At 29.8% G+C, this 57,671-nt stretch carries 58 protein-coding genes and 1 tRNA gene (1 of these 59 running past the window's edge); 22 read left to right on the top strand and 37 right to left on the bottom strand.

All coding sequences use genetic code 11. The features are described from left to right. The 7 genes from CAMP5060_RS02190 to purB form a co-directional block, all read right to left on the bottom strand. Positions 1 to 401, bottom strand: the 5' portion of a protein-coding gene (locus tag CAMP5060_RS02190; RefSeq protein WP_337217830.1) for a DNA adenine methylase. 694 nt of this gene lie to the left of the window's left edge; the window shows 401 of its 1,095 coding nt (coding positions 1-401); the start codon lies at positions 399 to 401; its stop codon lies beyond the left edge, outside the window. 34 nt (positions 402 to 435) lie between these two features. After that, complete coding sequence (gene infC, locus CAMP5060_RS02185; RefSeq protein WP_337217829.1) at positions 436 to 957, bottom strand: translation initiation factor IF-3; 522 nt, start codon at positions 955 to 957, stop codon at positions 436 to 438. Beyond that, entirely contained in the window at positions 954 to 2,765 is a 1,812-nt protein-coding gene (gene thrS, locus CAMP5060_RS02180) for a threonine--tRNA ligase (protein WP_039619515.1), read from the bottom strand. Before thrS ends, infC begins: the two co-directional genes overlap by 4 nt. Before the next feature lie 106 nt (positions 2,766 to 2,871). After that, positions 2,872 to 3,678, bottom strand: a complete 807-nt coding sequence (locus CAMP5060_RS02175; protein ID WP_337217828.1) for an undecaprenyl-diphosphate phosphatase — start codon at positions 3,676 to 3,678, stop codon at positions 2,872 to 2,874. Next, a complete protein-coding gene (locus CAMP5060_RS02170) occupies positions 3,675 to 5,660 on the bottom strand; it encodes an OPT family oligopeptide transporter (RefSeq protein ID WP_214135725.1) in 1,986 nt (661 codons plus the stop codon). Before CAMP5060_RS02170 ends, CAMP5060_RS02175 begins: the two co-directional genes overlap by 4 nt. A gap of 15 nt (positions 5,661 to 5,675) precedes the next feature. Further along, positions 5,676 to 8,051, bottom strand: coding sequence for a ribonucleoside-diphosphate reductase subunit alpha (locus CAMP5060_RS02165; protein WP_214100153.1), 2,376 nt, complete (start codon positions 8,049 to 8,051; stop codon positions 5,676 to 5,678). 17 nt (positions 8,052 to 8,068) lie between these two features. Beyond that, complete coding sequence (gene purB, locus CAMP5060_RS02160) at positions 8,069 to 9,397, bottom strand: adenylosuccinate lyase (RefSeq protein ID WP_337217827.1); 1,329 nt, start codon at positions 9,395 to 9,397, stop codon at positions 8,069 to 8,071. A 79-nt stretch (positions 9,398 to 9,476) separates the two neighbouring features. Between purB and CAMP5060_RS02155 the strand changes: the two genes are divergently transcribed. After that, a complete protein-coding gene (locus CAMP5060_RS02155; RefSeq protein WP_214135724.1) occupies positions 9,477 to 10,379 on the top strand; it encodes an RluA family pseudouridine synthase in 903 nt (300 codons plus the stop codon). On the opposite strand, the gene CAMP5060_RS02150 is transcribed toward CAMP5060_RS02155, so the two are convergent. From CAMP5060_RS02150 to CAMP5060_RS02135, 4 genes are read right to left on the bottom strand one after another with little or no spacing between them, the layout of a single operon-like run. Beyond that, positions 10,376 to 11,395: a radical SAM protein gene (locus CAMP5060_RS02150; protein ID WP_337217826.1), complete on the bottom strand. Its 1,020-nt coding sequence runs from the start codon at positions 11,393 to 11,395 to the stop codon at positions 10,376 to 10,378. The two genes, CAMP5060_RS02155 and CAMP5060_RS02150, sit on opposite strands and share 4 nt — an antisense overlap. Further along, positions 11,385 to 11,495 carry a hypothetical protein gene (locus CAMP5060_RS02145; protein WP_087699086.1) on the bottom strand — a complete coding sequence of 37 codons (111 nt, stop codon included), beginning with the start codon at positions 11,493 to 11,495 and terminating at the stop codon, positions 11,385 to 11,387. The genes CAMP5060_RS02150 and CAMP5060_RS02145 overlap by 11 nt, the downstream gene beginning before the upstream one ends. Continuing rightward, the gene (gene rlmN, locus CAMP5060_RS02140) at positions 11,492 to 12,562 is read right to left on the bottom strand and encodes a 23S rRNA (adenine(2503)-C(2))-methyltransferase RlmN (protein WP_337217825.1); all 1,071 of its coding nucleotides are present in this window, start codon (positions 12,560 to 12,562) and stop codon (positions 11,492 to 11,494) included. The genes CAMP5060_RS02145 and rlmN overlap by 4 nt, the downstream gene beginning before the upstream one ends. 8 nt (positions 12,563 to 12,570) lie before the next feature. Beyond that, on the bottom strand, positions 12,571 to 13,104 hold the full coding sequence (locus CAMP5060_RS02135) for a purine-nucleoside phosphorylase (RefSeq protein WP_214100157.1): 534 nt from the start codon (positions 13,102 to 13,104) through the stop codon (positions 12,571 to 12,573). Positions 13,105 to 13,194: 90 nt separating this feature from the next. Here CAMP5060_RS02135 and rsmA point away from each other — a divergent pair, with 90 nt between their 5' ends. The 5 genes from rsmA (at position 13,195) to prfA (ending at position 18,136) form a co-directional block, all read left to right on the top strand. Beyond that, entirely contained in the window at positions 13,195 to 14,016 is an 822-nt protein-coding gene (gene rsmA, locus CAMP5060_RS02130; protein ID WP_214100158.1) for a 16S rRNA (adenine(1518)-N(6)/adenine(1519)-N(6))-dimethyltransferase RsmA, read from the top strand. Then, complete coding sequence (locus tag CAMP5060_RS02125) at positions 13,982 to 15,940, top strand: ribonuclease J (protein ID WP_337217824.1); 1,959 nt, start codon at positions 13,982 to 13,984, stop codon at positions 15,938 to 15,940. Before rsmA ends, CAMP5060_RS02125 begins: the two co-directional genes overlap by 35 nt. A 9-nt stretch (positions 15,941 to 15,949) precedes the next feature. Next, positions 15,950 to 16,711 carry a pseudouridine synthase gene (locus CAMP5060_RS02120; RefSeq protein WP_214100159.1) on the top strand — a complete coding sequence of 254 codons (762 nt, stop codon included), beginning with the start codon at positions 15,950 to 15,952 and terminating at the stop codon, positions 16,709 to 16,711. Positions 16,712 to 16,800: 89 nt separating this feature from the next. After that, positions 16,801 to 17,064 (top strand): 30S ribosomal protein S20, encoded by a 264-nt coding sequence (gene rpsT / locus CAMP5060_RS02115; protein WP_039617063.1) that lies wholly within the window; start codon positions 16,801 to 16,803, stop codon positions 17,062 to 17,064. A gap of 4 nt (positions 17,065 to 17,068) precedes the next feature. After that, positions 17,069 to 18,136, top strand: coding sequence for a peptide chain release factor 1 (gene prfA / locus CAMP5060_RS02110; protein ID WP_214135721.1), 1,068 nt, complete (start codon positions 17,069 to 17,071; stop codon positions 18,134 to 18,136). Between the two features lie 9 nt (positions 18,137 to 18,145). On the opposite strand, the gene CAMP5060_RS02105 is transcribed toward prfA, so the two are convergent. The 3 genes from CAMP5060_RS02105 to CAMP5060_RS02095 all read right to left on the bottom strand — a co-directional run bounded on the left by CAMP5060_RS02105 (position 18,146) and on the right by CAMP5060_RS02095 (position 21,991). Beyond that, the gene (locus CAMP5060_RS02105) at positions 18,146 to 18,724 is read right to left on the bottom strand and encodes a transglycosylase SLT domain-containing protein (protein ID WP_087699094.1); all 579 of its coding nucleotides are present in this window, start codon (positions 18,722 to 18,724) and stop codon (positions 18,146 to 18,148) included. Between the two features lie 68 nt (positions 18,725 to 18,792). Next, entirely contained in the window at positions 18,793 to 20,364 is a 1,572-nt protein-coding gene (gene recJ / locus CAMP5060_RS02100) for a single-stranded-DNA-specific exonuclease RecJ (protein WP_214100509.1), read from the bottom strand. Beyond that, positions 20,354 to 21,991: a CTP synthase gene (locus CAMP5060_RS02095; RefSeq protein ID WP_337217823.1), complete on the bottom strand. Its 1,638-nt coding sequence runs from the start codon at positions 21,989 to 21,991 to the stop codon at positions 20,354 to 20,356. Before CAMP5060_RS02095 ends, recJ begins: the two co-directional genes overlap by 11 nt. Positions 21,992 to 22,090: 99 nt before the next feature. On the opposite strand from CAMP5060_RS02095, the gene thyX reads away from it, so the two are divergent. Then, a complete protein-coding gene (thyX, locus tag CAMP5060_RS02090; protein ID WP_087699097.1) occupies positions 22,091 to 22,723 on the top strand; it encodes an FAD-dependent thymidylate synthase in 633 nt (210 codons plus the stop codon). 14 nt (positions 22,724 to 22,737) lie between these two features. On the opposite strand, the gene CAMP5060_RS02085 is transcribed toward thyX, so the two are convergent. The 13 genes from CAMP5060_RS02085 to dnaA form a co-directional block, all read right to left on the bottom strand. After that, positions 22,738 to 22,947 (bottom strand): alkylphosphonate utilization protein, encoded by a 210-nt coding sequence (locus tag CAMP5060_RS02085; RefSeq protein ID WP_039617052.1) that lies wholly within the window; start codon positions 22,945 to 22,947, stop codon positions 22,738 to 22,740. A 9-nt stretch (positions 22,948 to 22,956) separates the two neighbouring features. Next, positions 22,957 to 23,598, bottom strand: a complete 642-nt coding sequence (locus CAMP5060_RS02080; RefSeq protein ID WP_337217822.1) for an outer membrane beta-barrel protein — start codon at positions 23,596 to 23,598, stop codon at positions 22,957 to 22,959. 53 nt (positions 23,599 to 23,651) lie between these two features. Continuing rightward, positions 23,652 to 24,038, bottom strand: a complete 387-nt coding sequence (gene queF, locus CAMP5060_RS02075) for a preQ(1) synthase (protein ID WP_039617048.1) — start codon at positions 24,036 to 24,038, stop codon at positions 23,652 to 23,654. 44 nt (positions 24,039 to 24,082) lie between these two features. Beyond that, positions 24,083 to 24,835: an urease accessory protein UreD gene (locus CAMP5060_RS02070; protein ID WP_337217821.1), complete on the bottom strand. Its 753-nt coding sequence runs from the start codon at positions 24,833 to 24,835 to the stop codon at positions 24,083 to 24,085. Position 24,836: 1 nt separating this feature from the next. Continuing rightward, entirely contained in the window at positions 24,837 to 25,436 is a 600-nt protein-coding gene (ureG, locus tag CAMP5060_RS02065; protein ID WP_337217820.1) for an urease accessory protein UreG, read from the bottom strand. Positions 25,437 to 25,446: 10 nt separating this feature from the next. Then, positions 25,447 to 26,115 carry an urease accessory protein UreF gene (locus tag CAMP5060_RS02060; RefSeq protein ID WP_087699102.1) on the bottom strand — a complete coding sequence of 223 codons (669 nt, stop codon included), beginning with the start codon at positions 26,113 to 26,115 and terminating at the stop codon, positions 25,447 to 25,449. 2 nt (positions 26,116 to 26,117) lie between these two features. Then, positions 26,118 to 26,585, bottom strand: coding sequence for an urease accessory protein UreE (locus tag CAMP5060_RS02055; protein WP_052243344.1), 468 nt, complete (start codon positions 26,583 to 26,585; stop codon positions 26,118 to 26,120). Continuing rightward, entirely contained in the window at positions 26,585 to 28,282 is a 1,698-nt protein-coding gene (gene ureC / locus CAMP5060_RS02050; RefSeq protein WP_214136400.1) for an urease subunit alpha, read from the bottom strand. The genes CAMP5060_RS02055 and ureC overlap by 1 nt, the downstream gene beginning before the upstream one ends. Then, the gene (ureB, locus tag CAMP5060_RS02045; protein WP_039617037.1) at positions 28,279 to 28,950 is read right to left on the bottom strand and encodes an urease subunit beta; all 672 of its coding nucleotides are present in this window, start codon (positions 28,948 to 28,950) and stop codon (positions 28,279 to 28,281) included. The genes ureC and ureB overlap by 4 nt, the downstream gene beginning before the upstream one ends. 47 nt (positions 28,951 to 28,997) lie before the next feature. Next, entirely contained in the window at positions 28,998 to 29,525 is a 528-nt protein-coding gene (locus CAMP5060_RS02040; protein WP_337217819.1) for a zeta toxin family protein, read from the bottom strand. A gap of 7 nt (positions 29,526 to 29,532) precedes the next feature. Then, positions 29,533 to 31,851: a DNA topoisomerase (ATP-hydrolyzing) subunit B gene (gene gyrB, locus CAMP5060_RS02035; protein ID WP_115644741.1), complete on the bottom strand. Its 2,319-nt coding sequence runs from the start codon at positions 31,849 to 31,851 to the stop codon at positions 29,533 to 29,535. A 9-nt stretch (positions 31,852 to 31,860) separates the two neighbouring features. Beyond that, positions 31,861 to 32,928 (bottom strand): DNA polymerase III subunit beta, encoded by a 1,068-nt coding sequence (gene dnaN, locus CAMP5060_RS02030; protein WP_214100502.1) that lies wholly within the window; start codon positions 32,926 to 32,928, stop codon positions 31,861 to 31,863. Between the two features lie 132 nt (positions 32,929 to 33,060). Then, complete coding sequence (gene dnaA, locus CAMP5060_RS02025) at positions 33,061 to 34,389, bottom strand: chromosomal replication initiator protein DnaA (RefSeq protein WP_214125671.1); 1,329 nt, start codon at positions 34,387 to 34,389, stop codon at positions 33,061 to 33,063. Between the two features lie 122 nt (positions 34,390 to 34,511). On the opposite strand from dnaA, the gene ruvC reads away from it, so the two are divergent. After that, a complete protein-coding gene (ruvC, locus tag CAMP5060_RS02020; protein WP_337217818.1) occupies positions 34,512 to 34,988 on the top strand; it encodes a crossover junction endodeoxyribonuclease RuvC in 477 nt (158 codons plus the stop codon). A gap of 2 nt (positions 34,989 to 34,990) precedes the next feature. On the opposite strand, the gene CAMP5060_RS02015 is transcribed toward ruvC, so the two are convergent. Further along, positions 34,991 to 35,623 carry a hypothetical protein gene (locus CAMP5060_RS02015; RefSeq protein ID WP_087699106.1) on the bottom strand — a complete coding sequence of 211 codons (633 nt, stop codon included), beginning with the start codon at positions 35,621 to 35,623 and terminating at the stop codon, positions 34,991 to 34,993. Positions 35,624 to 35,743: 120 nt separating this feature from the next. On the opposite strand from CAMP5060_RS02015, the gene CAMP5060_RS02010 reads away from it, so the two are divergent. Next, complete coding sequence (locus CAMP5060_RS02010) at positions 35,744 to 36,364, top strand: DUF305 domain-containing protein (RefSeq protein ID WP_087699107.1); 621 nt, start codon at positions 35,744 to 35,746, stop codon at positions 36,362 to 36,364. A gap of 7 nt (positions 36,365 to 36,371) precedes the next feature. Here the strand turns inward: CAMP5060_RS02010 and CAMP5060_RS02005 are convergent. The 3 genes from CAMP5060_RS02005 to CAMP5060_RS01995 all read right to left on the bottom strand — a co-directional run bounded on the left by CAMP5060_RS02005 (position 36,372) and on the right by CAMP5060_RS01995 (position 38,855). Beyond that, positions 36,372 to 36,447: transfer RNA gene (locus tag CAMP5060_RS02005), tRNA-Val, on the bottom strand. A 45-nt stretch (positions 36,448 to 36,492) separates the two neighbouring features. Continuing rightward, positions 36,493 to 37,683 (bottom strand): replication-associated recombination protein A, encoded by a 1,191-nt coding sequence (locus CAMP5060_RS02000; RefSeq protein ID WP_337217817.1) that lies wholly within the window; start codon positions 37,681 to 37,683, stop codon positions 36,493 to 36,495. Then, complete coding sequence (locus tag CAMP5060_RS01995; RefSeq protein WP_261530162.1) at positions 37,680 to 38,855, bottom strand: YdgA family protein; 1,176 nt, start codon at positions 38,853 to 38,855, stop codon at positions 37,680 to 37,682. The genes CAMP5060_RS02000 and CAMP5060_RS01995 overlap by 4 nt, the downstream gene beginning before the upstream one ends. Before the next feature lie 131 nt (positions 38,856 to 38,986). Here CAMP5060_RS01995 and glmM point away from each other — a divergent pair, with 131 nt between their 5' ends. Genes glmM through hemJ form a run of 3 tightly spaced genes read left to right on the top strand, consistent with a single transcriptional unit; the run spans position 38,987 to position 41,215 of the window. Next, positions 38,987 to 40,324: a phosphoglucosamine mutase gene (gene glmM, locus CAMP5060_RS01990; RefSeq protein WP_039629248.1), complete on the top strand. Its 1,338-nt coding sequence runs from the start codon at positions 38,987 to 38,989 to the stop codon at positions 40,322 to 40,324. Then, a complete protein-coding gene (gene lspA, locus CAMP5060_RS01985; protein WP_214100498.1) occupies positions 40,317 to 40,772 on the top strand; it encodes a signal peptidase II in 456 nt (151 codons plus the stop codon). The genes glmM and lspA overlap by 8 nt, the downstream gene beginning before the upstream one ends. After that, positions 40,766 to 41,215 (top strand): protoporphyrinogen oxidase HemJ, encoded by a 450-nt coding sequence (gene hemJ / locus CAMP5060_RS01980; RefSeq protein ID WP_039619499.1) that lies wholly within the window; start codon positions 40,766 to 40,768, stop codon positions 41,213 to 41,215. The genes lspA and hemJ overlap by 7 nt, the downstream gene beginning before the upstream one ends. A 25-nt stretch (positions 41,216 to 41,240) precedes the next feature. Here the strand turns inward: hemJ and CAMP5060_RS01975 are convergent, their stop codons facing one another. Beyond that, positions 41,241 to 42,578: a coproporphyrinogen III oxidase family protein gene (locus tag CAMP5060_RS01975; RefSeq protein ID WP_261530159.1), complete on the bottom strand. Its 1,338-nt coding sequence runs from the start codon at positions 42,576 to 42,578 to the stop codon at positions 41,241 to 41,243. Between the two features lie 74 nt (positions 42,579 to 42,652). On the opposite strand from CAMP5060_RS01975, the gene CAMP5060_RS01970 reads away from it, so the two are divergent. Continuing rightward, positions 42,653 to 42,844 (top strand): mini-MOMP protein, encoded by a 192-nt coding sequence (locus tag CAMP5060_RS01970; RefSeq protein ID WP_039619495.1) that lies wholly within the window; start codon positions 42,653 to 42,655, stop codon positions 42,842 to 42,844. A gap of 18 nt (positions 42,845 to 42,862) precedes the next feature. On the opposite strand, the gene CAMP5060_RS01965 is transcribed toward CAMP5060_RS01970, so the two are convergent. The 5 genes from CAMP5060_RS01965 to ccoG all read right to left on the bottom strand — a co-directional run bounded on the left by CAMP5060_RS01965 (position 42,863) and on the right by ccoG (position 50,604). Beyond that, positions 42,863 to 44,305 carry a TolC family protein gene (locus CAMP5060_RS01965; protein ID WP_337217816.1) on the bottom strand — a complete coding sequence of 481 codons (1,443 nt, stop codon included), beginning with the start codon at positions 44,303 to 44,305 and terminating at the stop codon, positions 42,863 to 42,865. Next, on the bottom strand, positions 44,298 to 47,420 hold the full coding sequence (locus CAMP5060_RS01960) for an efflux RND transporter permease subunit (RefSeq protein ID WP_087699114.1): 3,123 nt from the start codon (positions 47,418 to 47,420) through the stop codon (positions 44,298 to 44,300). Before CAMP5060_RS01960 ends, CAMP5060_RS01965 begins: the two co-directional genes overlap by 8 nt. Continuing rightward, positions 47,420 to 48,517 carry an efflux RND transporter periplasmic adaptor subunit gene (locus tag CAMP5060_RS01955; protein ID WP_087699116.1) on the bottom strand — a complete coding sequence of 366 codons (1,098 nt, stop codon included), beginning with the start codon at positions 48,515 to 48,517 and terminating at the stop codon, positions 47,420 to 47,422. Before CAMP5060_RS01955 ends, CAMP5060_RS01960 begins: the two co-directional genes overlap by 1 nt. Before the next feature lie 88 nt (positions 48,518 to 48,605). Continuing rightward, on the bottom strand, positions 48,606 to 49,229 hold the full coding sequence (locus CAMP5060_RS01950; protein ID WP_087699117.1) for a TetR/AcrR family transcriptional regulator: 624 nt from the start codon (positions 49,227 to 49,229) through the stop codon (positions 48,606 to 48,608). Position 49,230: 1 nt separating this feature from the next. Continuing rightward, positions 49,231 to 50,604, bottom strand: coding sequence for a cytochrome c oxidase accessory protein CcoG (gene ccoG, locus CAMP5060_RS01945; RefSeq protein WP_087699119.1), 1,374 nt, complete (start codon positions 50,602 to 50,604; stop codon positions 49,231 to 49,233). A 185-nt stretch (positions 50,605 to 50,789) separates the two neighbouring features. Between ccoG and rpsU the strand changes: the two genes are divergently transcribed. From rpsU to CAMP5060_RS01900, 9 genes are all read left to right on the top strand, one after another. Continuing rightward, on the top strand, positions 50,790 to 51,002 hold the full coding sequence (rpsU, locus tag CAMP5060_RS01940) for a 30S ribosomal protein S21 (protein WP_002780697.1): 213 nt from the start codon (positions 50,790 to 50,792) through the stop codon (positions 51,000 to 51,002). A gap of 43 nt (positions 51,003 to 51,045) precedes the next feature. Then, positions 51,046 to 51,651 carry a LysE family transporter gene (locus CAMP5060_RS01935; protein WP_087699121.1) on the top strand — a complete coding sequence of 202 codons (606 nt, stop codon included), beginning with the start codon at positions 51,046 to 51,048 and terminating at the stop codon, positions 51,649 to 51,651. A gap of 72 nt (positions 51,652 to 51,723) precedes the next feature. After that, entirely contained in the window at positions 51,724 to 52,341 is a 618-nt protein-coding gene (locus CAMP5060_RS01930) for a UPF0323 family lipoprotein (RefSeq protein ID WP_337217815.1), read from the top strand. Between the two features lie 9 nt (positions 52,342 to 52,350). Then, complete coding sequence (locus tag CAMP5060_RS01925) at positions 52,351 to 53,523, top strand: glutathionylspermidine synthase family protein (RefSeq protein WP_214136253.1); 1,173 nt, start codon at positions 52,351 to 52,353, stop codon at positions 53,521 to 53,523. After that, complete coding sequence (locus CAMP5060_RS01920; protein WP_214100495.1) at positions 53,523 to 54,455, top strand: D-2-hydroxyacid dehydrogenase; 933 nt, start codon at positions 53,523 to 53,525, stop codon at positions 54,453 to 54,455. Before CAMP5060_RS01925 ends, CAMP5060_RS01920 begins: the two co-directional genes overlap by 1 nt. After that, a complete protein-coding gene (locus tag CAMP5060_RS01915; protein ID WP_087699127.1) occupies positions 54,445 to 54,936 on the top strand; it encodes a YajQ family cyclic di-GMP-binding protein in 492 nt (163 codons plus the stop codon). The genes CAMP5060_RS01920 and CAMP5060_RS01915 overlap by 11 nt, the downstream gene beginning before the upstream one ends. Further along, positions 54,933 to 55,412: a hypothetical protein gene (locus tag CAMP5060_RS01910; RefSeq protein ID WP_337217814.1), complete on the top strand. Its 480-nt coding sequence runs from the start codon at positions 54,933 to 54,935 to the stop codon at positions 55,410 to 55,412. Before CAMP5060_RS01915 ends, CAMP5060_RS01910 begins: the two co-directional genes overlap by 4 nt. 8 nt (positions 55,413 to 55,420) lie before the next feature. After that, on the top strand, positions 55,421 to 57,133 hold the full coding sequence (locus tag CAMP5060_RS01905; RefSeq protein ID WP_087699131.1) for an ATP-binding protein: 1,713 nt from the start codon (positions 55,421 to 55,423) through the stop codon (positions 57,131 to 57,133). 62 nt (positions 57,134 to 57,195) lie between these two features. Beyond that, positions 57,196 to 57,615, top strand: a complete 420-nt coding sequence (locus CAMP5060_RS01900; RefSeq protein ID WP_087699133.1) for a PepSY-like domain-containing protein — start codon at positions 57,196 to 57,198, stop codon at positions 57,613 to 57,615. Positions 57,616 to 57,671 lie beyond the last annotated feature (56 nt).

The raw sequence follows: 57,671 nt of genomic DNA, 5'->3' as shown, positions 1-57,671 counted from the left end.
AGCGTGTAGAAAACTCTTTCATTCTTTTGGATATACTCATCATCGTTTGGTGCATAAAGCTTGCTTATAAAGCCTTTTTTGAGTTTTAAATCAGAAATTAAAAAAGCATAATGTTTTTGTAATTCTTGTAAAAATTGTGCGTTTTGATTGCTTAAATAACACTCATTGATGATTTTAGAATAATCTTCCAAATCATTTGCCATGATAAAACTCGTATAAGGCTTCACAAAACGCGAAACCACCCCAGAGCCACTAAATACATCACAAAAACTAAATTTGTCTTTTTTAAGCTCATTTTGTGCGAATTTAAAGCCTTGATTTAAAAACTCAAGCAAAGATCTTTTATTGCCAAGATAAGTTATGATTTGTTCTTTTAAAAATTGTGGATTTTCTTCTAGCATAAGTTTAAAATACAAGCCTTAAAAAGGCTTGTGATTATTTTTTCTTTTTAGGAGTTACTAGCATATTTACATAGCGTCCTTCGAGTAAAGGCTCTTTGTCTCTATCTGCTATATCTTCAACCATTTGCCAAATTTTTTCAAGCAAAGCTACCCCTGCTTCAGGAGAGCCCATCTCACGACCTTTTAAAAACACTCTAAATTTCACATGCTTGCCTTGCTCTAAAAACTCGCTTGCGTGTTTGACTTTATAATTAATGTCATTTTGAGCGATTTTCACAGAAAGTTTGATTTCTTTTATATCAATAACTTTTTGTTTTTTCTTTGCTTCTTTTTGTTTCTTTTCTTGTTGATAACGGAATTTTCCATAATCCATTATCTTACATACAGGTGGTTTGGCTTCAGGGGCTATCATCACCAAATCAAACCCTAGTCTATTTGCTATATCTAGCGCTTCATCACTACTAATAATGCCATAAACCTTGCCATCATCACCTATACATCTGATCTCATCTGCTTGAATTTCTTCATTTAGCAATACTTCTTTTTCTTTACTCAAAAGCGTACCTCACTTAATTTCTCCTTTGTTAGGGTTATAAATTCATCTAAAGTCATTGTTTTTTGTTCTTTTGCTCTTCTATCTCTTAAAGCCACACTTTTGTTTGCTACTTCTTCATCACCTAAAACAAGTATCATAGGCACATGTGCTTTTTCAGCGGTGCGGATTTTTTTATTTAAGCTTTCATTTTTATTATACACTTCACTATCAATGCCAAGTTCTAAAAGTTTTCTTGCTATTTCTTTTGCATAATCATGGTGATTTTGCGAAATAGGCACTATAGCTACTTGAGTTGGTGCTATGAAAAATGGCAACTCCCCTGCACAATGCTCTACTAAAATTCCTATAAATCTTTCAAAAGAACCTAAAATAGCACGGTGAAGCATTACAGGTTGTTTTTTCTCATTATCTGCGTCTGTGTATTCGAGTTTAAAACGGCTTGGTAAGTTAAAATCTACTTGTATAGTTCCACACTGCCATTTTCTTTTTAGTGCATCAGTGATTTTTATATCGATTTTTGGACCATAGAAAGCTCCACCGCCCTCATCAATGCCATATTTTAAACCTTGCTCATCTAAAGCTTCTTTTAAAGCCTTTGTAGCTATATCCCAAATTTCATCATCACCTATTGCTTTTGCTGGGCGTGTTGAAATTTCCATTTCATAATCAAACTCAAAAGCCTTCATCAAAGTATCAACAAAGCTTAAAATTTCTAAAACTTGCTCTTTTATCTGACTTGGCATACAAAAAATATGTGCATCATCTTGGGTAAATTCTCTTACCCTAAAAAGCCCGTGTAAAACTCCACTCTTTTCATGGCGGTGCACCACGCCATATTCAAAAAATTTCAAAGGTAAATCACGATAGCTTCTAACATCACTTTGATAAATTTTAATATGTCCTACACAATTCATCGGCTTAATGCCGTATTCTTGCTCATCAATTTGCGTAAAATACATATTTTCTTTATAGTTTGCATAATGTCCACTAATTTTCCACGCATCAGCTTTTAAAAGTTCAGGCCCACGCACAGGCTCATAGCCTCTTAATCTATGTGCTTTATATAGCAAATGCTCTAATTTGCTTCTTAATTTTGCACCATTGCTAAGCCATATAGGAAGCCCACCGCCTATTTCATCATCAAAGGCAAAAAGCTTCATTTCATTACCAAGTTTTCTGTGATCTCTTTTTTTAGCTTCTTCAATGATTTTTAAGTATTCATTTAAACTTTCTTTATCTGCAAAGGCAGTACCATAAATTCTTGTGAGCATTTCTCTTTTTTCATCGCCACCCAAATACGCTCCCGCTACACGAGTAAGCTTGAAAAATCTTAAATATCTAGTGTTTGGCACATGAGGCCCACGGCATAAATCTTCAAATTCACCTTGCTTATAAATACTTACTTTTCCATCAGGAATTCTTAGTAAAACTTCTTGTTTTAAATCATCATTAGCAAATTTTTCTTTAACCTCAGTCTTTGAGAGTTCGTATTTTGTGATGTCTAGTTTTGCTTCTGCTAGTTCTTTCATTTTCTTTTCGATTTTGCTTAAGTCTTCTTCTGAAATCTTACTATCAACTCTAAAATCATAATAAAACCCATCTTCTATCACAGGCCCTACGAAAAATTTAGCCTCTGGATATAAACTTTTAATCGCTTGAGCCATTAAATGCGCACAAGAGTGGCGGATAACTTCTAAACTTTCTTTAGAGTTATCAAAATAAATCGGAGTTAAATTTGTATCATTGTTAAAACTTTGAGTATCTACCAAAGTTTCATTATTTGCATATGCAATTATATCTTTTGTCATTTCTACCCTTAACACTCACTAACCTTGTGAGCTTAAATTAAAATATAAGACTAATTTTAGCTATGAAAAACTTAAACTTTTTTTAAATAAAGGATATTTTTATATTTCAAACACCCGTTCTTGATATATCTAAAGCACCACTCATAAAAAGGTATAAAAATACAAAACCTAAAATTATCCTATAAATTCCAAAAGGTATGAAGTTTATCTTGCTGATTAATTTTAAAAATATTTTAATTACAACAAAAGCCACTATAAAAGCTGTTACAAAACCTATAGCTAAAGGAATGAAATTATTCATATTACTTAAAACCTGTGGTTCTTTATAAATGCTATAAGCTGTTGCGATAATCATAGTTGGTATAGCAAGCAAAAACGAAAATTCAGAAGCAACTTTGCGATCAAGCCCAAGCAATAAGCCGCCTATAATACTTGCTCCACTTCTTGAAGTACCTGGTATGATAGCAAGAGCTTGGGTTAAACCTATCAAAAAAGCTTGTTTATAACTTACCTCATCTAAAGAGTGGATTATGTAGTCTTTTTTTCTATGTTTAAGTTCTATGATGATAAAAATAATCCCGCCAATGATTAACATAGTAGCCACGGTATAGCCATTAAATATTTCTTTTAAAAACTTATATGCTATAAAACCTACTCCACCTGCGGGCAAAAAGCCCACAGCAAGTTTTAACCAAATATCAAGTTTTTGAGTTAGTTTATCTTTGAAAATAAAAATCACCGCTAGTATAGAACCAAGCTGAATAATGATAAAAAAACTTCTCCAAAAATCATCTATATTTAAACCCAAAATTTCAGCACCTAAAATCATATGTCCTGTAGATGAAACAGGTAAAAATTCTGTCAGACCCTCAATGATTCCTAAAATCAAAGCATAATAATAATCTAAATTCATTTTTTAAGCACTCTTCTTGCAAAAATTAGCATAATCGCTACAAAAACTACAAAACCTATAATCCCATCATCTTTAAATGAAGTTGCAATAGCAAGCGGATCTTCAGTCCCACCTCTACTAATAGAAAGTACAGTTAAACCAGCTATTAATACTCCAAATATACTCTCACCCACTATCAAACCAGAGGCAAATAAGGTTCCTTTTTGCTCATGCTCTTGAATAAGTTCTTTTTTATGAGCATTTTTAGCATATCTTTGCTCTAAACGCTTTTTAATTAAATATGCCAATAATCCACCTATAAACAAAGGCATATTAACAGCAGGTGGTAAATATATACCTATACCCACAGCTAAAGGCGGTAAAGACATATTTTTTTTTCTTAATAAACGATCGACGATAATTATACCAACGCCCACAAAAGCTCCCGCTATAATATAACTCCAATCGATATTAGCGTTAAAAATACCTTGAGCTATAGTACTCATCAAATTTGCTTGTGGTGCAGCAAGCGCATTTGCCTCATCCATTCCTTCTCTTGGCATTGCACCCACAAAACCATAAGCTTGGTATAATAAATTTAAAACAGGAGCGATAGCCAAAGCTCCAAATACACAACCTATAATCAAAGAAACTTGCTGTTTCCAAGGAGTTGCACCCACTAAATAGCCAGTTTTTAAATCTTGTAAATTATCATTAGAAATAGCAGCGGTTGCCAAAATAACACTAGTAGTAAATATAGCAAAAGCAATAGCAAATTTAGACATCAAAGGATCGCTAAATAAATCTACTTGATAACCCAAAAGTAAAATAATCAAAGAAGAAATCATAATCCCAATAAGTCCTATACCCGAAATAGGAGAAGATGATGAACCCACTAAACCTGCCATATATCCACAAGCAGAAGCTACAAAAAAGCCTATAAAAATAGCTACTAAAGTTCCCACTAAAGCAAAAAGAATTTGATAACCGCTTGCTAAATTTGAATCAGCCACAAAAGCATAAAATGAAATAAATAAGCCTATACACATAAGTACAAATAAACCTAGCATAGCTTTTAAAGATAAATCCATATCTTTAGGATCTTGTGAGAGGTTTAATGAAGTTTTTTTAAGCATATTTTTCATGCCATCATATACAGGCTTTGCAAGCTCTATTAAAGTCCATAATGCTGCTATAGCAATAGCTCCTGTGCCTATTAAGCGCACTTTTTGAGCCCAAATTTGATTAGCTATATCAAGTGCACTTAAGCTTACATCAAAACTTTCTTTAGCAGAAAAATATGGCACAAAAACCATCCAAGCAAGCACCATACCCGCAAGCAATGCAACACCTCCGGCTATACCTACTAAGTATCCAGCACCCAAAAGTGCCACTGAATAGCCCATAGAAAATCCAAAAGTCATTTTTTGCCAAATAAATGCAAAACTACTTCCACTTGAAAGCAATTTAAAGCCACTTGAAAAAAGGCTTATAATAGAAGCTAATACTACACCAAGTGTGATTTCTTTTAAGCCTACTTTTCCTTTTTTATCAGCTTGGTCTTTATTAGCTACTTTTAAAATTTCAGCAGCAGCTCTTCCTTCAGGATAAGCTAATTTACTCTCTACTACCATAGCTCTACGTAAAGGTATAGTAAAAAGCACGCCTAATCCACCCCCGCAAAGACAGAGCATAAAGGTAAGCCAAAGTGGAAATTCAAACCAATATCCACACATAAAAAGACCCGGTATAACAAAAATCACAGCCGAAAGCGTACCTGCAGCTGAAACTTGAGTTTGAACCATATTATTTTCTAAAATATTAGAGTCTTTAAAGATTTTTAAAACAGCCATTGCAATCACAACAGCAGGAATAGAAGTAGAAAAAGTAAGACCAACTTTGAGCCCCAAATATACATTTGAGGCGGTAAAAACAATCGTTAAAATACTTCCTAGTATTATACCCCTAAGCGTAAGCTCCGGTAGTGAGTTTTTTGTATGCATTTTGCTTCTCCATTTTTATTGACAACCTTCACATTCTATAGTTCTATCAACCACATCATCATTTACTTTTTGACTATCAGGACTTTCGCTTCTTAGATAATAAGTTGATTTAACACCTAATTCCCAAGCAAGTTGATAAATTTCATTTAAATATCCACCGCTTGCTTTATCTAAAGAAACAAAGATATTTAAAGATTGACCTTGATCAATCCATTTACCACGAATCGCTGCTGCTTTTACTAAGATTTTTTGATCAAGCTCATAAGCAGGAGTATAATACTGCCAAGTATTAGTACTTAAATTTGGCACCACAGTTGGTATCATACCGCTTAAGTTTTGCTCAAACCATTTTCTTTTATATACAGGCTCAATTGTTTGAGTAGTACCCACTAAAATAGAAATAGAAGAAGTTGGCGCTATGGCCATTAAATAACCATTTCTTATACCATCTCTTTTTAATTTTTCTCTTAATTTTTCCCAATCACACTCACTTTGATCAAATAAACCTTCACTTGCAGTAAGCTTTTTAGCATTTTCGTTTGCTACATCAATTGGCACTATACCTTTACTCCAGTTTGATCCTTCAAAGTCAGGATAGCTTCCTTTTTCCAAAGCTAAATTTGAGCTAGCTAAAATCGCCTCATAGCTAATCATCTCCATAATACGATCAATTTTTTCAAAATGCTCATTAGAACCCCAATAAATTTGTGCTTCAGCCAGCATTTGTGCTTCACCCATTACACCAAGCCCTATAGCGCGTGATTTTAGGTTGGTATTTTTAACCTTTACATGAGGATAAAAATTTAAATCGATCACATTATCAAGCATTCTTATGGCTGTTGGTACTACTCTTTGGATATCTTCTTTAGTGTTAATTTTACTTAAATTTATACTTGCAAGATTACAAACTGCGGTTTTTCCTTCGTTTTTATATTTTTCGACTATATAGACTTTTTTACCATTAATACTATCCAAAGTAGAAACTTTCTTAGCAAGTTTTTTATATCCCCCATCTATTGTAAGCTCTTCATCCTCATCTAAATGAAGCTCTGTTTTATCATCAAATACGATTTTAATTTGATAATAGTTTGGATCTGTATTTTGAAAAATTTCTGTACATAAATTTGAACTTCTTATAATCCCTGCGTGAGAATTTGGATTTGTTTTGTTTGCACTATCTTTAAAACATAAAAATGGCATACCTGTTTCAAAATAAGATAAAAGTATTTTTTTCCAAAGCTCTTTTGCATCTATAATTTCTTTAGCTATGTTTTCATCTTTTTCAAATTCTTCGTATTTTTTCTCAAATTCTTCACCGTATAAATCGCATAAGCTTGCTGTGTCAGCAGGATCAAAAAGCGTCCATTTATCATTTGCTCTTACTCTTTTCATAAATAAATCATTAATCCATAAAGCAGGGAAAAGCTCATGCGCTCTTCTTCTTTCTTCACCTGAGTTTTTACGCAAATCCAAAAAGTCATTAATATCCATATGCCAAGGTTCAATATAAACTGCAATCGCCCCTTTTCTAGTGCCAAGTTGATCAACAGCTACTGCTATATCGTTAGTGATTTTTAAAAATGGTATGATTCCACCTGCTGCGTTTTTATGCCCATCTATACTTCCACCCATAGCACGCACCTTAGACCAATCCCAGCCTATACCACCACCAAATTTAGACAATAATGCCATTTCTTGATAAGAATCAAAAATCCCTTCTATATTATCAGGCGTACTTCCTATATAACATGAACTTAATTGATGTCTTGTGGTTCTTGCATTTGAAAGAGTTGGGGTTGCAAGCATTACTTCAAAAGTTGAGATTAAGTCATAAAATTTCTTAGCCCAAGTTTGAGAATCTAATTCATTTTGTGCTAAAAACATTGCAATAGCCATAAACATTTGCTGTGGTAATTCTATAGGCATACCCTTAGAATCTTTAATCAAATACCTATCATACAAAGTTTTTATACCAAGATAAGTAAATTGCAAATCGCGTTCTGGCTTTATATAAGCATTAAGATCATCTAAATCATATTTTTCTTTTAAGCCTATTAAAATCCTACCTTCTTTTTCACCTTTTTCAAGATATTCTCTTAAATGTTTATATCCATTATAACCACTTACTTTTTTATATAAATCATATAAAAATAATCTTGCAGCAACAAAGGTCCAATTAGGTCTATCAATATCTATTTTATCTACTGCTGTTTTAATTAAAGTTTGCTGGATTTCTTCTGTTGTTATACCATCACGAAATTGAATTTTTGCATCTACTTCAAGCTCACTTTGGCTAACATTTTCCAAATTTGCCACCGCATCAGTGGTATATTTTTTAATCTTAGAAACATCTAACTCTTCAGTTCTACCATTTCTTTTTAATACTTTCACTCACAACCCCTAATTTATTATTTAAAAGTTCTTTCAAAAATTTTATCTACGTTCTTTGTATAGTAATTATAATCAAAACAATTTCTAATATCTGCTTCACTTAAAGACTTTTTCAAATCCTCATCAGCTAATAAAGCTAATAAAAACAAACTCTCACCTTTTTCATTTAAAGCAGGCTTACCATTTTGCAAATCAGCCCAAACTTTCATAGCATTTCTTTGAACAATCTTGTAAGCTTCTTCTCTGCTTATACCTTTAAATGGAAGTTCAAGCAATACTCTTTGAGAAAATACAAGCCCTCCAGTTAAATTTAAATTTTTCATCATATTTTCTGGATATACCAAAAGCTTTTCTACCACACCGCATAATCTTGAAAGCATAAAATCAGTCGTGATAAAAGCATCAGGTAATACAAATCTTTCTACACTAGAATGTGATATATCTCTTTCATGCCACAATGCTACATTTTCTAAAGCAGGTGTTACATAAGCTCTTATCATCCTGCAAAGACCGGTAATATTTTCACTCAAAACAGGATTTCTTTTATGAGGCATAGCTGAACTTCCTTTTTGTCCTTGAGAAAAATATTCTTCAGCTTCATATACTTCTGTTCTTTGAAAATGGCGGATAGCAACAGCAATTTGCTCACAACTTGAAGCTAAAATAGCTAAAGCCGAGATAACTTGTGCATAACGATCTCTTTGTATAACTTGGTTTGAAACGGGTGCTGGTTTAAGATCTAAATTTTTACAAACTTCTTCTTCAAATTCAAGTGGAGCATGAGCAAAATTTCCCATAGCACCACTGATTTTTCCATAGCTAATCACTTCTTTTGCATGAATAATTAAATCTTTTGCATGAACTAGCGAATCATACCAAATAGCCAAAACTAAACCAAAAGTTATAGGCTCTCCATGAATTCCATGACTTCTTCCTACCATTAAGGTATTTTTATGCTCATATGCTCTTGTTTTAATCGCTGCTAAAACTTGATCTAAATCTTGCAAGATTAGTTTCAAACTATCTTTAATCTGCAAAGCAACTGCAGTATCAATACAATCTGAACTTGTCATTGCATAATGTACAAAACGACTTTCCTCACCTAAGCTTTCACTTACACTAGTTAAAAAAGCGATAACATCATGTTTGGTAGTTTTTTCTATCTCATCTATTCTTGCTATATCAAATTTTGCATTTTTTATAATTTTTTCACAATCATCGTCTTTAATAAGACCAAGTTTATTCCATGCTTTCACAGCAGCTAATTCTACTTTTAGCCATGCATCATATTTTGCTTGCATGTCCCATTTTTTAGCCATGATTTCTCTACTATATCTTTCAACCATTTTCAAGACCTTTTTTTATATAATTTTTTATGAAAAAATAGCTTGAATTTTATTATAAATTACCTAAGAAAGTTATTAAATGGCATATATAAAAAAGAAACTAGCAAATAATGGAAAAAAGGCATTTAGACTACTTATGGATGAGTTGAAAATTTCTATGCGTGAAGCACAAAAACTCATTGATAAAAAAAGACTATTTTGTGATGGAAATTTGGTAGAAGAAAAAAATAAATTTTTAAATGGTTTAGTAGAATTAATCGTATATGAAAATAACCCCAAAGGGTTAGAAATAGTTTTTGAAAATGAAGATTTTGCCATCGTAGAAAAACCAAGTGGAGTGCTAACTCATCCTAATGGGCGCAATTGTGCTTATAGTCTTTGTGATGAAATTTGGCATTTATGGGGTGAAAAAGCTTGCGTGGCTCATAGACTAGATAAAGAAACAAGTGGACTTTTACTCATAGCAAAACATAAAAATGCACAAATTGAGTTAAAAACTATGTTTGAAAAAAGATTAGTGCAAAAAAGCTATCTTGCTCTAGTAAAAGGAAAAACTAAAAAAGAGTTTATAGTAGATAAAAGCATGGATTTGGCTAAAGACTATGATGCAGTCAAAACTAGGATGCATATTTGTGAAAATGGCAAAGAAGCTTTAACACAATTTTATACTTTAGAATATTTTGAAAATTTAGATGCTAGTTTAGTTTTAGCTAAACCTCTAACAGGTAGACAACACCAAATAAGACTACATTTGTTTCATGTGAAACATAAAATTTTAGGTGAACCTTTATATGGTTTAGAAAAAACACAAATAGAGCAAATATTAGATGGAAAAATGAGCGATATCGAAAGAGCTCAAATTACAGGTGCTAAAAGATTGCTTTTGCATTCTTTTAGCTTAGAATTTACATATAAAAATCAAAAATTTTTGATACAATCTCAAAAAGATATAAAAGATGAGTTTTTGAAAAATTTATCTTAATCTTTTTCTAATTTTAAAACCTTATCAGTTTGGATTGCAACTGCAATTTGCTTAGCTGGCTTACCATAATCTCTACAATAATCACAAGATTTATAAAAATCTTGAGAATAAAATTCAAAAAATCTTTTTTTAGAATCCTCTAAATTTAAAAAATCGCCATTAAATTCTTCAAGTCCTTTTAAACGCGATAAGGAACTTGATATAGGGCAAACAAAAACAGCTCCTTTAGGTGCTAATTGTTTATTTTCTAAGCCCTCAGATGTCATCAAACTTACGCATGGCATTTGACAATTACGATAATTTTTGATTATATCTTCTTTACTTCTGCCGCGTTTATAAATTTTTTCAGGATCACTCCAAGTAGAATTTTCGCCACTAGAGTCCATAGAAAATGGAATTTTATTTTCTTTTAATTTTCTTAAAATGTTTTCTTGTTTTAGTGGAATTTTTAAATTTGGCGATCTTTTGTAGTCTGAAATCGTAATTTTTCTAATCTTATTAGATTTTTTTAACTTTTTCATCAATTCATCTTTAAAATCAATGGTTGCATTGGTAACTAAAGAAAAAGTTAGTATTTTCTTTTGAGCATCTAAATAATCAATCAATTGTGGTAAATCTTTAAATAACAAAGGCTCTCCACCTATAATTCTAACTCTTGCAATAGAATCTACCTTAGATAAAAGTAGATCTAATGATTCTATAATACCCTCTAAAGTACAAGTATATTGATTTGATGGTGAAAAATACTGCATCAAATTATTACATGATTCACAACGCAAAGTACATCTTGTAGTTAAAACTAATTCTAAATAAGGAATATCCACCTTACCTTCTAAAACCCTCTTTTCGAAGTATTTTTTTAAATAAAATTTTTTCATCAAAGTAGCATAAGGAACTTTAAAAATTCTAGCAAATCCTCTTTTACCATTTAAATGAGAGAAATACCAAGAAATATTTGGCTTTATATATCTATTTTGAAATAATTGATTTTCTAACAATTGTTTTTTATCTATCATTATTTTTCCCTTCATTTTTTAATACATAAATAATCCCACCAAGTCCTATGATCACTACTATACTTATAAAAATAAGTTGTGCTATATCTAAAAAAGTCATTGTTTACTCTGCCTTTCTTTAAGCTGTCCGCATGCAGCTGAAATATCAAGTCCTTTACTTTCTCTTATTGTACAAGTAATACCTTTTGCACTTAAATAATCTTGAAATTTAACTGCATTTTCAACACTTGGTCTTTTATATAAACTTCCTTCATGTGGATTAAAAAGTATTAAATTCACTTTGGCTTTTATACCATTTAAGAGCTTGACTAATTCTTTTGCATGTTCTATTTTATCATTTATCCCATCAATTAAAAGGTATTCAAACATCACTCTTTTACGCTGATCTATAGGAAAATTTCTCACCGCTTCCATAATACTTGCTATATTATAAGCTTTATTAATAGGCATTAATTCACTTCTAAGCTCATCATTTACAGCATGGAGTGAAATAGCCAAAAGCACGCCTAAATTCATTTCTCCAAGCTCTTTGATCTGTTTTGCTAAACCACTTGTACTTATAGTTTGTCTTCTAGGGCTTATTGCCAAAGCATCATTATCGGCTAAAATTTTAACTGCCTTAGATACATTTTTAAGATTATCCAAAGGCTCACCCATGCCCATATAGACTATATTAACCCTTCTTTCATAAGGTATATTATTATGTTTTTTAATCCACAAAATTTGTCCTACTATTTCCCCTGCGCTTAAATTTCTTTTTAAACCACCTTTAGCAGTAAGACAAAAACTACAACCACTTTTGCACCCCACTTGAGAGGAAACACAAATAGTATATCTTGCATGTTTGATGATTTTGCCATCTTCATCTAAAAGTTCTTCTTTCATTGGTAGCAAAACAGCTTCTATCTTTTTACCATCTAGAAGTTCAAAAAGATATTTAATACTCCCATCTTTGCTTTTTTCATCTTTCACACATTTTAAAGGTGAAAAATGAAAATTTTCTTGCAAAAACACCCTAAAGTCTTTTGGTAAAGATGACATTTGTAAAAAATCATCTGCATATTTTTTATATACCCATTCAAAAATTTGCTTTGCTCTAAATTTTGGCTGAACTAAATTTTCTAATTCTTCTTTAGTAAAATCTAATATATTTTTTAATTCACTCAATTTTTTTCCTATATAAGTTTTTTATCTAACAAAAATTCTTTTAATAATTCTTTTGCTTTTTGATGGTTTTTTAAAAAATCTTCATGTGCAAATTCATTACAAAAATTTGTCGCACATAAATAACAAATTCCTTCTATCCCTTGCATTTTTGCACAAGAAAGCACCGCGTATGCTTCCATATTTTCTATATGTACGCCCTTTTTAAAAAATTCTTGGGCGATATTTTCATCTTTGCAAATATAATTTGAAGAATTAATCATAGTTTCATGTGAAACATTTAATCTAATCTCATTTGCTATAGGTGTATAGAAACTATCAAATAAATCTGCGTATTCTAAATTTGCAGCATTAGAACTTTCATAAATGTCTAAAATTTTTCCTTCTTGGTAAATTCCACATGTGCCTATAAAAATCACTCTATCTACTTTTACTTGACTTAAAATTTTACCTAGAGAAAAAGCAGAATTAACCAAACCTATGCCTATACTTTGTGCAAATTTAAAATCCTCATTTCCTCCTGCACACACTATAAGATTTTTCAAAAATTAACCTTTATAAAAAATAATTCAAATTTTATCTAATTAGCGCTTAAAATAATGCTATAATTAATATTTTTTAGATAGAATAAATTTATGATAAAAGCAAAAAAACATTTTGGGCAAAATTTTTTATGTGATAAAAGCGTGGTAGATAAAATCATCCAAGCCATACCCAAAGATACTAAAAATATAGTTGAGATTGGGCCTGGCTTAGGTGATTTAACGCAAGAACTTTTGAAAATCCCACAAGCTCATATTAGAGCTTATGAGATTGATAAAGATTTGATTCCTATTTTAAATAAAAAATTTCAAAATGAGATTGAAGGTGGAAATTTTGAGCTTATCCATCAAAATGCAAGTGATGCTTTTGATCAAGGAAGTTTAAGCGATAAAGAGTACTTTTTAGTAGCAAATTTACCATATTATATTGCTACAAATTTGATTTTAAAAGCCCTAGAAGATCAAAATTGTCTTGGGCTTATAGTAATGGTGCAAAAAGAAGTAGCACAGAAATTTTGTGCAAATGAAAAAGAAAGTAATTTTTCGGCTTTAGGGGTGCTTTGTGCATTAATATGTCAAAGACAAATGCTTTTTGATATACAGCCACAAAGCTTTAATCCTCCGCCAAAAGTTACTTCAGCTGTAATGAAGTTAATAAAAACCACTCATTATCAGCAAAAGTGTAAAAATATAGAAGCTTTTAAAGAATTTCTTAGAGCTTGTTTTCAAAATCCTAGAAAACAACTCTTATCTAATTTTAAAAATAAAAAAGAAAAAATTTTAAAAGCATTTGAAGCACTAAATCTCTCTTCTACCTCAAGAGCTCATGAAATTAGCGTTGATTCATACCTTAAAATTTATGACTATTTAAAGGATGACTATGAGCGAAGAAAACAAAACTCAAGAGCAAAATAAAACTAAAAGATTTAATAAATTTAGAAACAAAAGAAAAAAAGATTCACAAAATCAAGATCAAAATAGCGAAATTAAAAATGAAACAAAAGTAGAAAATACTCAAACTGAAGCTAGTGAAGAAAAAAAGAAAAAGAAAAAAAATAGAAATTTACCTTCTAAATTAAGTGGTAATGAAGAATGGCAAATAGAACTTGCCAAAAGCATAGAAGCTAATAAAATTATGCACGAGCTAAGACTTCACCCTTTAAAACACAACAACTCAAGCGAACATAAAATTCGTATTACGCCTTTAGGCGGGCTTGGAGAAATCGGTGGAAATATCACTGTTTTTGAAACCAACAACGATGCGATTATCGTTGATATAGGTATGAGTTTTCCAGATGGAACCATGCATGGAGTAGATATTATCATACCTGATTTTGACTATGTAAGAAAGATTAAAAACAAAATTCGCGCTATCATCATCACTCATGCTCATGAAGATCATATCGGTGCTGTGCCGTATTTTTTCAAAGAATTCCAATTTCCTATCTATGCAACACCTTTAGCACTAGGTATGATTTCAAATAAATTTGAAGAGCATGGTTTAAAGGCTGAGCGTAAATGGTTTAGACCTATAACAAAAAGACAAATTTATGAAATAGGTGAATTTAATTTAGAATGGATTCACATAACCCACTCTATCATCGATGCTTGTGCTTTAGCCATTAAAACTAAAGCAGGAACCATCATACACACTGGTGATTTTAAAATAGATCAAACACCAATTGATGGTTATCCAACGGATTTAAGTCGTTTAGCTCAATATGGCGAGGAAGGCGTGCTTTGTCTTTTAAGTGATAGTACAAACTCATATAAAGAAGGTTATACAAAAAGTGAAAGCTCCGTAGGCCCTACTTTTGATCAAATTTTTGCCAAAACTAAAGGCAGGGTAATCATGAGCACCTTTAGCTCTAATATCCACCGTGTATATCAAGCTATTAGCTATGGTTTAAAATACGGCAGAAAAGTGTGTGTTATAGGGCGCTCTATGGAAAGAAATCTCTATACCACTATGGAACTTGGCTATATCAAACTTGATAGAAAAATTTTCATTGACGCTGATGAAGTAAGCAAATATAAAGATAATGAAGTACTAATTGTCACTACAGGAAGTCAAGGCGAGACTATGAGTGCTTTATATAGAATGGCTACAGATGAGCATAAATTTATCAAAATTAAACCTAGCGATCAAGTTATCATTTCGGCTAAAGCAATACCAGGCAATGAAGCAAATGTTTCTGCTGTGCTTGATTTTCTTTTAAAAGCAGGAGCTAAAGTAGCTTATCAAGAATTTAGTGAAATTCATGTAAGCGGACATGCTAGTATAGAAGAACAAAAACTCATGCTAACTTTAGTAAAACCTAAATTTTTCTTACCAGTGCATGGAGAGTATAATCATATCAATAAACACAAAGAAACTGCTCTAAAATGTGGTATACCTGAAAGAAACATCTACTTAATGAGTGATGGGGATCAAGTAGAGCTTTGTCAAAAATACATCAAACGTGTAAAAACAGTTAAAACAGGAAAAGTCTTTGTGGATAATCAAATCAACAAACAAATCGCAGATGATGTGGTAATTGATAGACAAAAACTAGCAGATAGCGGTATAGTTGTCATTATCGCCCAACTTGATAAAGCAAGTAAAACACTAATTAATAAACCAAGAGTATTTAGTTATGGCTTGGTAGCTGATAAACAAGATGGAGCATTCTCAAAAGAAATGAGTGATGTTTTAAGTCAATTTTTCCCAAATGTAAAAGATGAAATTTTAGATAATCCAAAAGTTTTAGAAGCTCAAATTAGACAAGTACTAAGAAAGCATATTTTTAGAAAAATCAAAAAATATCCAACCATAGTACCAACTATTTTTGTGATGTAAAGTAAAATTATGAGAATTAATAAATTCATCTCACACAATAGCAAATATTCTCGCCGTGAGGCTGATGAGCTAATCAAGCAAGGCTTAGTAAAAATCAATAAAAAAACAGCCTTACTCAGTGATAGTGTAAATACTGAGGATAAAGTTTTTATCAATGGTAAAAAACTCCATAAAAAAACACAATTTTCAGTCATCATTTATCACAAACAAAAAGGTGAAATAGTTAGTAAAAAAGATGATAGAGGCAGAAAAACCATCTATCATACTTTACCAAAACAATTTAGCACTTGGCTTAGCGTAGGAAGGCTTGACTTTGCAAGCGAGGGATTGCTTTTACTAACTGATTCACCTGTGATAGCAGATGCGCTTATGCATAGTGATTTAGAAAGAGAATATTACTTAAAAGTAAAAGGTAATATAGATAAAAATGTCATCGAAGCTATGCAAAATGGCTTAGAAATTCAAAATGAGAAAAAAGGGGCTCACGCTAAAACTAAAATAACCTCAATGAGTTTTGCTCCATTTTTAGGCTTTGAAATTTTTGGCTCAAGCGGAGGCTATACGAAACTAAAAGTAATCATTAATGAAGGCAAAAATAGAGAGCTAAGACGCTTTTTTGGACATTTTGATTTAGAAGTGATGGATCTTAAAAGAGTGGCATTTGGAGCATTAGATCTTGGCATGTTAAAAGCTGGCAAATATCGTTATTTGGAAAATGGCGAGTATGAAAAACTACGCGATTTTTTAAAAACAAATGATATTAGGTATTAAAATTAATACTTTAAAAATACTTAAATTAATTAAAATTTAATTTTAATTTTGTATAATTAGCAATTTAATTTATATAAAAAAGGAAAATTATGGCAAACCATAAATCTGCTGAAAAAAGAGCAAGACAAACTATCAAAAGAACTGAAAGAAATAGATTTTATAGAACAAGATTAAAAAACATTACAAAAGCGGTTCGTGAAGCAGCAGCAAACAATGATAAAGAAGCTGCACAAAATGCATTAAAAGTAGCTAATAAAAGCATTCACGCTATGGTAAGTCGTGGATTTTTGAAAAAACAAACTGCATCACGCCGTGTTAGCAGATTGGCATTATTGGTAAATAAATTAGCATAATTTAATGTTAGCTGATAAACTCAAACCTTTTTTAGCACGCTTTGATGAGTTAAACACTCTTCTTAGCGATATCAATATTTCTAATGATATTTCTAAAATGACAGCTCTATCTAAAGAGCAAAAAAATTTAGAACCTATAGTAGAAAAAGCAAAAGAGTATCTCAAAACCTTAGATGATATAGAAGAAAACAAACTTCTTTTATCTGATCCTGAACTAGGCGAACTTGCAAAAGAAGAACTTAAAAATCTCGAAGTTTTAAAACCACAACTTGAAGAAGAATTGAAAATTCTTTTACTGCCTAAAGATCCAAACGACGATAAAAATATATTTTTAGAAATTCGTGCAGGCACAGGTGGCGATGAAGCTTCTTTATTTGTTGGGGACTTAGTAAAAGCTTATATGCGCTATGCAGAAAATCGTGATTACAAATATGAAATCGTAAGTTCAAGTGAAGGTAGCGTAGGGGGATTTAAAGAAATTATCATTCTTATTAAAGGAAATGGAGCTTATTCAAGGCTAAAATACGAAGGTGGCACGCATAGAGTTCAAAGAGTACCTGAAACAGAATCTCAAGGTAGAGTTCATACTTCAGCTATTACAGTGGCTATTATGCCTGAAGTTGATGATGTTGAAATTCAAATCAATCCAAATGATTTAAAAATCGATGTAATGCGTAGTAGCGGTCATGGTGGACAAAGCGTAAATACCACAGATAGTGCTGTGAGAATCACTCATATTCCAACAGGTATAGTTGTAGTAAATCAAGATGGTAAAAGCCAACATAAAAACAAAGAAAGCGCCATGAAAGTCTTAAAAGCAAGACTTTTTGAAATGCAAGAACAAGAACGCTTAGCTAAAGAAAGTGAGGCAAGAAAATCACAAGTTGGAAGTGGCGATAGAAGTGAACGCATACGCACTTATAATTTCCCTCAAAATAGAATTAGTGATCATAGAATAAATCTTACTTTATATAGACTTGATGCGATTTTAGAAGGCGGGCTTTTTGATGAAATCATCGAGCCATTAATCGCTTATTATCAAGCAGAAGCTTTAAAACAAGAAAATTTATAATTTCTTGTTTTAATTATTGCTTGCTAGTAAAACTCTATATTGTTCTTTATCTACATTTATCAAAAGAGAAGCAAGCTTAAAGGCTCTAAATTTTTCCATTACAAAAAGATCTTTACTGTCCTTTAAAACTATAGCAACTAAATTTTTCATTACTTTATCAAGCCAAATATTTTTATATTTATCATTTGCTGAATGGTATCTTCCAATGGCATTCCAACTAAAACCATGCTTTTGTATAATCTCATGAAGCAATCTTGCTGCTGTGTCAATATTTACACTAGATTTTACAATCTCTTTTTCACCAATTCCATAGCGTTTTAAATGAATACTATTAATTTGCATTAAACCATAATCTCTTGTTTGATTTTTATTTTTACCGATGATATTATGCTTATATGCAGCATTTTCTGTTAAAGCTATAGCCTTAAGTAAAGCCATGGGTATATTATATTTTCTAGCTGCAGCTTTAAAATCCCTGTCGTATTTATAAAAATTTTCAGGTATATAAGTATCGCCTATAAAAATTTTTGTATCAAAAGCAAAAGTAAAATTAAAAAACACTGCTAATAATAAAATCTTTTTTAACATTTTACTCCTTTGTAGTATTTATGCTATAGCAAATTTATAAATAAAAAATATGTGAATAAGTTAATAAATTATCTAAGAATTTCTTTAATAGTAAGTTGAGGAGTAATTAAACCTCTAAAGTTATTTTTTGAAACACTAGCTATAAAATCGATGTTTTCCCCAATTTCTGGCTCATAGTCAAAGTTAAAAAATAAAGCCTCTAAAGTTTTATTTCCTTGTGTTAAAATAAGCTTCATATGATTTTCCTCTTTACCAAGTCTTCTTTTATTTTTTACAAAAAGCTTATCAAATTTAAAATAAGGTCTTGGGTTTTTATGTCCAAAAGGTTCAAAAAAATCTAATATTTCTAAAAGCTCAAAATCAACTTCATTTGGATCAATACTACCCAAAACTTCATCTGTATTGTAAAAATCATCTTTAGGAATATTTTGACAAATTTCATAAAGCTTATTTTTAAAAACACTAAATTTTTCAAGCTCAACTAAAACTCCAGCTGCACCTTTATGTCCACCATAGCTTAAAACAAATTCTTTAGCTTGCTCTATAACATTTAAAATATCTATCCTACCTACGCTTCTAACGCTAGCTTTAGCCTTTTGTTCACATTCTGAAAAAACAAAGGCTGGCTTATTAAAATGCTTTGCTAAACGACTTGCAACTATACCCAAAACACCCTCATGCCAGTTTTGTCCATTAACAATAATCACAGGATCATTTTCATCAACTTGTTCTAAACACTGCTTAAAAAGCTCGCGTTCTTCATCTTTACGGCTATTATTATAAGTAATGATTTGCTCTAAATAACCCATAACCTCATCGATATTTTTAGAATGCAAAAATTTATAAGAAATAATCGCATCATCCATTCTACCTGCACTATTAATCAAAGGTGCAATTAAAAAACTAATATTATCAAGCTCAAATTTATCCTTACCAAAATACTGCTTAATCGCTTTAAATGCCACTCGTTTTGAATCATTAATGCACTCTATGCCTTTCCTAACTAAGGCTCTATTTAAGTCTCTAAGCTCCATCATATCTGCGATAATTGCGATAGATAAAAGCTCTATAAATTTACACATATTATAATTAATCTTACACACTTCTTTTATCGCAGCGACTAAATACCAAGCCACTTGAGCCCCACAAATTTCAATATCAGGAAATTCACAATCTTGTTGTTTAGGATTGATAATCGCATAAGCTTTTGGTAAAGTAGCTGGAGGCATATGATGATCAGTAATGATTAAATCAATTCCTTTTTGTAAACAAAGCTCTGCTGCATCAAATGCTGCTATACCATTATCTACAGTGATGATTAAATCTACCCCATCAAGTTCATTGATAATTTCTTCATTTAGACCATATCCATCTTTAAAACGATTTGGAATTTTTACTACATAATCAAAACCAATATCATCAAAAAATTCAGATAAAATCACACAAGAAATTACCCCATCTACATCATAATCCCCAACAATAGCAAGCTTTTGATTTTTCTCAATCGCTTCTTTAATACGCAAAGCGCCCTTATAGACATCTTTCAAACAAGATGGCATAGGTAAATCACAAAGCTTTACATGCGTATCGTTAATAAAACGCTGATGTAAAATTTCTTTTATTTTAGCTTTATTTAGCATGATTTGTTAAAGATGCCTTGATAAAAGAAAAAATAGCTGGATTAACTCTAACTAAGCGTGAAGTAAATTCAGGATGAAACTGCACTGCTAAGAAAAATGGATGATCTTTAAGCTCCACAGCCTCAACCAAACCTTCATTTTCCCCGCTTATAATAAGCCCGTTTTTCTCAAACATTTCTTTGTATTTTGGATTAGCTTCATAGCGGTGGCGGTGGCGTTCTTTTACACTTTTTTGATTATCATAAACCTTACTTAAAAGTGTATTTGGCTTAATATGACACTCATAAGCTCCAAGACGCATAGTTCCACCAAGTGGAGTTTTACTTGTTCTAATTTGCTTTTCTCCACTTGCGTCAATAAATTCATCAATCAAAAAGATGATAGGATTTTTACAATTTGGATTAAATTCATGAGAATTTGCATCTTCTAGTTTTAAAACATTGCGTGCAAATTCCACTAAAGAAAGCTGCATACCCAAACAAATTCCTAAAAATGGAATTTTATTTTCTCTTGCATATTGTATGGCTTTGATTTTTCCTTCTACCCCACGATAACCAAAACCACCTGCTACTAAAATTCCACTTACATCTTTAAAGCTTTCTTCGATATTTGCATTTTCTAATTTTTCACTATCGATCCATTTTAAATTTACTCTCGCATCAAGTGCTGCACCTGCATGGATAATGGCCTCTGTTAAACTTTTATAGCTTTCTTTTAAATCTACATATTTTCCTACAAAAGCAATGCTAAGTTCATTACTTGGAGCGATGACTCTTTTTACTAAAGAATCCCATTCGTTCATATTTGGCTTTAAATTTTGAAGATCTAATAAACTTGCAATAGAGTTTAAAATATCTTGTTTTAAGAAATTTAGTGGAATTTGATAAATACTAGCTGCGTCCACACTTTCTATAACACAGTTTTTTTCAACTCCACATGAAATTGCGATTTTATCTTTTAACTCTCTATCTAAAGATTTTTCACTTCTACAAATAATCATATCAGGGCTTATACCTATACGGCGTAATTCTCCCACGCTATGTTGAGTTGGTTTTGTTTTAAGCTCTCCTGCTGCTTTGATAAATGGCACTAAAGTCAAATGAATATTAATAGCATTGTATTTACCCACTTCAAGCTTTAAAGCTCTAATAGCTTCTAAAAATGGTAAGCCTTCTATATCTCCTACTGTACCACCTATTTCAACAATTAAAATATCTTTATCAACTCCAGCCTTTTTAATGCGATCTTTTATCTCATCAACTATATGAGGAATTACTTGTATGGTTTTTCCTAAGTAATCTCCTCTTCTTTCTTTTTCTATAACACTTTGATAAACTCTTCCTGTTGTGAAGTTATTATCCTGAGATAAACTCTCATTTAAAAACCTCTCATAATGTCCTAAGTCTAAATCTGTCTCAGCTCCATCATCTGTAACAAACACTTCCCCATGCTCTAAAGGACTCATCGTACCAGGATCTACATTAATATAAGGATCTGCTTTTAAAATACTTACTTTTAAATCTGAATTTTTTAAAATAGTAGCTATAGAAGCTGCTGCTATACCTTTTCCTAATGAGCTTAAAACACCGCCGGTTACAAAAATATACTTAGTTTGTTTTAATTTCATAAAATAGCCTTATTTCTTTTTTTGAAATTATAACGAATAAAAAATTTTATTTTTATAAACATTTGTGTAAAATTCAATTATTTTTGAAGGAATTTTTCGATGAAAGTCACATTATTAAATCATACTCCACTTTCTGTATGCTCTCATGCAACAAGAACATGTTGGCAAAGTTTTGACAAAGGCGATTGTGGTGGCGAAAAAGATAAAGAATTAATCGATCGAGTGGGAAATAAATTCAAACATGCTTCAACCTTAGAGCATTTAAACTATACTTTTTATATACAAGGTATTTCAAGAGCATGCTTACAAGAAGTCGCAAGACACCGCCACACCAGTCCTAGTGTCAAAAGCACAAGATATACTTTAAAAGAACTAAGAAATGAAAGTGAATTTAAAGAAAATGACTTTGAAAATGCTAAAAGATACTTGGTATTAACCGGAAATGAAGTGGTAGATAATGCAAGTATCAAAGCTTTAGAAAATCTGCGTTTGATTTTGCAAAATAGTATTAGTTTAGACATAGCAAAATACTGCTTACCAGAAAGCTATAAAACAGAATTAACTTTAACGATTAATGCAAGAAGTTTGCAAAATTTTATTACTCTAAGAAGCTCAAAATCAGCCCTTTGGGAGATAAGACAACTCGCAAATGCTTTATTTGAAAACTTACCTGAGGAACATCAATTTATTTTTAAACATTGTGTTTATCAAGAAGAAAATTCCCAAGATTGATTGGGAATTTTTACTTATATTTTTTTAAGAAATTCAGTTTTTAAAACAATCACACCAAATTTATCTACCTTAGCTTCAATTTCAGTGTCTTTGTTTGTAAGCTTAATATTTTTTATAGTCGTGCCACGCTTTAAAGTAGTACTTGCGCCTTTAACCTTTAAATCTTTAACAACACTTACACTATCACCTGCATTAAGTTCAGTTCCATTTGCATCTTTTGGCATATATTCTCCTTAGAATTTATAAGTATATCCTAGATATAAACCATAATTTGTTTGTTTAGGATCATAAAAATTTGATGAATTAGCAGTGCTGAAATTTCTTGTATCATAATGAGTTTGTTCAGCTTTAAAACCAAACTCAATTTCATTTGCTTGATTTAACTCATACAAAGCACCGATTTTTGCCCCATACGTATAACCATCAAAGTCTTGAGATAAAGATAAGAAACTTGTTTTTAAAGTCATATCCGTTCTTGCATAACCACCATATACACCTAAAACCGCTCTTATTTTTTCAAAGATTTTTGGAGTAAAATCATAACCAAGCAAAAACTTATGTGTAGTAAATTCTCCATCAATTTTTAATCTTGTGGTGTTGATTACATCACTAAATTCACTTGAATAATTATAAGCACCATAAAGTCTATGATTTTCACTAAAACGATAACCTATTCTTAAACCAAAAACAGGAACATCGCCTTCTAAATCACCATTGATTTTTTTATTATTTTTAGTATGTTCAAAATCAGATTTTACCTTAGTATGAAACCATCCTGCATCAATACCTAAAAGCAAACCTGAATTTTCATCTGCTAAAGCCAAATTTGAAATCAAAGCCACACTTGCAACTAAAGAAAATAATTTTAATCTCATATTTTCCTCCTTTAAAATAAGACTTAATATATCTTTTTATTTTTAATAAAAATTTAATTTTGTGGCACTACTAAATCTGATCTACACTCAATCACAGTATGCACATTACCACGAGGATTAAAATCGCCTACTACTTTTATCCATTTTGGATCAAGTTTTTCTTTTAAAGTATTATAAATTTCATTAATACTTGCTTCATGCGAAACATTTCTATACATAAAGGTATTGATATAAAGTTTGATTGCTTTAAGTTCTACTACTAATTTATTTGGAATGTATTCTAAGTAAATTGTAGCAAAATCAGGATACCCGCTACGCGGACAACAACACATAAATTCAGGTAAAGTGATTTTAATCACATAATCATTTTTTGCATCATTTGGCCAAACTTCCATATTTTCTACACTAAATTCTTTGATTTCTTTTTCACCATATCGCATTTATAATCCTTAGTTTTTTTAAAACTTTATAATACCACAATATTTTATATTTTATTTTGACAAAATTTAAAAAGCTTATCTTGAAGTAAAAGTAATTTTTCACTTTCATTACTAAGAATTTTTATACACAAACCCTCATAAAAAAGTTGATTTATATCGTCAAATGAAGCTTTTAATTCTTCATAAAACTCATCGTATCCAAAAAGATAAATACTCAAATAATGCGTATGATTTGCAAAAAAATTTAATTCATTTTCTTTCATATAGGAAGGATTGATTTTAATTTTATCATTTAAAATTAAAGTATCATTTCTATAAATTTGAGTTAAACTCTCATAATTTTTAAAAGCAAATTTTTCATCCATAGCCACTCTACCAAAAATAACAAAATCAACATAAACTAATCTTGAAAAAGAAGCTAGATTGATCTTTGTATTTTGTATAAAATTTGCATTTTCTTGAAGCAAAAGTGGCTTTGGCATATAAAAAAAGCTTGCATTTTCTTCAAGAGTAAAATCAATATTTTTACTTGCAAAAGAATCTTTAGTATCATATACCTTTTCATAACTTTGTGTGAGTATAGCGGTGTTTGTACTTTTCTTACATATGATTTCAAAACTTAAATGATCCTCTTTGAAAATTCCAGCACTAGAATTTAAAACATATATACTAGTTAATTTTTTATCATAAAAATTCCTCATAAGCTTAAAAGGAGGTGTGAAAAAAGAATTTTTTATGATAGTTTTTTCATTGATAGTATCTAATGTAAGTTGAAAAACACTCTTTTGAGCAAACAAATCAATCCTTTAAAAGTGTGTATTTTTTAATCCAAATAATGATTTCATCTAAACCTTCTTTAGTTTGAAGATTACTCATGATAAAAGGTCTATCTCCACGCATTTTTAAAGTATCTTCTTGCATGATTTTTAAAGAAGCATTCACATAAGGAGCTAAGTCTATTTTATTGATAATCATTAAATCAGATCTACAAATAGCAGGACCACCTTTGCGTGGAATTTTTTCTCCTTGGGCAACATCTATAACAAAGATAAAAAAATCCACAAGTTCAGGTGAAAAAGTCATCGATAAATTATCTCCGCCACTTTCTATAAAAATAAGATCTAAATCACTAAAACGCTCTTGTAAAAGTTCAACAGCTTCAAGATTACAAGAAGCATCTTCTCTAATGGCTGTATGAGGACAGCCTCCAGTTTGTACTCCTATGATTCTTTCTTTTTCAAGAATGCCTTGTTTGATTAAAAAATTTGCATCTTCATTTGTATAAATATCATTTGTAATCACAGCCAAAGAAAGCTCATCTTTTAAAGCTTGACATAAATTTAATACTAAAGCTGTTTTACCACTACCTACAGGACCACCTATGCCTATTTTAACCATTATAACCCTTTTAAGAAATATAAATTTTAAATGCTAAATTTTGGTGTTTTATACCCAAATAATCATTTAAGATATTGTGATTTTCACACCAATCTTTTAAAGTTAAATTTTGTAATTTAGAAAGAACCTTTTGAAAATCTTGCTGTAGTTGAAAAAGTAAAATCTGCCCTTCATTTTGCGATAAAGGCACAATTTTCACAAGAATATTAATAAAATTACTCATTAAAGCAAATAAAAAACTTTCATACATAAAATCAAGCTCATTATCTTTACAAAATAAAGCATACACAAAAGGATAAATAGGAGTTTGATTTTCTTTAATGTATTGATTTAATAAAGGATTTGATAATCCATAAAGATTGACATTTTTTACAAAGCGTTTAGCTAAAAAAACATAAGCTTGACTTTGTTCTTTTACAACTATACTTGATAAAAATTTTCTTTGAAAGACTAGTAAATTTTTTACATCATTTGCATTTTCATAAGCTATTTTCAAAGCTAAAAGTTCAAAATACAAAATATTAGAATAAAGCTGAGTTTTTAAAACTTTTTTAGCATCTTCTATATTTTTTATATAAGCAAAATTCACATAAGATTCTAAACCAAAAGAATGTGAAAAAGCTCCTATAGGAAAAGAAGAATCACTAATTTGTAAAAGTAAAAAATTTAATTTATTCATCTTTATTCTTTAATAAGTTTAAAATTTGGATCAACTTGGATAAAACTTGGCATATCAAGCATATATTTTGGCTCTAAAATTTCCTCACATTTTTCGTATTTTATATTAAATTTTTCTAAAAACCTTATAATAGAGTTTTGTTCTAAAGTAAGAAGTTTATGATCTTTATAAAATAAATTTAAATGCATATTACCCACTTGATAACTTATTAAAGCAAGGTTGTATTCATTTTCTATGTGAATTTTTAAAACCTTTTCAGGTTTGATTTTCACTAAAATCAAAAAATCCTCATCATATAAACAATCATTATGATTTAAACCTTTATTATCAGGCATTTTTATAGCGACATCTAGTCCTTTTAAAGTCGTTGTTCTTAATATCTTTTTAAAAGTATCAAACCAACTAAGCTCTAAAAAATCGCATTCTTTATTTAAATCATAATGCGTTATTTTATTTTGAAGTAAAATCATCAAATCATAAAATATTTTCTAGCTAAAGCTAAAGAATCAACACTCTTAGAGCTAATAAGCTCACCATTTATTTTTACTTCATAAGTTTGTGGATTTACTTCTATATCTTGAACTTTATCATTAAATTTCAAGTCTTTTTTAGTAATATTTCTACAATTTTTTACTGCAACACATTTTCTTTTTAAGCTTAATTTTTCAGGCATATTAGCTTCTAAAGAAACTTTAGAAACAAAATGTAAAGCATTTTCATTTAAATTTGCTCCAAACATTTTTTCATAGATAATAGGCTCAGGTGTTGGGATAGAAGCATTAGCATCGCCTATTTTTGCACCTACTATCAAGCCACCTTTTAAAATAAGCTTTGGTTTTACTCCAAAAAATTTAGGTTGCCAAAGCACTAAATCAGCAAATTTTCCTACTTCAATAGAACCAACATAACTATCAATCCCATGTGCAATAGCAGGATTTATAGTGTATTTTGCTATATAGCGTTTAATACGGAAATTATCATCTAAATCATTATCTTCTTTCAAGGCACCAAATTCTTTTTTACATTTATCAGCACTCTGCCATGTTCTTAAAATCACCTCACCTACACGTCCCATAGCTTGAGAATCACTACTCATAATGCTAAAAACACCCATATCATGAAGTTTATCTTCTGCTGCTATAGTTTCAGGACGAATTCTACTATCTGCAAATTCAACATCTTCTTTGATTTTATTATCTAAATGATGACAAACCATAAGCATATCTAAATGTTCATCAATGGTATTTTTAGTAAAAGGCATAGTAGGATTAGTACTTGCAGGTAAAACATTTTCAAAACCTGCCATTTTAATAATATCAGGAGCATGGCCACCACCTGCACCTTCAGTGTGAAAAGTATGGATAACTCTACCATTAATAGCTTTAATCGTATCTTCTACAAAACCTGCTTCATTTAAAGTATCTGTATGAATAGCTACTTGTATATCCATTTCATCAGCTATATTTAAACTAGCATCAATCACACTAGAAGTAGCACCCCAATCTTCATGAATTTTTAATCCACATGCACCAGCTATAATTTGCTCTTTTAAAGCATTTTTATTACTTGAATTTCCTTTACCTAAAAAGCCAAAATTCATAGGATAATTTTGCGTAGCTTTTAACATAGAATGTATATGATAAGCCCCACTTGTGCAAGTTGTAGCATTTGTTCCCTCACTTGGTCCTATACCACCTCCTATCATAGTAGTAACACCACTATATAAGGCACATTCAATTTGAGTTGGGGAAATAAAATGTATATGAGTATCAATACCACCTGCAGTTACTATTAAACCTTCTGCACCAATAATATCTGTATTTGTGCCTATAATTAAGCTAGGATCAACTCCATCTTGTATATCAGGATTACCTGCTTTTCCTATACCTACTATATAGCCATTTTTTATCCCAATATCTGCTTTATAAATACCGGTATAATCAACGATCAAAGCATTAGTTAAAACTAAATCCGGAAAGTCTCCCTCGCTCACACTTTGAGCCATACCATCTCTGATATTTTTACCACCACCAAATTTAACTTCTTCGCCATATAAAGTATAATCTTTTTCTACTCTTAAAATTAAATCTGTATCTGCTAATCTTACTCTATCATTAGTTGTTGGACCATACATATTTACATAGTCTTTTTTGCTAATCTTAATCAAAGAAATCCTTTCTCTTTTGCTTTTGATAAAGCTTTAGTTTTATTTTCATCATTGATAAAATCATCACAAAGATTATTAAAACCTAAAACCTTTTTTAAACCACCAAATTCTATTAAACTTACTGTTTTTTCTTCACCTGGCTCAAATCTCACACTTGTTCCTGAAGCGATATTTAACCTTTTTCCATAAGCTTTTTCTCTATCAAAAGATAAAAAGCGATTAACTTCAAAGAAATGAAAATGCGAGCCAACTTGTATGGGACGATCACCTTTATTGCTTACTTTGATTTCTATAGAAGTTTTATTTTCATTAAGCACAATAAATTCTGATGATAAAAATATCTCTCCAGCTTTTATTTTATCATCATTTGCTATAGGTTCATGTATAGTAACTAATTTTGTGCCATCTTCAAAAGGAAGTTCTATTTGAATTTCATCAAGCATACTTGCAACACCATCAATCACATCTTCACTTGTAAGTAAAGTTTTTCCTATGCTCATCAATTCACTTACACTTAAATTTTTCCTTGCAAGTTCCATTAATTCATAACATATATAAGCTAAAGCTTCATTGTAATTTAATTTTATTTTTTGCTCTTTTCTATCTTTAGCTATTTTCCCTGCGTAATGAAGCATTAATCGTTGCAATTGCTGCTGAGTAAAATGCATTTTAATCCTTATAATTTTTTAGATATTATATAACTATTTACTTACTTTTAGGCAAAAAATTCTATTGCATTTTTTAATTCAGCTTCATAGTCTTTTTGAATTTCTATGAAAGGAAGATTTAAATTTTCACATTGAGTTTTAAGTTTTTGATGATTTAAAATAAGAGTGTTTATTTCTTCTTTTTCACTAAATAAACGCTTTTCTATAATATTTTCATTTTGATAGATTAATGCATAATTTTGTAAAATATATTCTTTTGAAAAAACGATATAAAGTATTTTAACATCACAATGATTTTGAAATTTTTGTAGCTTTTTTGGAATAAGATAAATTCCTTCAATGATTAAATTTTGTTTATTTTCTATACAAGTTTGAATTATACCATCTACAATAGGAAATAAAAACTCAGCTATTTTTTCATCCTCATCTACTTTAAAAGGAAAATTTTTCATTCCTTTAATCAAACCCATTTTTAGATGATCTAAACTCAAATAAGGATAAGAAAATTTTTCAAGAAGTTTTTGAGCAAGCAAGGTCTTACCACTATGACCTTGCCCTCCAATTAAAAAAATCATTTAAAGATTAAACATCCAAATGCTTAACATCTTTAGCATGAGCTTGTATATACTCACGGCGTGGTTCTACATCATCGCCCATGAAAAGGTTAAAAGTATCATTTGCTCTTTGAGCATCTTCTATGGTAATCTTTAACAAACGACGATTACTTGGATCCATAGTTGTTTCCCAAAGTTGTTCAGGATTCATCTCACCAAGACCTTTATAGCGTTGTATATAAGCACCTTTTTTAGCATTTTTTTCAACTTCATCTAAAATTTCTAAAATATCTTTATCAAATTTTAAATCTCTATCTTTAATTTTTTGATAAATATAATTTGCTTCTTCATATAAAGGATTAGCAAATAAATCATCATTGATGATAAGCTCTTCTAAACCATTTTCAGTTTGCACATAGACACGAATTTCATTTTCATTGATATATGAATTTAAGATATTGTGATTTTGTTTTTCTAAAAATTCTTTTATAACTTTAAATAATTCTTCATTAGAAGCTTTTATTAAATCAGGATTTTCTATCAAATATCTAATCACTGAAATTACATTAAATCTTTTTTCTAATTCTTTTAAAACACTTCTATAAGCTGCAACGATTTTTAAAAAATCTTTTAAATCATTTAATCCTATACCCTCATAAGTAGAACTCTCTATACCTGTTTCGATCAAATAATCATTTAAAGCTTTTTCATCTTTTAGATAAATTTCTTTTTTCTGACCTTTTTTATAGCGATATAAAGGTGGTTGAGCTAAATAAATATGTCCATTTGTTACAAGATCATTCATAAAGCGGAAGAAAAATGTCAAAAGCAAAGTTTGTATGTGAGAACCATCCACATCAGCATCGGTCATGATGATGATTTTATGATATCTTAATTTTTCTATATCAAACTCATCACCGATTCCACAACCAAAAGCTGTGATCATATTTTGAATTTGCTCACTTTTTAAAATTTTATCTAGTCTTGCTTTTTCAACATTGAGTATTTTACCTCTTAAAGGTAAAATCGCTTGGAAAGTTCTTTCTCTACCTTGTTTTGCAGAACCTCCCGCACTATCACCCTCAACTAAATAAATTTCACTTTCACTTGGATCTTTACTTTGACAATCAGCTAATTTTCCTGGTAAAGTCCCTACACTTGAACTTTCTTTTTTTCTTGTTAATTCTCTAGCTTTTTTAGCTGCTTCTCTACCACGAGCTGCCATTAAAGCTTTATTCATAATAGCTTTTGCTTCGATAGGATTTTCTTCAAAGTATTTTGTTAAATACTCAAAAGAAGCTTTAGAAACTATAGGTCTAACATAGCTTGAACCTAATTTTCCTTTAGTTTGTCCTTCAAATTGCGGTTCAGGTACTTTAACACTTACAACTGCTATTAAACCTTCTCTTACATCATCACCTGTGATTTTAGAATCTTTCTCTCTAGCACTAGCATTAGCTTCAATATAATTACTTATAACACGAGTTAAACCCATTCTAAAACCTGCTTCGTGCGTTCCACCATCTGGAGTTTTAATATTATTTACAAAGGAAAGTAAATTTTCACTATAACTATCATTATAAAGCAATGCTACTTCGACATTTACATCTTCTTCATCTACATTGAAAAATATAGCCTTAGTTAGAGCTTGTTTTTTATTTAAATCTGTAACAAACTGACTTATACCACCTTCAAAATGAAAACTTTCTGCTTTTCCTACGCGATTATCTTTAAAATTTATAGTAATTTTTGGATTTAAATATGCAAGTTCACGAAATCTTTTAGCTAAAATTTCATAATCAAAATCAGTCACTTCAAAAATTTGATCATCTGGCCAAAATTCTATGATTGTTCCTGTTTTTTTACTTTTACCTATGGTTTCAAAATTACTTGTGACTTTACCTTCTGAAAATTCTTGTCTGTAAATTTCTCCATCTCTATGCACTGTAGCAACTAATTTTTTTGATAAAGCATTTACAACGCTCACACCAACCCCGTGTAAACCACCTGAAACTTTATAAGTATCTTTATCAAATTTTCCACCTGCATGAAGCACGGTTAAAACTACAGTTAAAGTAGGGATATTTTCAGTAGGGTGAATTCCAACTGGGATCCCTCTACCATTATCACTTACTATACAAGAACCTTCTGTGGTAATTTCTACATTAATCGTATCACAAAAACCTGCCATAGCTTCATCGATAGAATTATCCACTACTTCATAAATCATATGATGAAGACCGCCTATGTTGGTATCACCTATATACATACCAGGGCGTTTTCTAACAGCTTCTAAGCCTTTTAAAACTTTAATATTTCCTGCGCCGTAATTTTGATTTTCTTGCATTTATTTTCCTTATAAAATAACTGGCATAATTACAGTTTGTAATTCTTCACTTGAAACTAAAAATGCCATATGAGGTTCATTTATGCTAAGTTTAAATGTTTCACTTTCAATAGAATTTAAAAAGTCAGTGATGAATTTATTTTTTATACAAAGATTAAATTCCTCATCTATATTAAGTTCCATTTCAAGTTCAGTTTTTGCTTCCATATTATCTAAACTAATACCTTCAAATACAAGTTTATCTTTATGGAAATTTAATTTCATTTTTTCAGTGATTACATTGATTTTTTTCAATGCATCCATAAATTCCTCAGTTTTAAAAATAAATTCTTTTGTGATATTTTTTGGAATTACTCTTTCATAATCAGGGAATTTATCATTAATAAGTTTTGTAAAAAACTCAAAATTATCATTTTTTGCAATCAATATATTTTCATCATAATAAATTTCAATTTTTTCAAAAAAGATTTTTTGCATTTCTAAAATAGCTTTTTTAGGAATGCAAAGATTAAATTCTTTTTCATTTGTTTTATTTAGTGTAAAAACTGCTAAGCGTTTTGTATCTGTTCCTACAAAGCTGATGTGAGTAGTTTTTATGTCAAGTAAAGCACCATTTAAAGAATACTTTGGATTATTTGTATCAACTGCAGGTAGGATTTTTTTCAAAGATCTACTTAAATCACTTGAATCAATATCGAATTTATCTTTTCCTTCAGTGTTTGGAAAATTTGGAAAATCTTCATAATTAAACATAGGAAGTTTATATTTAGTTCCTTTTTGTCTAATAAAAAGGAAATTTTCTATGGTTTCTAAAACTACATCTTCGTTATTTAAACTTTTAATAATATCTAAAATACTTTTAGCATTAGCAGTTGCAAAACCTGCACTTTCAACTTTGATTTTTTTGATTTTATAATTAATACCTATTTCATAATCACTTGCTCTTATGATTAGTTTATCTTCAACTACTTCAAAAAGTAAGTGAGAAGCGATGTTGCTTGAGTCTTTTTTATCTACATAAGAGTTAGTTAAAACTATGGCAGATTCTAGAGTGTTTTTATTAATGCTAATTTTCATTTTTACTTCCTTTGTTTTTTAAATTTATTTTATCATAATAATAAGCAATGTGAAAATGTGAAATGCTTTTTAAAAGTCTTTTTTTATAGAAATTTTACTCGTAGAATAAAATTTTTTGTTTTTCACTTTTATTCACAGGGTGCTTTTTATTTTTGTCAAAATTTTATTTCTTAATTCTTCTACTATGGCTTTTAAATTTTCATTTTCACTCATTAGTTCTTGAATTTTTTTAATATTATGTGAAATGGCGGTGTGATCTTTCATATTAAAAAATCTAGCAAGTTGAGGCATAGACATAGTTGTAAGTTCTCTTGCTAAATATATCACAACCCTTCTTGCCATAACGATATTTTGTGTTTTTTTGTTTGATTTTATATCATTTGGCTTAAGATTATAGCTTTTTGAAACATCAGCAAGTATATCTTCAACACTGATATTTTCTTTTGTTTCTTTGATGTGGTCTTTCATAAAGCTTTTAACGACTTCTAAAGTGATTTCTTGGTTAAAAAGTCTTGCTTGAGCATTTAAATTTGTAATCATTCCTTCTATTTCTCGGATATTATCCCCCATTGAAGTAGCGATGTAACTTATGACTTCAGACTTGAGATAAATAGCATTAAATTCGCATTTTTTCTTAATAATTGCGATTTTTGTATCAAGCTGAGGTGGAGTGATATCTGCGATGATCCCATTTGCAAAGCGACTTTTTAAGCGTTCTGTTATGCCTTTTAACATATTTGGAGGATTATCACTTGTCATAATGATTTGTCCGAATTTTTCTTTGATTTCATTAAAAGTAAAGAAAAATTCTTCTTGAATTTTATCTGTTTTACCTAAAAACTGCACATCATCAATGAGTAAAACATCGCAATTTTTGTATTTTTCATGAAATTTACTCATGGTTTTATTATTTAAATGCATGGTAAAATCATTGATAAAATTATCACTTGTAGCATAAATAACCTTATATCCATTATCCAAACACACATTTCCTACGGCTTGAAGCAAGTGAGTTTTTCCAAGTCCTGTAGGGCCATAGATAAAGATAGGATTGTATAATTTTCCAAGTTTGCTTTTATCGGTAATGGCTTTGCAGGTCGCATAGGCAAATTGATTAGAATCCCCTACAACAAAGCTTTCAAAAGTAAAAGAAGGATTTAAAATAGTGCTTTGAAATTTAATCTGTGAAATATCTGTAGAAAAATGTTTTTTCTCTACCTTTTGATCATTTGTGATGATTTTAATTTGAGGGTTAATTCCTGTTTTTACTTCATAAAAATAAGCTAGTTTTTGTGCGTATTTTGTTTGTATAAATTTAGCTAAAAAATGATTTGGTGCGATAAATACTAAGATATTATTTTTACTTAACTTTTCACTAAATTGTAAGTGAGAAATGTAAGTATTGTATTCGTTATTGCTAATTTCAGTTTTAAATTCAAGTAAAAAATCTTTTATATTCATTATTTTTCTTATAAATTATGATGTAAAACTTAAAATTCTAGCTTATTTTTTATAAAAAATGGTTAAAATTATTCACATAAAAATTTAAATTTCACATCTATGTGAATAAAAAGGTGAAAAGTTTGAAAGTTTTAGGGATAGATCCTGGTTCTAGGTATTGTGGATATGCTATTGTAGAAAGGATTAATAATAAAAATCAACTCATAGAAGCAGGGCTTATCAAAATCAAACCTAATGATTTGCAGTATCAAATCACAGAATTATGTGAAGGGCTTGATCTAATCTTTAAAAATCATCAATTTGATGAGGTAGCTATAGAAGATATATTTTTTGCTTATAATCCAAAAACGGTTTTAAAATTAGCTCAATTTCGTGGAGCTTTGAGTTTAAAAATCTTACAAACTCATGGAGAATTTGTAGAATACACGCCTTTACAAGTGAAAAAAACGGTAACAGGTAAAGCAAAAGCTACTAAAGAGCAAGTAGCTTTTATGGTGAAAAGATTGCTTGGAATTTCAAAAGATATCAAGCCACTTGATATTACTGATGCTATTGCAGTGGCCTTAACGCATTTAGCAAATTTGAGAGTAAAAAAGTGATTTTATTTTCCACTACCTATGAAATAAATTTCAACATCATGTAAAAGTTTTTCACATACTGCTGAATCAGTGCTTTTTTCTACTACTAGGTTGATGTGGTTTTTTGTATCTCTAAAGCTACCTGCAGATTTTGAATTTTTTAATTCTAATTTTTGATTATCTTTTAGGTATTTGATAGTTATTACAAACTTATGTGCTGCGCTTGCTTCGCCTAGATTAGTTTCTATTAAAACATTCATATTTGATGCTTTTGCTAAAGTTGCTTGGGTTTTATTGATCACTTCTTTCATTCTTCTATTGAGTTCTAAAATTCTTGAAATGAATTTATTATCTATACTTTCAAATGCGATTTTTAGTTTATTCATGATTTCTTGATTAGTTGGTTTATCAGGAGCTACATACACCATATAAAGACCATTTTTAATATCTACTTTAGTGCTTTTTGTATCACGCCCACTACCAAAAATTTTAATATAAATGGCATTATCAAGATATACTCTATCTATCATAGGCCCATAAATTTCATATTCTCTTTTTCTTACGATTACTTCTCTTGCGGCTACTTGAATTTTTACTGAACAATCATGAATTATAGGTTCCATTTCTTTTTTTATCTCAAGTAGTTCTCTAAGCATTTTCCATCCTTGTGTATTTTTAAATAAATTATAACAAAAAAAAATTGAATTTTTTTGTTAATTTTAGTTTGTGATATTTTTATATATTTTTGATTTTAAATTAAAAGTTTAAGGAAAAAAATGAAAATAAAAACTATAGTTTCAAGTTTAGTTTTAGCAAGTGCTTTATTTGCTGCAAATTCTCACCATGCTCATCATGGAGTTTCTGGAAGTATTTCATCACAAATCATGATGAGTATGCATGAACCTATGATGAAAAATCCTTTAGTACAAAGCAATGACATAGAAAGAGATTTTTTAGCTAATATGATTCCACATCATCAAGGTGCTATTGATTCATCTAAACTTTTACTAGAACATACTAAAAGTGAAGAGATGAAAAAAATCGCTCAAAATATCATCAAAGCTCAAGAAAAGGAAATCCAAGAATTTCAAGAAATTCTAGATAAAAATCTTTATACAAAAACTCAAATTGATGAAGAAACTTATAAAAAATTTGTCCAAGAAGAAAAAGAGTTAATGCAAAAAATGATGATTTTAATGAGTTCGGTTAAAGAAAGCAAGAACATCAATAAAGACTTTTTAGAAGCGATGATAGCACATCATCAAGGTGCAGTAGATGCTTCAAAACAAATTTTATTTTACTCTAAAGACAAAACTATCACTGATATAGCGAAAAAAATCATCTTAGATCAAGAAAAAGAAATTCAGGAATTTACGAATTTATTAAAGTATATGTAATAAAAAATGGTGGCTCCGATTGGACTTGAACCAACGACCACCACCATGTCAAGGTGGTGCTCTACCAACTGAGCTACGGAACCAAAAAATGAAAATTATATAAAAATATTTTTACATTGTGCTTAAAATCACTTTTTAACTCTTTTCATATCATTTAGCCACAAGTCTAGTTGTGCTTCAAAACCTATGCCTTTGCTATGATAAAATTTCAAATCTTTTTCTAGGTATCTTTGCTTAACCCAGCCACCAAAATCATGCGGATAAAGGTAGTTTTTTCTTTGAGGATTATTATTGTCAAGATAAGGAAGTATTTTTAACGCAGGGTTGTTTTGCACATAATTTAGCGCTTCATTTATAGCAAGATAACTTGAATTTGACTTAGGCGAACTTGCTAAAAATACCACACATTGAGCTAAGATGATCCTAGCTTCAGGATAGCCTATGTTTTTTACTGCTATGAGTGTGCTTGTGGCTAGATTAAGTGCTTGAGGGTTTGCATTTGAGATATCTTCACTTGCAAATATCACTAATCTTCTAGCGATGAAATCCGCACTTTCGCCCCCATCAATTAATCTTGCAAGATAATACAAACTCGCATCTATATCACTTCCTCTTAAGCTTTTTATCATAGAACTAGCTAGTTTATAGTGTGTATCTTTACTTGAAGTGCCATCGCTTAAAACATTTGCTCTTAATTTTTTCAAAGTTTTAAGCGTGATATGAGTGCTATCTAAAGCCAAAGCAAACTCACATAAATTTAAAAAGCTTCTTGCATCATTTGCACTAGAAGTGATTAAAAAGTCTTTGGCATCATCGTCGATTTTACAATGGAGTTTTTCTTGTACCTTTGTGGCAAGTTTTTCTAAGTCTTTATACTCTAAACCTTTAAATTCAAAAAGCATACTTCTGCTTCTTATGCCTGAAGTTAAAGTAAAGTAAGGGTTTTCAGTGCTTGCACCTATGAAAAGGCATTTTTGATTTTCCAAAGGGATTAAAAGCATTTCTTGTTGAGTTTTTGAAAGCCTATGTACCTCATCAATAAATATCAAAGGTTTGTATAAAGAATTTTCATATTTAGCTAGTATTTTTCTAAGCTCTTCAAGTTTAAAATTCCCTCCATCAAACTCATAAAAGTCTAGTTTATACTCATATGCTATAGCTCTTGCAAAAGAAGTCTTCCCACAACCTGCTGGGCCAAAAAATATACTATGAGGGAGTTTTGAAACTTGTATGAATTTTTTAAAAATTTCTATTAAATTTTCTTGTCCTAAAACCTCATCTAAAGTTTTAGGACGAAAAGTTAAACTTAAATTTGTCATTGTGGATTTATGGTAAGTCTTTCACCATTAATGATAGTTGTAACATCACTTTTATTAGAATCATCATAGATAAAATCAAGCACATAAGAGCCATTATTATCTACAAAATAAGTATCAAAATTTGCAAAATCAGGCCAAATTTGACTAGGAAGAATTTCAGTGTTTGCATGCAATTGTGATTTTATATTATTTTCAGTGAAAATAGTTTGTCCATTTGCGTCAAATTTTTTACCTTCTTTTTCAAAGCTTAGATTATTTAAGATGATTTGAGGGTTTGCTTTTAAAAACTGACTTGCTAAAAGCATCATAGAAAAAATATCAGTATTTGAGTTTTGCACTAAACTATCATAAGCTTTTTTAGAAAGATTATTAAAATTCATATCTAAATTAATGTTATTTAACATAAAGTTTTCATTTGCAAGGTTAAATTTAGCTAAATCTAGTTTTAAAACACTATCATAATCATTTTGAGCATTTTGAGCTGTTTTTGCAAAAATTTTTAATTTATCAAAGTCAAAAGCAATGGAACTTATAAAATTAACGCTATCAATGCTTATATTTTGCTCACTATTTCTACTAGGACTAAAAATATCATTAAAACTTAATTTTTGTATAGGAAATTCAGAAATTTTGATATTTTTTGCTTCTAATTTTTCTTCATGAGATAGTTGTTCTAATAAAATATAACCTAGATTAAGCTCCATATTTTTTACAAATTCTTCAGAACCTGTAATCTTAAAAGATGTATTATTTAAAACTAAATTTGTATCATTGCGCGTAAAATTAATATCATTTATTTTTGCATTGATGTTAATGTCTCCACCTTTTGCGCTAACTAAGATTTTAAAGATTTCTTCATTTGGGAAAATACCTTTTAAGTCTTCATTTTCATTTAAAATAGAAACGATAGCATTATTACTTGCAAAAAAATTATTAGAAAAATCCACATTCACTTTAAAACTATAAGGTAAGTCATTCAGTGTAGCTATAAAACTTCCTTTGGAATTTAAAAGTCCTTTGATATAGTTAGCATCTTCAACACTATAATATGCTGTATCTTGACTCATTTGAGCAAATATTTTTCCATTGATAGAGTTAATGTAAGAAGCTGAGGCAAAAAACCCTATAGCTAGTAAAACTACTACTACAACTCCTGCGATGATTTTTTTCATTCATTTTCCTTAAGTGAAATTTTAGAAATTATATATTTTTATTACTAACTAATGCTTATAAAATTCTCACATTTATACATTACTTAACTTTTTTTCTTATAATTGCACTATTTAAAATCAAAGGTAAAAAAATGAAACTTTTTGGAACAGATGGAGTACGTGGTAAAGCAGGGGAGTTTTTGGATTCATTTTTAGCCATGCGTTTGGCTATGGCTGCTGGAATTTATTTTAAAGACAAAGCTCTTACAAACAATATCTTAGTAGGAAAAGATACAAGAAGAAGCGGTTATATGATAGAAAATGCTATCGTTTCAGGGCTTACTTCTATAGGTTATAATGTTATAGAAATAGGTCCTATGCCAACACCTGCTATTGCGTTTTTAACTGAAGATATGCGTTGTGATGCAGGGATTATGATATCAGCTTCGCATAATCCTTACTATGATAATGGTATTAAATTTTTTGATGCCCATGGAAATAAACTTGATGAGCAAGCAGAAGCAAAAATAGAAGAAATTTATTTTAACGATAAACTCATAGAAGAAGCAAGAACAACAAAATCACAAATTGGTCAGGCAAAAAGAATTGATGATGTGATAGGAAGATATATTGTTTCTATAAAAAATTCTTTTCCTAAAGAGCTGACTTTAAAGTCTTTACGCGTTGTGTTAGATGTGGCTCATGGAGCTTCTTATAAGGTAGCACCTACGGTTTTTAAAGAACTAGGTGCAGATGTGATTGTGATCAATGATAAGCCAAATGGTTTAAATATCAATGAAAATTGCGGGGCTTTACATCCTTTAAATTTAGCTTTAGAAGTAAAGAAATTTAGAGCAGATGTGGGTTTTGCTTTTGATGGGGATGCGGATCGTTTGGTTGTTGTGGATGAAAAAGGCGAAGTAGCTCATGGAGATAGTCTTTTGGGTGTTTTAGCTTTATTTTTGAAAAAACAAGGCAAGTTAAAATCAAGTGTAGTTAGCACTATAATGAGTAATGGTGCTTTAAAAGAGTTTTTAACTAAACATAAAATCACACATGAAACTTGCAATGTAGGCGATAAATATGTACTTGAAAAACTCAAAGAATGCGGTGGAAATTTTGGCGGGGAGCAGAGTGGGCATATTATTTTTAGTGACTATGCAAAAACTGGAGATGGTTTGGTAGCTGCTTTACAATTTAGTGCTTTAATGCTAAGTGAAGCAAAAAGCGCAAGTGAAATTTTAAATCAAGTTAAACCTTACCCACAGCTTTTGCATAATCTTAAAATTTCAGAAAAAAAAGACCTAAGCAAGCTTGCAGGCTTAGAAGAATTGAAAAAAGATTTAGAAAAAAAAGGAATTGCTAGTTTGTTTAGGTATTCAGGTACAGAAAATTTAATACGCTTATTACTTGAAGCAAAAGACATTAAGCTTTTAGAAAAAGAAATGAAAGCTGTTGAAAGCTTTTTTATGAAAGCATTGAATGCTTAAAATTTTATCTTTAAAATTTTGGCTTGTTTTTGCTTTAGTTTTTATACTAGATCAAGTAAGTAAGTATTTGTTTTTGCAAGGGCTTGAGTATAAGGGTGAATTTTTTGATTTAGTTTTAACCTATAATACCGGTGTAGCCTTTTCAATGTTTGCATTTTTAGGAGAGTATTTAAAATACATACAACTTGTTTTTATTTTGGCTTTGTTTGTGTATTTGCTTTATCAAAAAGAATTTTTTAGAACACATTTGATCGCTTTTGCTATTATGCTATCTGCTGGGTGTTCAAATTTACTTGATCGATTTGTGCATATAGGTGTGGTGGATTTTGTATTTTGGCATAAGTGGTTTGAATTTGCTGTGTTTAATTTAGCTGATGTGATGATAAACATTAGCGTAGCTTTGATTTTAATAAAAGAAATTTTTAATAAAAAAGGAGAAAAATGTTAGATTTTTTAACTGACTGGTATTTATGGATTAAAATGGTGCATTATTTAGCTTTTGTTTCTTGGATGGCTGGATTGTTTTATTTACCAAGACTTTTTGTATATCATACAGAACATAAAGACAATAAAGGCTTTGTGGAAGTGGTAAAAATTCAAGAAAGAAAATTGTATTTTTATATCCAAACACCTGCTATGATTGTAACTTTAATAAGTGGTAGTTTAATGCTTCATGCTAATAAAGCTTTAATGGTTGGATCAGGATTTATGCATGCTAAATTAACCTGTGCTTTGCTTTTAATTATTTATCATTTGCAAAATTATTATTATTTAAAACAACTTCAAAATGATACTTGCAAAAAAAGTGGGAAATTCTTTAGAGCTTATAATGAAATTCCAACGATATTATTTATAATCATCGCTATTATGATGGTGGTAAGACCATTTTAGTAAAAAGCCTTAAAAAAAAGGCTTTTTATCCTTTAAACTCCATGCTTTTAAAATCAAGTGGATCAACATTTTCTTGCATGATATTTATGCGTTCTTTATCTTGTAAGCGTTTATCATCTCTAAATACAGCACGCACTAAATCCATACCTGTGTAAAAATCTTTCATTAATACCATAAACAAATAACATCCAAATTCACTTGTATATAAAGTATTGTTTTCTTTTTTTATAGCCTTGCTTAATTTAAGACCTAAAAGTTCTATAAAAAGATCTTTTTCTAAATTACATTCTAAAGTTTTATTAAATTTATCAATTTCGATTTTACCAGTAAACATTTCGGTTAAAAAGACATATTTGATGATTTCTTTTTTACTAAAATTAGCTTTAGCAATATTTGCATTTTGTTTTTCCTTGATGAGCTTAGAATAATCATTTAAATTAAAAGCATTGATTAAAAGCTCTCCATCTAAAAAGCTAAAAGCCCCGCTTCCTACACCCAAATACTCATGATGGCTACTTACATACTCATCATTAAAGCTACTTTTTTCTAAAGAAAATGACCACGCATTATTTCTTTCATAATCTTTGAAAAAATCTACAATGATTTTATAAAATTCAAATTCATTATCTTTAAAACTTACTCCTAGAGTTTTTGCGATATTATCTTTTGTGAGGTTTGATTTCATCAAAGGATAAGTTGTGATTTGTTGAGGTTTTAAGTTTTTGGCTATTTCTAAGTCATTGAGTAATTGTTCTTTGGTTTGAGAAGGAAAATTAAAAATCAAATCAATACTCATGATAGGAAGCACACCTATGGCTTTAGAAAGCTTTTCTTGAAGTTCTTTGCTAGAGCCAAATTTATGATACCTTGCTACTTTTTTTAAAGTATCATCATCAAAGCTTTGTATACCACAACTTAAACGATCTATAAGTCCTTTAAACATTTCTAACTTTTTAGGTTCGATATGATTAGGGTCAGTTTCGCAAGAAATTTCTTTGATGTTAAATAATTTTTTGCAAAGTTCTAAAGTTTTAGCAAGCTCTTCTTCATTGATTAAAGTAGTGCCGCCACCCACATACATAGAAGTAAAATCAAATCCTTTGTCTTTGATTTGTTTGATTTCTTCTCTTAAACTTTCAAAATATCTTTTTGCTAAATCTTCATTGTAATAATACTTATGAAAACTACAATATGGGCAAAAAGTATGACAAAATGGTATGTGAGCATAAAGCATATAAGATTTTTTTGGATTAACTTTTTTTTCTTGTCCTTCTTTTAAAAGTTTCACATCAAAACCATTCTCTAAAGATTTTTGCATAGCCTTGTGTGAGTAAGAAAGAGCTAAGTTTTGTAAAAAATTCATATTTTTCCTAAAATTTCATTTTGTAGTTATTTAAAAAGACTATAATTGTATCATATTTTTACAAAGGCTTTATAATGAAAAAGATTTTTATAGCATTTTTTGTATTTTTGTTAGGATTTATAAGTGTGTCAAATTCTGCACCTTTAGATGAAATTTTTCAAGATGTTAATGTTTCAGGTAGTATGCGTTATCGTTTTGAGCATAATAGCCCAAAAGATAGAGGAAATAATAATTTTAATCAAAGAATTCAAATTCAAATGCATTAACAACTAAGCCTTAAAGACTTAGTTGTTATAAAAGCTTTCCTTTAAGTTTTCTTCCATAGCTTTGATGTTTTCTTTTGATTCTTCTTTAGCGTTAAATCCTCCACCAAAAGCTTTCATAACATCTACAATAGAATTTGCAAGCTCATAAGATGAGTTAGTATAAGAAAGTTTAGCATTTAAATAATTTCTTTGATCTTGTAAAAAATCAGCCAAGTTAATCACGCCATTTTCATATCTTAAGGTAGAAATTTCATAAATTTTACTTTGGGCTAGAAATAAATTTTTATAATTTTGCTCATTTTCATAATAGCTTTGGCGGTTAAATAAAGCAAGTCTTATCTCTCCAAAAGCTGTTTTTAAGGTGTTTTCATATTGTAAAAATGCTTCATCTTTGGTAAGCTTTGCAATATTAACATTATTCATAATTTCACCCCAATGAAAAATCGGCATCGCAAAATTTCCAGCTACATTCCAAGTATTGCTTCCATGTTTGACTAAAAGATCTAAATCATTACTTTGAAAACCCAAAAGTCCTGTTAAAGAAAGGTTTGGTAAAAATGCAGTTCTAGCTACTCCAACAAGATAATTTTTTTCTTCTAAAATTTTTAAACTAGCTTGCACATCAGGTCTTTGAAGCAAAATTTCACTGCCAATGCCCTCGGGTATGCTAAGCTCGTATTGTCCTATTTTTTTATACTCTATGCTATTATAAAGTATATCATCAATATCATTTGAAGTTAGGATTTTTAAGGCTTTGGTATTAGCTTCTTTTTGAATTTTAGCGTTTGTGAGTAAAACTCTTGAATTTTCAAGCTCAGCTTTAAATTTGTTAAGCTCATACTCACTAATTACTCCAAGTTTAAAATGCTCTAATTTTAACTCATAAGTTTTTTGATAACTTTGGGTTGTTTCTTCTAAAATTTTTACTTGCTCGCTTAAGCTTGCTAGGTTAAAATAAGTTTTTACTACATTAGAAATTAAGCTCAATCTTGCGCTTTCATAGTCAAACTCACTAGCTTGTAATTTTGCTTTTGAAGCACCATAAGTATCTCTGTATTTACCCCATAAATCTACTTCATAGCTTAAATTTAAACCCATGTTAAAATCATTACCATAAGCAAATTCATTGCTTTTGTTACTTGGAGCATTAATGCTAGTTTTTGCTCTTGCTCCGCTAGCACTTCCATCAAGTTTAGGAAGTAAATCACTTCTTGCTATACCTAAAGTTTCATAAGCCTTTTGTAAATTTATATATGCAATTTGCAAGTCGTTATTGTTTTTTAAAGCTTGATCGACTAAGGTATTTAAATATTTATCATCAAAAGCTTTCCACCATTGTTTGTTAATGCTAATATTTTGGTCTAAACTTTTAGTGTAATTTACATCTTTGATTTCTAAATTTGGTTTTAAACTGCAAGCTGTTATTAAAAAACAACTTACAAAAATTATTAATTTACGCATTGATTTTACCTCTTTTTTTATCAAGCCATTTATTAAAGCTTTCTAATAAATAGAAAAATAAAGGTACAAAGAAAATGGCTATAGTAGAAGCTGCTATCATACCTCCTATAACACCCGTGCCTATTGCATGGCGACTTGCACTTCCTGCTCCATAAGCAAAGTACAAAGGTAAAATACCACAAATAAATGCTAATGAAGTCATTACAATAGGTCTAAATCTTAATTTTGCTGCACTAATAGAAGCTTCAAAAATACTTTTTCCTTTTTTAAGATGTTCTTCCATAGCAAACTCGACAATCAAAATTGCATTTTTAGCCGAAAGTCCTATTAAAAGTAAAAGTCCTGTTTGAAAATATATATCATTTTCTAAGCCTCTAAGCCATACAAGAAGTAAAGAGCCAAACACCGCAAAAGGCACAGCAGTGATTACTGCTAAAGGCATAAGCCATCTTTCATACTGAGCTGCTAGGATTAAAAATACAAATAAAAGCCCTAGTATAAAAGCTACTTGACCTGCACCACTACTTGTAACTTCTTGATAAGCAGAACCTGACCAAGCAATAGAATAATCCTCTCCTAAAGTTTCTTTGGCAACTTGAGCAATAGCATCAATAGACTGTCCTGAGGTATAACCAGGTGCAGGATCACCTTGTACTAGTGCTGATGGGAACATATTAAAACGTTTTACATCATCAGGCCCAACGCCTCTATGAAGTGTTAAAACACTATCTAGAGCTATCATAGAACCATCTTTTGATCTAACAAAAATATTTTTTAAAGCATTTTGTGTATTTCTAAAATCTCCAATTGCACTAATATTTACACGATAATTTTTTCCAAGCATAGAAAAATCATTTACATAGTAAGTTCCTATCGTGGCATTTAGTGTGCTAAATACATCTGCTAAATTTAAACCATAAAGCTTTACTTTATCACGATCAATTTCCAATTTTAATTGTGGAAAATTAGTATCAAGTGTAGTTCTTACATTTGCAAGCTCAGGACGTTTATTTGCTGCTTCAACTAATCTATTTACATCAACTTGAATTTCTTCATAACTTTTACCTCCACGATTTTGTACATACATTTCAAAACCACCAGTTAAACTTAAACCTTGAATTGGAGGTGGATTAACAAAGAAAGTTTGAAAATTTGGATTTAAGAAATATTGCTTATTATACATACTAGTTAGATCAAAACTACTTGTATCTCTATCATTCCAATTTTTTAGATTAATAAACATTGCACCAGCATTTTCTTTTAAAGAACCTGTGAAAAGATCATAACCTATAAGACCTACAATATCAGTAATATTTTCATTTTTACCGATTTCTTCACCCATTGCATCCATAGCTTGGGTTGTTCTATTGAGAGATGAAGCTGCTGGTAAGTTCACAACAGATAAAAAACTACCTTGATCTTCAGGTGGTACAAGTGAATTTGGTACTATTTTGAATAATCCATATAATCCGATTAAGAATATGAAAAAAATCAAGACAAAGCGTATAGTTCTTTTTAATATATAAGCAACTCCTGCGCCAAAAACTTCAGTTGACCAATCAAATATATCATTGAATTTTTTTACTAAGTAAAATGGCTCCCCTTCATTTCTTTTTAAGAAAATTGCACATAAAGATGGAGTTAGTGTTAATGCTACAAAACCTGAGATTGCAACTGAAATAGCTAAAGTGATGGCAAATTGTCTTTGAATTTCTCCCACAAAACCGGATATAAATGAAACAGGTATAAACACCGCACAAAGCACAAGAACGATAGAAACAACAGGTGCAGCAACTTCATCCATTGCTTTAATGGCTGCTTCTTTTATGCTTATATTTGGATCTTCATGCATGATTCTATCGATATTTTCAACTACTATAATTGCATCATCAACAACAATACCAATAGCTAATACCAAAGCAAAAAGTGTAAGAAGGTTGATACTAAAACCTAAGACATATAATCCCGCAAAAGTTCCCAAAATAGAAACAGGTACAGCAATCATAGGTATGATAGTAGAACGGAAATTCTTCAAGAACAAGTACATTACAATCACAACTAAAATGAGTGCTTCAAAAAATGTTTTTACAACTTCTTTGATAGAAGCTTTAATAAATATAGTTGTATCATAAGGTACTTTATAGGCTAAACCTTCTGGAAAGCTTTTTGAAAGCTCTTCAAACTTTTTCTGTACTAACTCAGCTGTACTTACTGCATTTGCTCCAGTTTGTAAGAAAATTAATATAGGAGTAGCATCGCTTCCATTTAATCTACCTTTAAATGTATATTCTCTTGAACCTAAAGAAACTTCTGCAACATCTTTAAGTCTTAAAAAAGAGCCATCGCTATTTGCTCTTATAATAATATTTTCAAATTCTTTTGTGTTTTTTAACCTTCCTTGCATAGTTACTGAGTATACATAAGGTGATCTTTCTACCACAGGTTCTTGACCTATCTTACCAGTAGCATATTGAGCGTTTTGTTCATTTACTGCAGCAATAACATCTGTTGCGGTCACTTGATATTTATTTAATAAATCGGGATTAAGCCAAATTCTCATAGAATAATTTCTTGAGCCGATTGCTACGGCATTACCTACACCAGGAACCCTAGCAAGATCATCTAAGATATTTAACGCAGCATAATTATATACTTCAAGTGAATCCATAGAACCATCAGGAGAATATAAAGTAGCAACTTCTAATATACTTGAACCAGTTTTTCTTACACTAACACCAGTTTTTTTAACATCTTCAGGTAATTTTGCTGTAGCAGCTGAAATTCTATTATTAACATCAACTGTCGCTTGGTCAGGATCTGTACCTATATTAAAATATACACTTAAACTCATATCTCCTGAAGAACTTGAAGTTGATTCCATATAAATCATATTTTCAACCCCATTGATTGCATCTTCAAGAGGAATGGCTACTGTTTGAGCTACTGTTTGAGCATCAGCTCCTGAGTAATTTGCACTTACTTTTACAACAGGTGGGGTTAAAGAAGGGTATTGCTCTACAGGTAAAGAATATAGTCCTATAATACCCGCTAAAGAAATAATAATAGCTACAACGGAAGCAAATACAGGTCTTTCTATAAAAAATTTAGAAAACATTATTTATTCTCCATTACGCTAACACTTGCACCAGGACGGATTTTTTTAAAATTATTTAAAATGACTTTATCGCCATTTTTTAAGCCCTTATCAATGATTGCTTTATCAGAAGTTTGATAAATAACATTCACATTAGTTTTAACTACTTTTCCATCTACTAGAGTATAAACATAAGTAGTACTATCATCTTGTAAAAGCGCAACTTGAGGAATTTCAAACCCATCTTTTTGAACAAAGCCTTCAACATGAACATTTGCAAAAGAACCAGGCATTAAGCTTGAGTTGTTGTTATCAAAAACAGCTTTTGCTTTTACTCCACCACTATGTGTATCTATAACACTATCTATAAAATATAATTTTCCATTAAAAAGCTCACCGCCAACATTAGCTTGTACTTGGATATTTTCTAATTGCCAATTGCCACTTTGTAGATTTTTATTCATATTGATCTTATCTACATCAGAAATATAAAAGTCTGCAAAGATAGGATTAATGTTTGTAATACGTACAAGTTCGGTTGATGAAGCATTTACATAATCACCTATATCCATTAGTGTATCACCTACAACTCCATCAAATGGAGCGCTTACTACAGTGTATTTTAAGTCTAATCTTGCATTAGCAAGTTTTGCTCTAGCACTTTCTAAATTAGCTTTGGTAGAATTAAATTTAGCCAAACTTGCGTCAAATTCTTTTTGTGAAATAGCATTTTTTTCTATTAAAATTTGATCTCTTTTGAAATTTTTTTCAGCATCATCAAAATTAGCTCTTGCTACTAAAGCTTCCCCATAAGCCATATTTACACTTGCTTGGTATTTATCAGGCTCTATGAGAAAAAGTTTATCACCTTTTTTAACGGCTTGGCCGCTTTTGAAGTATTTTGCTTTGATTTCGCCACTTACTTTAGGTTTAATTACTACATCTAATTCAGTGCTTAATCTTGCAGGATAGGTAAATTCTAAAGGTAAATTAGAACTTTGCATAGTCATAATACTTACAGGTTGGGGAGGGAGTTGTTTAACTTGTGCATTCTTATCATTTGAGCATGCTACAAAGATAAGTGAAGCGCAAGCTAGAGTTAAAAGTTTTGTTTTCATTGGTTTCCTTAAAATTATTTATTTAGCTAAACGAAAAAAGTAATTTATATTACAAAATTATATGCATAATTATTCTATCAATATATAGTTAATTAAAGTTAATAATCCCACTAATAAAAAGTTTTACGATTTTTGATGCATGTTCTTCTTGTTCTTTTTTGTCCATTAGTACTTTGTTTCCAAAAATACTTTGCATAAAAAAAGTTCCTCTTAGCATGGCACAAAATGTAACACTTAAAAATTCAGCATTACTAGCTAAATGCTCATTTTCTATTTCAAATCTTTTTCGTAAAACATTTTCAACCTCTTTACGATTATTACCTTTAAACCATGAAGAAAAATCAAATTTATCATTATAAATTTGAGAATACAGAAGTCTTACTATAGAAATAGTTTTTTTATTATTGAAAATTTTTAAATAAGCTAAGGAATATTGATATAAATATTCTTCTAAGCTTAATTCATTTGTGATTTTCATATTTTTTTTTAAAGTAGCTAAAAAATGATTTTCAGCAAAATCATTTAGTATATCTTCAAATAAACCTTCTTTACTTTTAAAATGCTCATATACACAAGAAAAAGATCCTCCAGCTTGTTTGATGATATCTTTAAGATTAGTTGCTTCGTAGCCATTTTTTAAAAATGACTCCGTAGCAATTTGTTTGATTTTTTCAAGTCTTGCTTGAGATTTTGAAGAAAGTTTTTTTTCCATTTTAGTGTTTTTTACGCTCTACAATTGAGTTTTTAGGATATACAAAATTACTTTCTCTTGTGATTACAATATTTTTATCATCAAGCGCATAAGCTTTGATAGTTAAAGGTATTACGGTATCTTTTCTATCATTATCAGCTAGTTTTTTAGTAGCTTTTAAAACAACTATATGCTTATCTTTTTCACCAGCTTTTAATTTAAAAGGTTTTTTAGGTCTAATGATTTCTATACCATCTTCAAAGTCTTGTAATTTTACATCAAAATAATACTCATGAGTTTTATTATCTGTATTTTGGAATAAAAATACATAAGCATTGGTGATTAATAAATCTCCATCATGTGTTTTTCTTACTTGATAAAGCTCACTAGAGCGATTGATATTTAAAAGCATATTTTCTTTTTTGCTTCCCATTAAAACTAAGGCTGCAAAAACACCACATAAAACTACTAAATATCCGATAGTTCTAAATCTAAAATATTTTACTTTTTCTCTTGTTTCAATGGCTTTTGCACTAGTCCAGTTAATCAAACTAGGGCGATCAAATTTAGCTTGAATTTTTGAACAAGCATCGGCGCATTCAAGACAGTTAATACACTCAAGTTGCATTCCTTGGCGTATATCTATATGTGTAGGGCAAATTTTTACACAGGCTTCACAGCCTATACATTCACCTTGTGGTGGTTTTTGATAAAGTTTGGTATGCCCATCATAAATCACACCACCTCTTTTATCATCATAAATTACTTGAACGGTATTATTATCAAACATTACAGATTGAATTCTTGCATAAGGGCATACATAAACACAAAATTTTTCACCCAAATACACTATATCAAAAGTAAAGGCTAAAGAAGCACAAAATAAAATCCCCAAAAGTAACAAATGATCAGCAGGGTTTTGAATATATACAAAAAAATCTTCAGGTGGTACAAAATACCATAAAAATGCACTCATCATTAATAATGAAAAAAGATAGAAAATCACAATACTTAAAACTTTTTGGACAAAAAATCCATCTACTTGTTTTTGTTTATTTGCTGTGCTTTTATGAATTTTAAAGATTTTTGTTTGCAATAAATCTCTATAAATAACTCTAGCAATAGTTTGAGGACAGCTCCAAGCACACCAAATTCTTCCTGCTAGAGTGGTGATAAAAAGTATAGTTAAAAACATGCCCATGATAACAAATGGCATTAAATAAAGCTCTTGGGTATCAAAAGCAATAAAAAACAAATTAAGCTTTTTATGATCAAAACTTAATAAAAAGAAATGATTGTCATTAATTTTTATAAAAGGTAGTATTATAAAAATAATCATAGAAATGATATAGGCTATATACCTTTTTTTAGTATAATTGGTGATACAAGCACTCATTTTTATTTTCCTTAAAAAATGTTTTTTAAATTGTAGTACTAGAAAAATTAAACCAAACTTTGTCTTATATTAAGAATTTATGTTTAATTTTTATTTATGTAATTATTACAAAAATAAAAATTAATTTCAAGTAAAATTATGATATAATACATTTTTAATTTTATTTAAGAAAGGTGGTGAGGGTCGTGCCAGGAATTAAGGTACATCCTAACGAGTCTTTTGATGAAGCGTATAGAAAATTCAAAAAACAAGTAGATAGAAATCTAGTTGTTACTGAAGTTCGCGCTAGAAGATTTTTTGAGCCTATGACTGAAATTCGTAAAAAACAAAAAATTTCAGCACGCAAAAAAATGCTTAAAAGACTTTATATGCTTAGACGCTACGAGTCAAGACTCTAATACCAAAAAAGCCGAGAAATCGGCTTTTATTCATTGATTATTTATGTTTCTTTGGATTTTAATCATTCATTTTTTTGGACTTATTTTACCAGGACCTGATTTTTTCTTAGTAAGTTCATATGCATTAAGAGAAGGAGTTAAAAGTGCTTTAAAGGCAAGCTTGGGGATAAGTTTAGCCGTTAGTGTATGGATTATACTTTCTATACTTGGTTTGAGTGCGATTTTCCATCAATTTCCATTTTTGCAAATTGCTTTATCAAGTTTTGGGGCTTGTTATCTTTTATATTTAGCTTATGGAATTTACAAAAATGCAAAAATAGGTAATATAAAAGTTCAAAAAACTCATATATCTGCATTTTTAAGTGGAATGATTACAAATTTATCTAATCCTAAAGCAATTTTTTATTTTGCTAGCGTTTTTGCAAGTTTTGATTTTACCCAAATGCGGTGGATGTTGATAGTTTTAATTTTTGTTTTGATTTTAGAAACTATAATTTATTTTTCTTTGATTTCTTTATTATTTTCTAAACCTTTCATGGTAAGAATTTATCAAAAGAACTTAAAGCATATTGATTATTTAAGTGCTTTTATATTTTTTGCTTTTGCTGTGTTTATTTTGAGTAATAATTTAATGGCTATGATAAATTAAGGCAATTAATTTTTATTAATACTTTTTTTGTTAAAATCTTATTAAGTTAAACTTATAAATTTAGGAAAGATTATGAAACATATAAAAACTATACTTAAGCTTAGTATGATAAGTGGTATTGCCGCAATAAGTGCAGGTGCTTTAAGTGCATGTAGTAGCAATGCAAGTGATTCTAATAATGCATTGAGTCAGGCAGTAAATACTCAAGGTGCTTTTGTTATCATCGAAGAAACTGCTCCAAATCAATACAAAATCAAAGATCAATTTCCAAGCGATGAAACTAGGGTAGTTTTAAAACAACTTGATGGCACAGAAAGAGTTTTAAGCAAAGAAGAAATGGATAAATTAATCCAAGAAGAAGCTGCTAAAATAGACAATGGTACTTCAAATTTAACAAATCCAAATAACGCTCAAATGAGTAGTGGAGGACTGTCTTTAGGTGAAACATTGCTTGCGAGTGCGGCTGGTGCTATACTTGGTAGCTGGATAGGCTCAAAACTTTTTAATAACCAAAATTTTGCAAACCAGCAAAGAGGAGCATTTTCAAACCAAAGTGCTTATCAAAGAAGTGTAAATAGTTTTAATAAGGCAAGTACAAGTGCCACTTCAGGCTCAAGTGCGAAAAAATCAGGCTTTTTTGGTGGTGGTTCTAAGGCTACTTCAAGTTCTTCTAGCTCTTTTGGATCCTAAGGGTGTAAAATGAATTTTTTAAAAGTAAATCCTTTAGAAAAATCTTACTTAGAACAAATAGGCTTTTCATGGCATACAGATAATGATGGAAGTGATTATTTAGATTCTAACTTAGTTTGTGTGAGAGAAAATGAAGCAAATGCATATTATGAAGCAGTGAATGAGCTTTATGATATGTTTGTAGCTGCTGCGCAAGAAGTGATTGATAATGATCGTTTTGATGAACTTGGAATTCCTTTTAATTTAGTTGATGCGATTAAGATGAGTTGGGAAAATGATGTGCATTGGCATTTATATGGAAGGTTTGACTTAGCAGGTGGGCTTGATGGTAAGCCTATAAAGCTAATAGAATTTAATGCTGATACTCCAACTTCTTTATTTGAAAGTGCTATTTTACAATGGGCTATTTTAAAACAAAACAACCTAGATGAAAGCTCGCAGTTTAATAATATATATGAAGCCCTAAAAGATAATTTTAAAAGACTTATCACTTTAGAAGAAGATGTAAGTGAATTTGAAAAGTATTATGAAGGTTGGAAGATATTATTTTCTTCAATCGCAGGTAGTGATGAGGATATGATTACAACCAAGCTTTTAGCACACATTGCTAGTGAAGCAGGTTTTGAGAGTGAGTTTTCTTATATAGATGAGGTGGAATTTTCGCCTGAGGGTATTTTTAAAAATGATGTAAATTTTGAGTATTTTTTCAAGCTCATTCCTTGGGAGAGCATAGCCATAGAAGAGGGTGAGCTTGCTATGCTTTTAACTCAAATCATGCAAAATCAAAAAGCAATCATTTTAAATCCTGCTTACACTTTATTGTTTCAAAGTAAGGGTATAATGAAAATTTTATGGGAGCTTTATCCAAATCATCCTTTATTGCTTGAAACAAGCGATCAACCTTTAGTGGGTAAAAAATGTGTTAAAAAGCCTGTTTTTGGTAGAGAAGGAGCCAATGTTTCTATTATAGAAGCTAATGGAGATGTAAGTTTTGAAACAAGCGGAGATTATCAAAACAATCGCTTTGTGTATCAAGAATTTGCTGAGTTTAATCAAAATGAAAGTAATTATTACCAAGCAGGGGTTTTCTTTGCTTATGAGGGTTGTGGATTAGGTTTTAGAAAAGGCGGATTAGTGCTTGATAATTATTCTAAATTTGTAGGACATATAGTAAAAGATTAATGAAAATAGTATGCTTAGATACTGCAACTTTAGGTGGAGCGGATTTAACGGTTTTTGAAAGTCTTGGCGAGTTTGTGAGTTATGATTTAACTTCTAAAGATGAGGTTATTGCAAGAATAGCTAATGCGCAAGTTGTAATGATAAATAAAATCATCATTGACAAAGAAGTAATAGATAATACTAACTTAAAACTTATTTTACAACTTGGTACTGGGGTAAATAATATAGATGTAGCTTATGCAAATTCTAAAGGTATAGTGGTAAAAAATGCCGCTAGTTATTCCACAAAAAGTGTTTTAAGCCATACCTTTGCTTTGCTTTTTGCTTTTTTAAATCAAATTCCATATTATGATAAATGGAGTAAAGAAGGCAAATGGTGTGAGAGTAAAATGTTTTGTGATTTTAGTAAGACTTTGCATACTTTAACCGGTAAAAAACATGGTATTATAGGACTTGGAGCTATAGGTAAAGAAGTAGCTAGGGTTTCTCAAATGTTTGGTTCTAAAATTTGTTATTATTCTACCTCAGGGGCTAATAATAATGATGAGTATGAAAAAGTAAGTCTCGAAGAGCTTTTAAAAACTTGTGATGTAATTAGCATACATGCGCCTTTAAATGATAAGACAAAAAATTTATTAAGTAGAAAAGAATTAATGCTTTTAAAAGATGATGCTATTTTGATTAATGTAGGGCGTGGTGGAATCATCAATGAAGCAGATTTAGCTCAAGTTATGAATGAGAAAAATATCAAAGTAGGACTTGATGTGCTTGAAATAGAACCTATGATTAAAAATCATCCTTTGCTTGGTATAAAAAATAAAGAAAATTTAATCATCACTCCACATGTTGCATGGGCAAGTGAAGAATCCATACAAAATTTAGTCCAAATTGTATTTAATAATCTTAAGGAGTTTATAGAAAATGGCAAGTGAACATAGTTTTGATATTAGTGGGGAAATTGACAAACAAGAGCTAAAAAATGCTTTAGAGCAAGCTAAAAAAGAGCTTGATAGTAGATATGATTTAAAAGGCATTAAAAGTGAAATAGAGTTAAATGAAAAAGAAAGTGTTTATAAGCTTATTTGCTCTAGTGAAACAAAGCTTGAAGTGTTAAAAGATATTGTTATTTCAAAGCTTATTAAAAGAGGGATAAACCCTAATGGTATTAAAGAGCTAAGTAGGGAAAGCGGAGCAAATTTTAGACTGAACTTAAAAGTTAATGATGCTATTGATGCTGATAGTGCTAAGAAGATTAACAAAGCTATAAAAGATAGTAAGCTAAAGGTAACTTCAAGTATTAGAGGTAATGAAATTCGCGTAGTTGGCAAGCAAATTGATGATTTGCAAAGCGTGATGAAAATAGTAAAAGAACTCAATTTAGAACTTAATATTAGTTTTAAAAATCTTAAATGAAAACTTTACTTCAAATAGTTTTTTTGTGTTTTGTGTGCATTTTTTTAAGCTCTTGTGCTTTAAAAAGCAAAACACAATCACAAAGTGCTTATATTATTTTAAAAACCCCAGAGTTTAAATTTGCTGATTATGGTTTTTTATATGAGGGAAAAAATTTTACAAGTTTAGAGCTTTACAGTGCTTCTAAAGCCTTGCTTGAATTAAAAATTAGCGATAAAATTTGCGTTAATGGTGTATGTTATGCAAAAACATATTTTAATAAAAGATTTTTTAATAATGAATATTATGATGATTTTTTACAAGATCTAATCTATAAAAAACCTATTTTTTATGGAAAAAATAAACAAACTACCTCTTGTGGTTTTACTCAAAAGATTATAAGTAACAATTATGATATTTTTTATGAGGTTTGTGATAAAAATATGAGTTTTAATGATAAAAAATCCAAAATCAAATTTAGCATAAGGTTAATATAAAGGAAAATATGAAAGATTTGAAACTTTTTCTTAATGATACTTTTAAAAGCAATATTTATAAAAACTTACAATGTAGCGAAGATGAAATTTTAATTTTAAAGCATTTATGCAAAAATTATTTGCAGGCAAATGCAAGCATTAATGCTTACAATCTTCTTAGCGAAGTTTTTAAAAATGATGAATATGAGTATTTAGATCATTTAAAAGATCTTAAAAATCTTATAGAAAAAGGTTTTATTGTTCAAATTTTTTCTGATTTTAAATCGAGTAAAAATTCAAGCTTGCTTTTAAATTTATTACAATGTGAGTTAAGTTTAAGTGAAGTTTTCTTGCAAGTTTTAGAAAATAAAAACATACAAGATTATATGCAAGATCAAATTTATGAAGATCATATTGCGTATTTAAAAGATGAATTTTTTAAAATCGAGCTTTATCAAAGATTGCGTTTTTTTGCTAAAAGCTCTCAAAGTAAGAATATTAAAAAAGATATAGCTATATTTGAAGCATACATTAAAGAGCGTATAAAGAAAAGTAAAATTTCTAATGTTTTAGCAGAGATTTTTAAAGAATATGCTTTAAACGATAAAGAATGTTTGATATTTATTAGTTTGTTAAAAGAAGAGTATTTACTAAATACTGAAAATTCTTATAGTAGAGATTTTAATTTTTTACTTCATTTAATCAGTGAAGATGAGGCTCAAAAACAAGAAAATAAAGCCTTATTAGAAGAAGATTCTAAGTTGCTTAGTTTAAATCTTTTAGAATACGATGAATTTGTTAATTCTTTGGGTGATATCACTAAGATTTTTTATTTAAGTGATGATATTTTACAAAGAATTATTAACTTTAAAGAACCAAAGAAAAATAAAAAAATTAAACTTCAAAATTTAGTTAAAGAACAAGATATTTTTGAGCTAATCGAGCCAAATATCAATATAAATGATGTTATTATGCCCCAAAGCACTAAAGATCTATTAGAAAGCATATTAAAACAACAAGATAAAAAGGTTTTAGAAAGATTAAATAAATGGGGTATAAAAACTAACAAAAATATAGAAGCTAAGATAATTTTTTATGGTCCTGCTGGTACTGGTAAGACTATGAGTGCATTAAGTATGGCAAAAGCTATGAAAAAATCCATTTTGAGTTTTGATTGCTCGAAAATTTTAAGTAAATATGTGGGTGAGAGCGAGCAAAATGTAAGAAAAATTTTTGATACTTACAAAGAACTTTGTCAAACAAGCAAGCAAAGTCCTATTTTGCTTTTAAATGAAGCTGATCAATTTTTAAGTACTAGGGTAGAAAGCAGCGCTGGTGCTGATAAAATGCATAATCAAATGCAAAATATTTTTTTAGAACAAATTGAACGTTTTAGTGGAGTTATCATAGCTACAACAAACTTTTTAGAAAGTTTAGACGTGGCTTTTTCAAGAAGATTTGAGTATAAAATCGAATTTAAAAAGCCAAATTATGAACAACGCTTAATGATATGGCAAAAAGCTTTGCCTAAAAATGCTAAATTTGATGATAGTTTTGATTTAAAAAATTTAGCTTCATATGAATTAAGCGGAGCTCAAATTGTAATGGTGGTTAAAAATACAGCTTTAAAAGCGGCTATTTCTAAAGATGGTATTTTTAAAATGGATGATTTTTTGCACACTATAGAAAAAGAAATAGAATCTTCATTTGATAAAAATAAGATAGTTGGTTTTAAAAATTAAATTCACATAAATTTCACAAGTAAACAATATCATTCTTTCAACTTTTATTTAAAGGAGAAAAAATGAAAATGAAATTAATGTTAGCTGGCTTAGTTTGTGCAAGTTCTATGTTCGCAGATATGGTTGTTAGTCCAAGTGCTTTGCCTCAAAAGGCTCAAGAGTTTTTAAACACTCATTTTAAAGGTGTAAATATAGGCTATGTAAAACAAGATGTAGATTCTTATGAAGTAAATTTAGTTGATGGAACTGAAATTGATTTTATCATTAATGGCGACTGGAAAGAAGTTGATGGTAAATACAAAGGTATTCCAACAGGATTTATCCCAAAAGAAGTTATTGCTAAAGTACAAGCAGCACAACCAAATGCAACTATTGTAGAAGTAGATAAAAAAATCAATGGTTATAAATTTAGAACAAACAATATGATGGAGATTTATACAGATTATAAAGGTAATATTTTAGGTCAAAAATTTGATGATTAATCACCTAAAATCTCATATTACTTAAACTAAACCCATTAAGGGTTTAGTTTAATTAT

This window comes from Campylobacter sp. 1569 (assembly GCF_024723675.1).
Lineage (GTDB): Bacteria > Campylobacterota > Campylobacteria > Campylobacterales > Campylobacteraceae > Campylobacter_D > Campylobacter_D jejuni_C.
The sequence above is the reverse complement of the archived record's forward strand: the minus strand, read 5'-3'. Positions and strand labels throughout refer to the sequence as shown.

Bases quoted from the DNA above. Each gene is read 5' to 3' on its own strand.
- CAMP5060_RS01955 (WP_087699116.1), bottom strand. From the start codon at position 48,517: ATGAAAACAAAACTTTTAACTCTAGCTTGCGCTTCACTTATCTTTGTA.
- CAMP5060_RS02155 (WP_214135724.1), top strand. From the start codon at position 9,477: ATGGCATATATAAAAAAGAAACTAGCAAATAATGGAAAAAAGGCATTT.
- queF (WP_039617048.1), bottom strand. From the start codon at position 24,038: ATGCGATATGGTGAAAAAGAAATCAAAGAATTTAGTGTAGAAAATATG.
- CAMP5060_RS02060 (WP_087699102.1), bottom strand. From the start codon at position 26,115: ATGAATAAATTAAATTTTTTACTTTTACAAATTAGTGATTCTTCTTTT.
- CAMP5060_RS02120 (WP_214100159.1), top strand. From the start codon at position 15,950: ATGAGAATTAATAAATTCATCTCACACAATAGCAAATATTCTCGCCGT.
- rsmA (WP_214100158.1), top strand. From the start codon at position 13,195: ATGATAAAAGCAAAAAAACATTTTGGGCAAAATTTTTTATGTGATAAA.
- glmM (WP_039629248.1), top strand. From the start codon at position 38,987: ATGAAACTTTTTGGAACAGATGGAGTACGTGGTAAAGCAGGGGAGTTT.
- CAMP5060_RS01930 (WP_337217815.1), top strand. From the start codon at position 51,724: ATGAAACATATAAAAACTATACTTAAGCTTAGTATGATAAGTGGTATT.
- rpsT (WP_039617063.1), top strand. From the start codon at position 16,801: ATGGCAAACCATAAATCTGCTGAAAAAAGAGCAAGACAAACTATCAAA.
- gyrB (WP_115644741.1), bottom strand. From the start codon at position 31,851: ATGCAAGAAAATCAAAATTACGGCGCAGGAAATATTAAAGTTTTAAAA.
- CAMP5060_RS01915 (WP_087699127.1), top strand. From the start codon at position 54,445: ATGGCAAGTGAACATAGTTTTGATATTAGTGGGGAAATTGACAAACAA.
- prfA (WP_214135721.1), top strand. From the start codon at position 17,069: ATGTTAGCTGATAAACTCAAACCTTTTTTAGCACGCTTTGATGAGTTA.
- thrS (WP_039619515.1), bottom strand. From the start codon at position 2,765: ATGACAAAAGATATAATTGCATATGCAAATAATGAAACTTTGGTAGAT.
- CAMP5060_RS02080 (WP_337217822.1), bottom strand. From the start codon at position 23,598: ATGAGATTAAAATTATTTTCTTTAGTTGCAAGTGTGGCTTTGATTTCA.
- CAMP5060_RS02170 (WP_214135725.1), bottom strand. From the start codon at position 5,660: ATGCATACAAAAAACTCACTACCGGAGCTTACGCTTAGGGGTATAATA.
- CAMP5060_RS01925 (WP_214136253.1), top strand. From the start codon at position 52,351: ATGAATTTTTTAAAAGTAAATCCTTTAGAAAAATCTTACTTAGAACAA.
- CAMP5060_RS02085 (WP_039617052.1), bottom strand. From the start codon at position 22,947: ATGCCAAAAGATGCAAATGGAACTGAACTTAATGCAGGTGATAGTGTA.
- CAMP5060_RS02175 (WP_337217828.1), bottom strand. From the start codon at position 3,678: ATGAATTTAGATTATTATTATGCTTTGATTTTAGGAATCATTGAGGGT.
- ureG (WP_337217820.1), bottom strand. From the start codon at position 25,436: ATGGTTAAAATAGGCATAGGTGGTCCTGTAGGTAGTGGTAAAACAGCT.
- purB (WP_337217827.1), bottom strand. From the start codon at position 9,397: ATGGTTGAAAGATATAGTAGAGAAATCATGGCTAAAAAATGGGACATG.
- CAMP5060_RS01920 (WP_214100495.1), top strand. From the start codon at position 53,523: ATGAAAATAGTATGCTTAGATACTGCAACTTTAGGTGGAGCGGATTTA.
- CAMP5060_RS01965 (WP_337217816.1), bottom strand. From the start codon at position 44,305: ATGCGTAAATTAATAATTTTTGTAAGTTGTTTTTTAATAACAGCTTGC.
- CAMP5060_RS01950 (WP_087699117.1), bottom strand. From the start codon at position 49,229: ATGGAAAAAAAACTTTCTTCAAAATCTCAAGCAAGACTTGAAAAAATC.
- lspA (WP_214100498.1), top strand. From the start codon at position 40,317: ATGCTTAAAATTTTATCTTTAAAATTTTGGCTTGTTTTTGCTTTAGTT.
- recJ (WP_214100509.1), bottom strand. From the start codon at position 20,364: ATGCTAAATAAAGCTAAAATAAAAGAAATTTTACATCAGCGTTTTATT.
- CAMP5060_RS01960 (WP_087699114.1), bottom strand. From the start codon at position 47,420: ATGTTTTCTAAATTTTTTATAGAAAGACCTGTATTTGCTTCCGTTGTA.
- ureB (WP_039617037.1), bottom strand. From the start codon at position 28,950: ATGCATTTTACTCAGCAGCAATTGCAACGATTAATGCTTCATTACGCA.
- CAMP5060_RS01995 (WP_261530162.1), bottom strand. From the start codon at position 38,855: ATGAAAAAAATCATCGCAGGAGTTGTAGTAGTAGTTTTACTAGCTATA.
- CAMP5060_RS02055 (WP_052243344.1), bottom strand. From the start codon at position 26,585: ATGATTTTACTTCAAAATAAAATAACGCATTATGATTTAAATAAAGAA.
- hemJ (WP_039619499.1), top strand. From the start codon at position 40,766: ATGTTAGATTTTTTAACTGACTGGTATTTATGGATTAAAATGGTGCAT.
- CAMP5060_RS02145 (WP_087699086.1), bottom strand. From the start codon at position 11,495: ATGACTTTTTTAGATATAGCACAACTTATTTTTATAAGTATAGTAGTG.
- CAMP5060_RS01900 (WP_087699133.1), top strand. From the start codon at position 57,196: ATGAAAATGAAATTAATGTTAGCTGGCTTAGTTTGTGCAAGTTCTATG.
- CAMP5060_RS02125 (WP_337217824.1), top strand. From the start codon at position 13,982: ATGAGCGAAGAAAACAAAACTCAAGAGCAAAATAAAACTAAAAGATTT.
- CAMP5060_RS02040 (WP_337217819.1), bottom strand. From the start codon at position 29,525: ATGATTTTTTTAATTGGAGGGCAAGGTCATAGTGGTAAGACCTTGCTT.
- CAMP5060_RS02000 (WP_337217817.1), bottom strand. From the start codon at position 37,683: ATGACAAATTTAAGTTTAACTTTTCGTCCTAAAACTTTAGATGAGGTT.
- CAMP5060_RS02150 (WP_337217826.1), bottom strand. From the start codon at position 11,395: ATGATAGATAAAAAACAATTGTTAGAAAATCAATTATTTCAAAATAGA.
- dnaA (WP_214125671.1), bottom strand. From the start codon at position 34,389: ATGAATATAAAAGATTTTTTACTTGAATTTAAAACTGAAATTAGCAAT.
- CAMP5060_RS01935 (WP_087699121.1), top strand. From the start codon at position 51,046: ATGTTTCTTTGGATTTTAATCATTCATTTTTTTGGACTTATTTTACCA.
- CAMP5060_RS01910 (WP_337217814.1), top strand. From the start codon at position 54,933: ATGAAAACTTTACTTCAAATAGTTTTTTTGTGTTTTGTGTGCATTTTT.
- CAMP5060_RS02010 (WP_087699107.1), top strand. From the start codon at position 35,744: ATGAAAATAAAAACTATAGTTTCAAGTTTAGTTTTAGCAAGTGCTTTA.
- ccoG (WP_087699119.1), bottom strand. From the start codon at position 50,604: ATGAGTGCTTGTATCACCAATTATACTAAAAAAAGGTATATAGCCTAT.
- CAMP5060_RS01970 (WP_039619495.1), top strand. From the start codon at position 42,653: ATGAAAAAGATTTTTATAGCATTTTTTGTATTTTTGTTAGGATTTATA.
- CAMP5060_RS02105 (WP_087699094.1), bottom strand. From the start codon at position 18,724: ATGTTAAAAAAGATTTTATTATTAGCAGTGTTTTTTAATTTTACTTTT.
- CAMP5060_RS01975 (WP_261530159.1), bottom strand. From the start codon at position 42,578: ATGAATTTTTTACAAAACTTAGCTCTTTCTTACTCACACAAGGCTATG.
- thyX (WP_087699097.1), top strand. From the start codon at position 22,091: ATGAAAGTCACATTATTAAATCATACTCCACTTTCTGTATGCTCTCAT.
- CAMP5060_RS01905 (WP_087699131.1), top strand. From the start codon at position 55,421: ATGAAAGATTTGAAACTTTTTCTTAATGATACTTTTAAAAGCAATATT.
- CAMP5060_RS02015 (WP_087699106.1), bottom strand. From the start codon at position 35,623: ATGCTTAGAGAACTACTTGAGATAAAAAAAGAAATGGAACCTATAATT.
- dnaN (WP_214100502.1), bottom strand. From the start codon at position 32,928: ATGAAAATTAGCATTAATAAAAACACTCTAGAATCTGCCATAGTTTTA.
- CAMP5060_RS02095 (WP_337217823.1), bottom strand. From the start codon at position 21,991: ATGAAATTAAAACAAACTAAGTATATTTTTGTAACCGGCGGTGTTTTA.